The following is a 57671-nucleotide window of genomic DNA, read 5'->3' as shown; positions in this document are numbered from 1 at the left end:
TCCGCGACGAGGTAGCCGGCCAGGGACGAATCACCGGCACCGACGGTGCTGCGCGCGGTGATCGGGGGTGCGGACGCCCGCCACGCACCGTCAGCGGTGACGAGCACCGCGCCTGCGGCGCCGAGGGTGATGAGGACCGCGGCCACACCGTGCTCGACGAGCGCGCGCCCCGCGGACACCGCCGGGTCGATGTCGCCGGTCGCGGCAGCGTTCTCGAGTGCGCTCGGGTCGGTGCCGGTGAGCTGAGCAAGCTCGTCGGTGTTCGGTTTGATCAGGTCGGGCGCGGATTCCGGGAACCGCGTGGCGAGTGCGAGCAGGGGCGCCTCCGAGGTGTCGACGGCGATCCGGGAACCCGATCCGCGGAGACCGCCGATAAGATCGGCGTAGAAGTCGTCGGGCACGCCCGGCGGGAGGGACCCCGACAGGACGGTCCACGCTGCGCCGTCGGCGTGGTCGAGGAGCGTGTGTCGGAGAGTGTCGAGGGTTCCGGCCGGGCACGCGGCGCCCGGCGTGTTGAGTTTGGTGGTGGTGCCGTCCGGTTCGGCGATCGTGGTGTTCACCCGAACGGGACCCGACGCAGCCACGGCACGGTAGGGGATGCCGCGTTCGTCGAGCTCGGCGAGGAGGGGGTCGCCGACGTCGGCCGGCAGGACGGCGAGGACGGGGAGCCCGGCACCGTGGAGGACACGGGCGACGTTGATGCCCTTGCCCCCGGGGTCCACGGCGGTGGTCGCGGCCCGGTGGACCGCGCCGCGGACGAGGGGGCCGGTGAGCCCGATCGTGCGGTCGAGACTCGGGTTGGCGGTGAGTGTGACGATCATGCCGTCACCACCTCGATTCCGTGTTCGATCAGTGAGATCCGGTCGGTGTCGTCGATCTCGTCGTCGGTGACGAGTACGTCGACGGCGCTCAGCGGCGCGAAGCTGATGAGGTGGCGTCGACCGATCTTCGACGAGTCCGCGACGACGACGACGCGGTCGGCGGCGGCGACCATTGCGCGTTTGACCGCGGCCTCTTCGGAATCGGGTGTGGACAGGCCGTGCCCGACGGTCAGGGCGTTGGTACCGACGAACGCGACGTCGACGTGCACGGTGTCGAGGAACCGGAGTGCTTCGGCGCCGACGGCGGCCTGGGTGGTGCCGCGAACGCGGCCGCCGACGAGATGCAGCCGAACCGAGTGCAGACCGGCCAGTCTGGCGGCGATCGGCACGGCGTTGGTCACGACGGTCAGATCGATGTCGGTGGGGAGTGCCGCGACGATTCGGCCGGTGGTGGTGCCGGCGTCGAACGCGACGCTGCCGCCCGATCCGGGGAGGTGGGCAGCCGCGGCGGAGGCGATGCGGTCCTTGTGGGCCGCGCGGGTGTGGTCGCGTTCGGCGAGTCCGGGTTCGGTCACGGTCAGTGATGCGGTCGGAACTGCGCCGCCGTGGACCCTGCGGACGTGACCGAGTCGTTCCAGCAGGGCGAGGTCGCGTCGGACCGTCTCGGAGGTGACCCCGTAGCGATCTGCGAGATCGGCGACCGACACACGGCCGCGTCGGGTCGCGAGATCCGCGATCGCCTGTTGCCGTTCCTCCGCGTACACCCGAACTCCTCCGTCATGAATGTTGGTTTATGTTGTTTTACGCCTGTATGTGTTGACATGTCAATGGCTCGGAGTAATCTCGGTCACACAGTGCGCCGATGGTGAGGAGAGTTCGATGGACAAGGCGGTATCCGTACTGCGCGGCACGCCGGTGGTCCCCGGCGTCGGGTGCGGGCCGGTCGTGCGCCCAGAGGTGCGTGTGCCGGTCCCCACCGAGTTCGCGACGATTCCCGACACCGCACGTGACGCCGAGATCGCCAGGTTCGTCACCGCGGTCGATGCGGTCACGGGTCGGCTGCGGGCCCGAGCCGAGGCCTCGACCGGTGCGGCCGCCGAGGTGCTGAACGCCACCGCCGTTCTCGCACAGGACCGTGCGTGGCGGAGCACTGCCGAAACACAGATCCGGGGTGGTGCGGACGCAGCAGCCGCCACCATCGCCGCGACCGACCGGTTCGTCGTCATGTTCGAGAAGATCGGCGGACTCCAGGCCGAACGCACCACCGATCTCATCGACATCCGCGACCGCGTGCTCGCCGAACTGGACGGTCGGCCCGAACCGGGTCTCGCGTTGCCGACCTCTCCGTCGGTCCTGTTCGCGGCCGACCTCGCCCCGGCCGACACCGCAGCGCTCGACGCCCGGTACATCGTCGGGATCGTCACCGTCCTCGGTGGTCCCACCAGCCACACCGCGATCATCGCGCGGCAGTTGGGTATCCCGTGCATCGTCGCCGCCGCGGGCACCGACACCGTCGCCGAAGGGACGGTGGTGCTCGTCGACGGAGCCACGGGACGCGTCGTCGTCGAGCCGGACCGGGAGGTCGCCGAAGCGGAGGTGGCACGCGACCGCGCCGAACGCGACCGGATCGCGGCGTGGACCGGCCCCGGCGCCACGGCCGACGGACACGCGGTCGCGGTGCTCGCGAACGTCCAGGACGGAGCCGGGGCCCGGGCCGCGCGCGACACACCGGCCGAAGGTGTCGGACTGTTCCGCACCGAGCTGTGCTTCCTCGACCGCGCCACCGAACCCGTCGTCGCCGAGCAGGCCGACATCTACGCCGAGGTGTTCGCCGCCTACGACGGGCGCAAGGTCGTGCTCCGTACGCTCGACGCCGGTTCCGACAAGCCCCTGCGCTTCGCCACCCACCCGGACGAACCCAATCCCGCGCTCGGCATACGCGGCATCCGCGTGGACGACGTAGCACCCGGCATCCTGGATCGGCAACTCGACGCGGTCGCCGAGGCGGCACGCAGGACCGGAGTCACGCCGTGGGTGATGGCACCGATGATCGCCACCGTCGCCGAGGCCGCCGCGTTCGCCCAGCGGGTTCGTGCCCGCGACCTGGTGCCCGGGGTGATGATCGAGGTGCCGGCAGCCGCCCTGCTGGCGGAACGCCTGCTCGACCACGTGGACTTCCTGTCGGTGGGGACCAACGACCTGGCGCAGTACACGATGGCCGCCGACCGGATGTCACCGGCGCTCGCGGCTCTGACGGACCCCTGGCAACCGGCGGTGCTGGCGCTGGTCGCGCAGACCGCCGCGGCGGGACGAGCCGTCGGAAAACCTGTCGGGGTGTGCGGCGAAGCGGCCGCTGATCCGCTCCTGGCCTGTGTCCTCGCCGGTTTCGGCATCACCTCGCTGTCCTGCGCGGCCCCCGCGGTTGCCGGGGTGGGCGCGCGACTCGCGTCGGTCACCCTCGACGCGTGCCGGGACGCCGCGGCGGCGGCGCTCGCGACCACGGATCCGGCCGCGGCCCGGGCGGAGGCAGCCCGCGTGCTCGGGTGAGTTCGGCGGTCGTCGCCGGCGACACGGGGTGTGCCCTTACGATTCCCGACGTGGACGAACGAGTGAAGCCGACCGGGCAAGGCCTGGGAGTCGGCTGGACCCTGCACGGCGACGGGCGGAGGATCACTGCGGGAACGGTGGTTGCACCCGACGAACGCCTGTCGTGGCCCCGGACCATCGGCATCGGCATGCAGCACGTGATCGCCATGTTCGGGGCGACGCTGCTGGTGCCCACCATCACCGGATTCCCGGTGACGACGACGTTGTTCTTCTCGGGCATCGGTACCGCGCTGTTCCTGGTGATCACCCGCGGTCGGGTGCCGAGCTACCTGGGGTCCTCCTTCGCGTTCATCGCCCCGCTGACGGCGTCCGCATCGCACGGCGTCGGCGCGCAGCTCGGCGGCGTGGTAGCGGCGGGTGTCGCCCTGGTGATCGTCGGGCTGATCGTGAAAGCACTCGGGTCACACGTCATCGACGCGGTGATGCCGCCGGTGGTCACCGGCGCGGTCGTCGCGTTGATCGGTCTCAACCTCGCGCCCACCGCGGCGGGGTCCTTCGAGGCGCAGCCGCTGATCGGCGCGGTGACACTGGCGTCGATCCTGGTCGTCACCGTCCTCGGCCCCGGACTGCTCGGCAGACTCGGCATCCTGGTGGGAGTGGTGATCGGCTGGGTGTTCGCCGCGGTCACCGGCGGTCTCGCACCGGATCGGGTCGACGCGCTCGGGGACGCGGCCTGGTTCGGCGTTCCCCAGTTCCACGCGCCGACGTTCGAGCTGTCGGTCGTCCTGGTCGCGTTGCCCGTCGTCGTGGTCCTGATCGCCGAGAACGTCGGGCACGTCAAGGCGGTCGCCGCCATGACGGGGCGCAACCTCGACGGTGTGGCCGGCGACGCGTTGCTGGCGGACGGTCTGGCCACCACCCTCGCGGGTGCCGGTGGTGGGTCGGGAACCACCACGTACGCCGAGAACATCGGGGTGATGGCCGCGACCCGGGTCTACTCGACCGCGGCGTACTGGGTTGCTGCCGTGACCGCGATCGTGCTCGCGTTCTCCCCGAAGTTCGGTGCCCTGGTGTTCACGGTTCCCGACGGAGTTCTCGGGGGCGCCACCCTGGTGCTCTACGGCCTCATCGGCATTCTCGGTGTCCGGATCTGGATGGACGCGAAGGTCGACTTCACCGACCCCGTCAACCTCACCGTCGCCGCCGCGGCGCTCGTCGCGGGAATCGGGGACCTCACGTTGTCGATCGGATCGGTCGAACTCGGTGGCATCGCCTGGGGCTCGGTGGGAATCCTCGTCGCATACCCGCTTCTGCGACGCCTCGCCGATCTGAAGGGATGATCGTCACGGCCGCCGCCACGAGATGCGTTCGGTCACAAAACTCGCTCGGTCCTGTCAGCGTCACGCCCGCGCGCGCGAACCTACCGTGGGATTCGTCCGACGACGTCACACACAGGAGCGCAGATGGAACGCACCCTTTTCGAGCCCGAGCACGAACTGTTCCGCGATTCGTATCGGAAGTTCCTCGAACAGGAGGTGGCCCCCTTCCACGAGCAGTGGGAGAAGGACAAGATCGTCGATCGTGAAGTGTGGAAGAAGGCGGGCGCGCAGGGATTCCTGGGCATGGCCGTTCCGGAGGAGTACGGCGGCGGCGGTGTCGACGACTTCCGCTACAACGTCGTGCTCACCGAGGAGACGACCAAGGGGCTCTACAGCGGTGTCGGCTTCATGCTGCACAACGACGTCGTCGCGCCCTACCTACTGAACCTGGCGAACGACGAGCAGAAGAAGCGGTGGCTGCCCGGCTTCTGCTCGGGCGACATCATCACCGCGATCGCCATGACCGAGCCCGGCACCGGCAGTGACCTGCAGGGGATCAAGACGCGCGCCGTGCGTGACGGTGACGACTGGATCCTCACCGGGTCGAAGACGTTCATCACCAACGGGATCAACGCCGATCTCGTGATCGTCGTCGCGTGTACCGACCCCGACAAGGGAGCGCAGGGATTCTCGCTGCTCGTCGTCGAACGCGGCATGGCCGGTTTCGAACGCGGTCGCAATCTCGACAAGATCGGGTTGGATGCGCAGGACACGGCCGAACTCCACTTCAACGACGTCCGGGTTCCCGGAGCCAACCTGCTCGGCCAGGAAGGGATGGGCTTCATCTACCTGATGCAGAACCTTCCGCAGGAACGGCTGTCGATCGCGGTGGTCGCCGCTGCGGCGATGGAGCAGGTCCTCGAGGACACCACGCAGTACTGCCGCGACCGCAAGGCCTTCGGCAAGTCCATCGGCAAGTTCCAGAACACGCGGTTCGAACTCGCCGAACTCGCGACCGAGACGCTCCTGGCCCGGGTGTTCGTGGACAAGTGCATCGAACTGCTCAACGACGGTGCGCTCACGGTGCAGGAAGCCGCCATGGCGAAGTACTGGACCACCGACAAACAGGTCGAACTGATCGACCGCTGCCTGCAGCTGCACGGAGGTTACGGCTACATGCGCGAGTACCCCATCGCGAAAGCGTATCTCGATGCGCGCGTGCAGAAGATCTACGGCGGCACCAACGAGATCATGAAGGACATCATCGGGCGCGGACTCGATCTCTGACGGACCCGGTTCCGAACGGGTGCACAGAGCGAGGCCGACCGATCCATCACGGATCCGGTCGGCCTCGCTCGTGCGCGGTCGTCAGATCTTGCGGATCACCGTGACGATCTTCCCCAGGACGACGGCGTCGTTGCCGGGGATGGGCTCGAACATCGGGTTGTGCGGCATCAGCCAGACGTCCTTGCCGACCCTCTTGAACGTCTTGACGGTCGCTTCGCCGTCGAGCATCGCAGCAACGATGTCGCCGTTCTCGGCCACGTTCTGCTGCCGAACCACCACCCAGTCGCCGTCGCAGATGGCAGCGTCCACCATGGACTGCCCCACGACCTTCAGCAGGAACAGCGAACCCTGGCCCACGAGTTCGCGGGGGAGCGGGAACACGTCCTCGATCGACTCCTCGGCAAGGATCGGCCCGCCGGCCGCGATCCGTCCGACCACGGGAACGAGCGCCGCCGACGGTAGGTCGTCTGCGTTGGCGACGGGCACCACCGCACCGCCGAGTTCGTTGTCGTCGAGTCCCCGGACGTCCACGGCGCGAGGCCTGTTGGCGTCGCGGCGGAGATATCCCTTGCGTTCGAGTGTGCGCAGCTGGTGCGCCACCGACGACGTGGAGTTCAGACCGACCGCGTCGCCGATCTCTCGGATACTCGGCGGGTATCCGCGCTCGGCGACCGACTCGCGGATGACCTCGAGCACGCGGCGTTGACGATCGGTGAGTCCGTCGCCGCCGGCGGGCGCCTTCCGACGACGCGCCGTGGCGGTGGTGGCATCCGTCATGGCAGTGACCTCCGTCGGTTCATGATCGTGACCTCCGTGAGTCGAGTGTCCGAAGTGTTCCGAGTGATGAGTCGAATGTATCGGTATCCGCCTCACATATCAAACATCTGTTCGAGATTCGTTCGAACGAAATGGCGACAGCCGCCGCGCGGCGTGGTAGAAAAATCGAACGGATATTCGTTCGAAAGTGTGAGCGATCGAGGCGGAGGTTCCGATGGGTACAGCGGTGACGGTGAGTTCGACCGTGTCGACGAGTGGTGTCGTGCCGGTGAAGGGTGCGCTGTCGCACCGTGCCGCGACAGCCCCGCGACGGAGTGCGCTCCGGGTGTCACGAGAGGCGTCACCGCGGGAAAGAAGTGCGGTTCCGCGTGTGGTCGCGAGCGGATCCGGGTCGTACACGCAATCGTGCGCGCACCGCGGTGTCCCGGTGTCGACCGGTGTCTCGGCGTCGAGTCGATGGAACACCGCCGTGCAGGTTCTGCTCACGATCGTGCTGACGGCGTGCGCGACCGTGGTGCTCCTCGGCGTCGCCCATCTGCGCACGGTCTCGGTGGTGGCCGACACCGCGCCGGGTGGGGTCACCGTCGTGCACACCGGTATCGACGTCGCCGGTTCCGTCGTCGGGCGGTGACCCGGCGATGGCGGCGCCGGACCCGTCCGTGACAGGTGGTGCGGACGGGCAGGTATTGTCTGGATCTGTCAGTCACACCACCCCGTGTGGTCGCGTCGGTACGGTCCTGCCCTCGGGTGGGGCCCAGGCTCCGAAGACGACATCGGTCGGAGACCGGCGTCGCGGCCCGCACGCCAGCGACGAAGGAACCGTCATGTACTGCCCGTATTGCCGGCACCCCGACTCCCGGGTCGTCGATTCGCGCGAGGCAGACGAGGGTGCCGCCATCCGCCGGCGCCGGGCGTGTCCCGAATGCGGGCGACGGTTCACGACGGTCGAAGCGGCGGTGTTGTCGGTCGTCAAGCGTAGCGGGGTGACCGAACCGTTCAGCCGGGAAAAGGTCGTGCGCGGTGTCGCGCGGGCCTGTCAGGGGCGCGACGTCGACAACGACGCATTGAACAAGCTGGCCCAGCAGGTCGAGGACGCAGTGCGGGCCAAAGGATCCCCCGAGGTACCGAGCCACGAGGTGGGCCTTGCGATCCTCGGTCCGCTCCGAGACCTCGACGAAGTGGCATATCTGCGCTTCGCCTCCGTGTACCGATCGTTCAGTTCGGCGGAGGACTTCGAACGCGAGATCCTCGAACTCCGTGAGCATCAGCGAACCCGTGACGCCGACGGCTGATTCGGTTCTCGCGGTTCGGACCGCGGTGCGGCGCCGTCAACGGATCGCGTCGACGGCCTTCAGTACACGCTTCTCCGAGACGGGAACCCGGGTCCCCAGTCCCTGAGCGAACAGGCTCACCCGCAATTCCTCGATCAGCCATGCGATCTCGACGACGTCCGCATGCCCCTGTCGCTCCTCGGGGAGCCGTGCCAGCAGTCGATCGTAGGCGGAGTAGACCCGATCGAGCACGTCCATTCCCTGCGAGTCACGGTGGGCGCTGCCGGGAAGTGACTCGAGGCGCTGTGCCGCCGCGGTGAGGTAGCGCGGCAGATCCGCGAGTCGCCGGCTGCCGATGTCGGTGACGAAGCCCGGGAACAGCAGGGACGACAGTTGGTCACGGACATCGTCGGCGGCTTCGCCGCGCACGCGGTCGAGAAGAACGCCCACCTGGTGGGCGCGCGTGAGCGCGGGCGCGACGGCCTTCAACAACCGGGCGACGCGGGTGGGCAACTCGGCGCGTACCTTGACGGCCAGGGCGTCGAATTCGGCCGGGGTGCGCACGGGCTTGCCGTGCGCGGCGACGATCTCGTCGACGGCGCAGGCACGACAGTCGTCGATCAGGGCGTCGAACGACCCGTCCGGGTTGCGTCCCAACGCGAGGCGTTCGGTGTTGGTGAGGCCGGAGGTGACGGCTTTCGCCTTCGTCGGCGCTGCGGTCAGCAGCAGCGCCCTCAACCCGGCCCGGGTGGATTCGTGCTGTGCCCTCGGAGTGCTGAGTACCCGCACCGCTACTCCGCCGCTCTCCGCTACGAGCGCAGGGTAGCCGGTGACCTGTTGTCCGCCGACGGTCCGTGTCACGGTGGCGGGGAGCGTACCGAGGGTGTCGGCGGTCCACACGGACGCCGCGGGGCGCTCGGTGTTCGACGCAGCGCGGGCGACCTCCGCGTCGACCCGAGTCGACAGCGCCTTCCGCAGTCCGGCAAGGCTCTTGTTCCGCCCCAGGACCTTCCCTCCGTTGTCGACCGCGGCGAAGGTCATCCGGAGGTGGTCCGGGAGCGCACCGACCTCGAAGTCGGACGGATCGATACGGCAGTTGCCCAGGCGCGACAGTTCCCGCGCGAGGGCGTTCACCAGTGGTTCGCTACGCGGCGTCACGGACCCGAGCGCGGCGGCGGCGTAATCCGGCGCCGGAACCACCTGTCGGCGGAGTTGTTTGGGAAGTGTCTTGATCAGGGCTGTGACGAGATCCAGGCGCATACCCGGTACCAGCCAGTCGAATCCGACGGCGCGCACCCTCGCGAGTAGCGCGACCGGGATGCGGACGGTCACCCCGTCGTCCTCGGTCCCCGGTTCGAACTGGTAGGTGAGTGGAAACTGCATCTCGCCCTGGCGCCAGGCGTCGGGGTAGTCGCCTCCCAGTACTGTCGCTGCGTCCTGGTTCACCACGGTCTCGGGTGTGAACGTCAGCAGATCCGGTTGTGTCTGCCGGGTCTGCTTCCACCACGTGTCGAAGTGTCGCGCGGACACGACGTCCGGACCGACACGCTCGTCGTAGAACTCGAAGAGGGTGTCGTCGTCGACGACGATGTCGCGGCGGCGGGCACGGTGCTCGAGCTCCTCGACGTCCTCGAGCAGGGCACGGTTGTCGTGGAAGAACTTGTGGCGGGTCTGCCACTCGCCCTGTACGAGCGCGTGCCGGATGAACAACTCGCGTGACACCTCGGGGTCGATCCGCCCGTACTGCACACGACGCTGCGCGACCAACGGGATCCCGTACAGAGTCACCCGTTCGTACGCCATCGCCGCTTCGCGTCGGGTGGACCAGTGCGGCTCGGAGTAGGTGCGTTTGACCAGGTGCGGCGCGAGCTTCTCGACCCACTCGGGTTCGATGCGCGCGGCGGTGCGGGCCCACAGTCGGGAGGTCTCCACGAGTTCGGCGGCCATCACCCAGCGCGGAGGTTTCTTGAACAGGGACGAACCTGGGAAGACCGCGAACCGGGTGCCGCGCGCCCCGAGGAAATCACGCTTGTCGCCTTCCCGGAGACCGACGTGCGACAGCAACCCGGACAGCAACGACTGGTGGACGGCGTCTTCGGGAACCTCCTGGTGACGGGTGTCCCAGCCGAGCTCGACGGTGATCTGCCGAAGCTGCCCCTGAAGATCCTGCCACTCGCGGATCCGCAGCCAGTGCAGGAACTCGTCGCGACACATCCTCCGGAACCGGCTCGACGACAGCGTCTTCCGTTGTTCCTTCAGGTACTCCCACAGACGCAGGTAGGCGAGGAAGTCGGACCCCTCGACCGCGAACCGGGCGTGCTTGGCATCGGCCGCCTGCTGATGCTCGGCGGGGCGTTCGCGCACGTCCTGGATCGACAGCGCGGACACGATGATCAGGACCTCGCGGAGACAGCCGTTGCGCTGTCCTTCGACGATCATCCGTGCCATGCGCGGATCGACGGGAAGCCGGGCGAGGTCGCGGCCCGTGCGCGTCAGCCGAGGGGGTGTGTCCTTGGCGCCGGGTTCGAGCGCGCCGAGCTCGTGCAGGAGGGCGATTCCGTCGCGGACCGCCCGCGGATCGGGGGCCTCGACGAACGGGAACGATGCGATGTCACCGAGTTCGAGCGCTGTCATCTGCAGCACCACGGACGCGAGGTTGGTGCGCAGGATCTCCGGTTCGGTGAACTCCGGCCGGGACTCGAAGTCCTCCTCGGAGTACAGCCGGATGCAGATTCCGTCGGCGACGCGACCGCAGCGACCCGACCGCTGCCGCGCGGACGCCTGGGAGATCTCCTCGATCGGAAGGCGTTGGACCTTGGTGCGCACCGAATACCGTGAGATGCGGGCGGTGCCGGGATCCACGACGTAACGGATACCCGGAACTGTCAGCGAGGTCTCGGCCACATTCGTCGACAACACCACGCGTCGGCCGGTGTGCGGTGTGAACACGCGGTGTTGCTCGGCCGAGGACAGTCGCCCGTACAGGGGGAGGATCTCGGTGCCGCGCAGCTTCCTGTCGCGCAGGGCGTCGGCAGTGTCGCGGATCTCGCGTTCGCCGGAGAGGAACACCAGGATGTCCCCGTCTCCCTCGCGCTGCAGTTCGTCCACCGCCTCGCACACCGCGTCGACCGGGTCACGATCCACGAGCTGATCGCCGACCTGCACGGTGAGCGGCCGGTACCGCACCTCGACCGGATAGGTGCGTCCCGACACCTCGACGATCGGTGCGGGGGTGCCGTCGGCGCCGGCGAAGTGCCGGGCGAACCGCTCCGGGTCGATGGTCGCGGACGTGATGATCACCTTCAGGTCCGGACGTCGAGGCAGCAGCTGCGCGAGATATCCGAGAAGGAAGTCGATGTTGAGGCTGCGCTCGTGTGCTTCGTCGATGATGATCGTGTCGTAGCGGCGCAGCATCCGATCGCGTTGGATCTCGGCGAGCAGGATACCGTCGGTCATCAGCTTGACCATCGTCGAGCTCGAGACCTGGTCGGTGAACCGCACCGTGTACCCGACCGTGTCGCCGATCTCGGTGTCCAGTTCCTCCGCGAGGCGTTCCGCGACGGCCCGCGCTGCGATCCGGCGGGGCTGGGTGTGGCCGATCAGCCCGCGAACTCCCCGGCCGAGTTCGAGGCAGATCTTCGGGATCTGCGTCGTCTTGCCGGAGCCGGTCTCTCCGGCCACGACGACGACCTGATGGTCGCGGATCGCGGCCGCGATGTCGTCCTTGCGTTGCGAGACCGGAAGGTCGTCCGGGTAACGGATCGCCGGTGTCGCCGCGGCCCGCGCGGTGAGTCTCGCGCGGGCGGTGTCGATATCGCGTGCGATCGCGTCGAACGCGTCGTTGCCGCGGGCACGGTCGAGGCGCCGGCGGAAGCGGTGCTCGTCGAGGAGTGACACCTCCGACAGCGCGGCGCGCAGGGCGCGGCGGCGTCCGGGGGAGGGCTCGCGACGGTTCGGGGCTGAAGACGTGGACATGCTGATCACACAGCCTAGCGACCGATGTCGGAGCCTGTCGCAGCAGACCGGGTGTTCGGCGGTGCGGCTGCGGATGCGCGGCTGCCGGCAGGCCGGCCGGTCCACCTGCGGGCGGGATCGCGGAACCATACGATGGCCCGAACGGGACGATTGCGGACGGGAGTTGTGCTGTGGGTGCGTTGTGGCACGGATTCGCCGACATGGGTGCCGTCGAGATCGGCGGCGCGTTCGTCGTGTCGCGGGGCGAGGGAGCGTACATCTGGGACGACGAGGGCACCCGCTATCTCGACGCGACCGCCGGGCTGTGGTTCGCGAATGTGGGGCACGGCCGTGCGGAGATCGGCGATGCCGTCGCCGCGCAGCTCGCGAAGCTCGCGCACTACTCCAACTTCGGTGATCTGACGTCGGAACCGGCCGTCGCCCTCGCCGAACGGCTCGCTGCCATCGCGCCGGTGCCGGGAAGCAGGGTCTTCTTCACCTCCGGCGGCTCCGACTCGGTCGACACCGCTGTCAAACTCGCGCGCCGCTTCTGGCAGGAGACGGGGCGGTCGGAGAAGACCCTCGTCGTGGGCAGAGAGAAGGCCTACCACGGCATGCACGTGGGGGGTACGTCGCTCGCGGGGATCCCGGCGAACTCGGAGGGCTACGGGCCGTTGTGGCCCGATACGGCGACCGTGCCGTGGAACGACGCGAAGTCGTTGCTCGAGCTCCTCGAGAAGGTCGGCGCCGATACGGTCGCGGCGTTCATCGTCGAACCGATCATCGGTGCAGGAGGCGTGTACCTGCCGCCGGACGGGTATCTCGCCGAGGTCCGGGACATCTGCCGCGACCACGACATCCTGTTCATCGTCGACGAGGTCGTCACGGGGTTCGGCCGGATCGGCGGGTCCTGGTTCGCGTCGTCGCGCTTCGATCTGCAGCCCGACATGGTGACCACGGCGAAGGGGCTGACGTCCGGCTACGTGCCGATGGGGGCGGTGTTCGTGGCACCTCGCGTGGCCGAGCCGTTCTTCGCCGGTGGAGTGTGGTGGCGGCACGGGTACACCTACGGTGCGCACGCCGGTGCTGCCGCGGCGGCGATGGCGAACCTCGACATTCTCGAGCGGGAGGACCTCCTCACCGAGGCGGCCCGGCTCGAGCGCATTCTGCACGAGAAGTTGGCGCCGCTGGCCGGGCATCCGCGCGTCGCCGAGGTGCGCAGTGGTCTCGGCGCGGTGGCCGCGGTGCAGTTGGCGGATCCGTCGGAGGCCGCCCGATTCGTGAAGTCGCTCCGGCGGCACGGGATCTCCGGCCGCGCCGCCGGCCAGGGGGCGCTGCAGATCTCGCCCGCGTTCGTCATGACCGACGACCAGGTTCAGGATCTCGTCGACGGATTCGCCGCGGCCCTCGGCTGATCGGGTCGCGCTCAGCGCGGGATGTCAGCGGCGACGGAGGCGGGTGAGCAGCCGCCGGATGCGCGAGCGCAGGTTCGCGGGCACGACCTCGAGCGGGACCTCGACGTCGCCGTCGTGGCCGGCTGCGGCGCGAGCGTAACGGTCGTGCAGCACCGCGCGCACTTCCTCGGGACTGTACGCGCGACGCGCACGTTCGTTCCGTGCGACCACGGCGCCGGTGGCGGCGACACCCACGATCCCGGCGAGTCCCAACAGTTTCCACACGGTGCGGGAGTTCGGTCGGCGGCTCATCGTGTGTGCCGATCGTGAGCGGGACGGCGGGAGGCATCGCGTGTGGTGGGGTCGGTCATGATCGGGAGCGTAGTCGCCGCCGCCGACCGTCGGACGCCGCCGGGGATGCCGACCGTGTCGGTGCGGCGCGTGGCAGGGTGGGCGCATGGAATCTGGGCGTGCGGGCTCCCGTGGGAGTCGGTCGAGGATCACCCTCGACGAGGCGATCGAGGTGACGCGGACGGGTGACATCTGGGTGTTCCGCGGTTCGACCGTCGCCGATCGGGCCATCAGGACGTTGACGAACGCGCCGGTCAATCACGTCGGAATGACGGTTGCGTTCGATGACCTCCCGCCACTGATGTGGCATGCGGAACTCGGGAAGTCGTTGCCCGACATGTGGACCGGTCGCCATCAGCGGGGTGTGCAGTTGCACGATCTGCGCAGCGCGGTGCGGGTGTGGGGAGCGCGTTACGGACAGCGGGGCTGGCTGCGTCAGCTGGCGCCGTCGGTGACGGCCGCGCAGGAGGATCAGTTGTTGCGGACCATCGCGCGACTGGACGGGACCCCGTTCCCGTCGACGGCGAAGTTGGCGGGCCGGTGGTTCGCGGGCCGGCTGCCGCGGCGGCGGCGTGGTGACGGGGCCGCGTCGATCGAGAGCGCGTACTGCGCCGAGGTCGTCGCGGTGACGATGGAGGAGATGGGGTTGCTCGAGCAGCGTCGCCGCGGGAGCAACTGGTACGACCCGGGGCGATTCTGGAGCGGTGACAGGTTGCCGCTGGCGCCGGGGGTGGAGTTGGGCGGCGAGATCGAGGTGGCACTGGGGCCGCACGATCTCGTGGCCGGAGATCGGCCGTCCGTCGGGTGACGACGGAAGGCCCCTCCCGTTCGAACGGGAGGGGCCTTCCGGCACGGCACAGGGTCAGGCGTCGGCGCCGGCGAGAATCTCGGTGGCGACGACGGCCTGCGCGACTCCCTGAAGGGTCGCGGCGACCTTGACCGCCTCGAAGACCTGCTCCTTGGTGAGGCCTTCCTTGCGGACGACGTTGTCGTGCGCGGCGGTGCAGTCGTGGCAGCCGTTGATCGTGGACACGGCCAGCGACCAGAGTTCGAAGTCGGCCTTCTCGACGCCGGGGTTGCCGATGATGTTCATCCTCAGACCCATGCGCACCTGGGCGTAGTCGTCACCGAGGAAGCTCTTCGCTCGGTAGGCGACGTTGTTCATGCCCATGATGGACGCGGCTCCGAGGGCGGCGTTGTACGCCTCGGCGGACAGCACGTCGGCGGCCTCCTCCGCGATCTCCTTCAGGACGGTCGCCGACCGGGTCGCGGCGGCAGCGGCGAGGAAGGTGCCCCACAGCTGCTGCTCGTTGAGCTCGGTGGAACGCGCGAGGGAACCCAGGTTGAGCTTGAGGTCCTTCGCGTACTCGGGGAGGGCGTTCTTCAGGTTCTCGACACTCACTGCAGCGCCGCCTTGACGAGTTCACCCGCGTTGAGCGTCGGGTCGTTCTTCTTCCAGTTGCATGCGCACAGCTCGTCGGACTGGAGGGCGTCGAGGACGCGGAGCACCTCGTCGACGTTGCGGCCCACCGAACCTGCCGTCACGGAGACGAACTGGATCTCGTTGTTCGGGTCGACGATGAAGGTCGCGCGATCGGCGACGCCGTCCTTGTTGAGGACGCCGGTGGCCGAGACGAGTTCGCGGTTGAGGTCCGAGAGCATCGGGAAGGGGAGGGTCTTCAGATCCTCGTGCTGGGCGCGCCACTGGAAGTGGACGAACTCGTTGTCCACCGAAGCGCCGAGTACCTGTGCGTCGCGGTCCGCGAACTCCTCGTTCAGCTTGCCGAACGCAGCGATCTCGGTGGGGCAGACGAAGGTGAAGTCCTTCGGCCAGAAGAAGACGATCTTCCACTTGCCGGCGTAGTCGTCGCTGGTGATGGTGGTGAAGTAGTCGTCGGGTGCGCTGGCGTCGACCTGCGTCAGGTCGCCGCCGATGAGGGCCTTCAGGTTGAAAGCGGGGAACTGATCGCCGATGGTCAGCAGTGCCATTCTCGGTCCTCTCGTGGGTGTCTCGTGAACAAGCGGTGTCTCGTGAACAAGCGCGTCGATCGCGCACGGCCATCCGATGACGGGGGATTCGTGCGCTTCCGGACGGCCCTCGCGGGCCGATCTCCGGTACGAGAACCATCCTGCCGGAAAGTTTGCAAAAGGTAAAGGTGATAGGTGGCACTACACTGATAGGCGTGTCCGATCAGACTTATCAGCCCACCCTGTCGCAGCTGCGTGCGTTCGTGGCGGTGGCCACGTATCGCCACTTCGGTACCGCTGCTTCACGATTGAATGTGAGTCAACCCACACTGTCGCAGGGACTCGCCGCGCTCGAGAACGGCCTCGGAGTGCAACTCATCGAGCGCAGCACGCGGCGCGTCCTCGTCACCGCGGCCGGTGAGCGCCTGCTCCCGCAGGCCGAGGCGATACTCGACGCCGCCGACGGATTCGTCGCTGCCGCAGCGGGTGTCACCGACGGCTTCAGTGGACAGTTGCGACTCGGGTTGATACCCACCGTCGCCCCGTACTTCCTTCCGGGCCTACTCCCCGAGCTGCGCACCACGATGCCGAACCTGTCGGTCCACGTGATCGAGGACCAGACCGCTCGATTGCTGGCCGCGCTGCGGGCAGGAACCCTCGACGTCGCGGTTCTGGCCCTGCCTGCCGACGCCTCCGGTGTCGTGGAGATTCCCCTCTACATCGAGGATTTTGTGCTCGTCGTTCCGTCCGGGCATCATCTCGCGGGGCGGCGGGGCCTGCACCCGGGCGTGCTCGGCGACCTTCCGCTGCTGCTGCTCGACGAAGGTCACTGTCTGCGCGACCAAGCCCTGGACCTGTGCCGATCCGCCGACGCGCGCCCCGATGCCGGGGACACGCGGGCGACCTCACTCGCGACGATCGTGCGGTGTGTCGCGGGCGGTCTCGGTGTGACACTCGTTCCCGAGTCCGCGGTCTCGGTCGAGACCGCCGGCGGCGAACTCGCGGTCGCACGGTTCGCCGACCCCCAACCCGGCCGCACGATCGGGTTGGTGTTCCGGGCATCGAGCGCACGCGCCGACCACTACCGGATCCTGGCCGACGTCCTGCGCACACACGCTCCCGCACACACCCGCGCGCCCGACTGACGGCACCGCCGACACCCGCACCCGAGTTCAGCGCCGGCGCCGGGGTCTGCCCGATCCCTTCGCGCGGCCGGTGCCTCCGCGGCGCACCTTCGGGGTCTTGTCACCGACGACCTTCCGCGGTTGTGAACCCTGTCTGGCGCCGCGACGCTTCGCGGTCCCGCCACCCTGATCGCCGGAACCGTCGTCCGGCACGATCGTCCGGCCCCGAGAGGAGTTCGCGGTACGGCCGCGCACGATCCCGACGAACTCGTCGACGAGATCGGTGGTGTGATCGCTCCGCCACACCAGACCCACCTGCGATTGCGGCGCGTCCGCCACCGGGCGGTACGTCAGATCGCGGCGATGATGAAGGCGCGCCAGCGATTGCGGTGTGACGAGGACACCGACCTCGGACGCGACGTGCGAGATCGCGAGTTCGGTGTCCACCGGCCGCTCGAACGCCTCCTCGCCGGGCAGGGCCACCCAGTCGAGGACGTCGTCCAACGGATGCAGCACCGTCTCGTCCTGCAGGTCGGCGACGGTCACCTCGTCGACGGCGGAGATCGCGTGCTCCTTCGGCACCACCACGACCGAAACCTCGGTGTACAGCGGAATCACCGACAGTCCGTCACGTTCGAGGGGAAGCCGCAGGAGGGCGATGTCGGCGATGCCGTCGCGGACGCATGCGGCGCCGTCGGTGGCGGCGACCGTGATCAGTTCGATCGGCACGTCCGGGCGACGCTCGGACCACACCCGCACCCACTTGCCGGGGGTCACCCCGGGCACATACGCCAGTCGGAACGTCGCCGCCTCATCGTCCACCGCGTCAGCGTAGCGGTCGCTCAACCTTCGACGATCTCGAACTCGTCGAACACCACCTCGCCGGCGGCATCGGATTCCGCCAGGTTCACCTCGCCGACCAGTGCCCAGCCGTGATCACCCCGAGGATCCTGCAGGGTCTGCCGCACCCGCCACACATCGTCGCCGACCTCCACCGAGAACAACTGGGGGCCGCGCGCGTCCGGGCCCGTGCCGATCTCGTCGTACTCGTCGAAGTACAACTCCAGAAGGTCCGACCAGTCCGCGGCATCGAGGCCGTCGCCCAGCCCGGCCAGATCGTCCCAACGTCGGCGGGATGCGAGGTCGACCCTCCTGAACATCGCGTTGCGTACCATGACCCGGAAGGCGCGGGCGTTGGCGGACACCGGGCGCGGGATGTCGGCGCCGAACGCGACCTGCTGATCGTCGGATTCGGTCCCGGGATCGGTGAGGGCCTCCCATTCGTCGAGGAGCGACGAGTCCACCTGCCGCACCAGTTCACCGAGCCACTCGATGAGATCCTCGAGTTCGTCGGTACGCGCGGAATCGGGAACGGTCTGCCGCAGCGCACGGTAGGCATCGGCGAGATAGCGCAGCACCGAACCCTCCGAGCGCGCGAGCCCGTAGTGGCTCACCAGATCGGAGAACGTCATGGCGCGCTCGACCATGTCGCGGACCACCGACTTCGGCGACAGCGGGAACTCCGATACCCACGGATGCCCGGCCCGGTACGTCTCGAACGCGGGTCCGAGCAGATCGGCGAGCGGCTTGGGCCAGGTGATCTCCTCGAGCAACTCCATCCGTTCCTCGTACTCGATCCCGTCGGCCTTCATCTCGGCCACGGCCTCGCCGCGCGCCGCGTGCTGCTGGGCCATGAGGATCTGCCTCGGGTCGTCGAGCGTCGACTCGATCACCGACACGACATCGAGGGCGTACGACGGGGACTCGACGTCGAGCAGTTCCAGGGCTGCCAGGGCGAACGGCGACAGCGGTTGATTGAGAGCGAAATCGCGTTGCAGGTCGACGGTCAACCGCGCGCGTCGCCCGTCCTCGTCGGGCTCGTCGAGTTGCTGGACGACACCGGCCTGCAACAACCCGCGGTACAGGGATATCGCCTTGAGGATGTGCTTGCGCTGAGCGGGCCGGGGCTCGTGGTTCTCCTCGAGCAGATGCCGCATCGCGTCGAAGCAGTTCCCCGGGCGGGCGATCACGTTGAGCAGCATCGAGTTGCTCACCGCGAACCGTGACCGGAGAGGCTCGGGGGAGGCCGCGACGAGCTTGTCGAAGGTGCCTTCCCCCCAGGACACGAAGCCTTCCGGTGCCTTCTTGCGCTGTACCTTGCGGCGCTTCTTCGGGTCGTCGCCCGCTTTGGCGAGCGCGCGGACGTTCTCGATCTCGTGCTCGGGTGCCTGCACGACGACGGTGCCCATGGTGTCGAATCCGGCGCGACCGGCCCGGCCGGCGATCTGATGGAACTCGCGGGCCTTGAGCTGACGGGTGCGGGTGCCGTCGTATTTCGTCAGTCCGGTCAGCAGCACGGTGCGGATCGGCACGTTGATCCCCACTCCGAGGGTGTCGGTGCCGCAGATGACCTTGAGCAACCCCTCCTGCGCCAGCTTCTCGATCAGACGTCGGTACTTCGGCAGCATCCCGGCGTGGTGCACTCCGATGCCGTGCCGGACCAGCCGGGAGAGGGTCTTGCCGAATCCGGTGGTGAACCGGAAACCGCCGAGGGCGTCGGCGATCGCGTCCTTCTCCGCCTTCGAGCACATGTTCACGCTGGTGAGCGCTTGGGCGCGTTCGAGCGCCGCCGCCTGCGTGAAGTGCACGACGTACACGGGTGCCTGGTGTGTGGTGACCAACTCTTCGATGGCCTCACCGATGGGCACCTGCGAGTAGGAGAACGACAGCGGAACGGGGCGCTCGGACCCGGACACCTCCACCGTCGGGAGGCCCGTGCGACGAGTGAGGTCCCGGCACAGGAAGCTCACGTCGCCGAGCGTCGCGGACATCAGAAGGAACTGTGCGCGAGGCAATTCGACGAGGGGAACCTGCCAGGCCCACCCGCGGTCGGGCTCGGAGTAGTAGTGGAACTCGTCCATGACGATCTGGCCGATGTCGGAGTCCGGCCCCTCGCGCAACGCGAGGTTCGCGACGATCTCGGCGGTGGCGCAGATGATCGGAGCATCCGAGTTGACCGATGCGTCACCGGTCATCATTCCGACGAGATCGGCACCGAACACGTCGCACAGGGCGAAGAACTTCTCGCTCACCAGGGCCTTGATGGGTGCCGTGTAGAAGGTGCGTCGACCGGTCGCGAGCGCGTGGAAGTGTGCACCGAGGGCCACCATCGATTTTCCGGACCCCGTCGGGGTCGCGAGGATGACGTTGGCCCCGGAGACGAGCTCCATGAGCGCTTCCTCCTGCGCCGGGTACAGCGAGATCCCGCGATCGGTCGTCCAGGTGGTGAACGCGTCGAACACGGAGTCGGGGTCGACGGATTCTGGGTCGACGGATTCGGGGATCAGGTCCGGTAGCAGCACTGCTCCAGGCTAGACGGAGGTGGTGACGGTGTCGGTCACCGGCGCTCAGGTCGCGCTGCGCTCGTCGGCGCCCATGGCGTCCAGGACCGCCATGCGGGTGGTGGCGCCGCCGCCGATCCGTGCTTCGCTCACTCCGGTGAGCAGCAGTTGCCGCCACCGGTCCTCGTCGTAGGCGAGCGGGGGTGTCGATTCGAGGAACTGTTCGACCACGCGGAGGAAACGCATCGGCGCGTCACGGAACGGGAAGTGTCCGGCCCCGCGGAAGATTTCGAGCTGCGAACCCGGCATCGCAGAATGCGCCAGGTAGGCGTGCGAGGCGGGGATGACGGTGTCCTGATCGCCCCAGATGAGCTGGACGGGCAGATGCTCGGTGAGGTAACTGCGGTCGAGCATCGTCACGACCTGGCCGCGCCAGTCCACGACCGCGCGCAAGGTCCGGAGATACGCCTCGTAGGCGGTGGGATCGGGTAGCTCGGCGAGGATGCGCACGAGGTCGTCGAGGTCGTGCAGGAGCTCGCCGGGCCGCAACGGTGATCGATCGAGCTGGCCGAGTGCTGTGCCCACGACCTTGACGGCAGGCATGACACCGGGAACACGCAGCAGCTTGAGTGCGTCGCTGACCATCGGCAGCGACACGAGTCTCAGGACGGGGTGGACGTCCTTGGTCACGCCACCGGAGGAGACGAGGACGAGACGTTCGACGCGGTCCGGGAACTGGTACGCGAACTGCATCGCGACGCCGCCGCCGAGGGAGTGCCCGATCACCGTGACCTTGTCGATACCGAGGACGGTCAGTAGGTCGCGCATGCCGTTGGCGTAGGCCGCGACCGAGTAGTCGGCGCGCGGCTTGTCGGACCGGCCGTGGCCGAGAAGGTCGGGTGCGATGACCGTGTACTTCCGGGCGAGATGCGGAATGAGTTCCTGCCAGGTCGACGAGTTGTCGCCGATTCCGTGGATGAGCAGCAGTGCTGGGCCGCTGCCGGCCATGCGGAACGCGCGGCGGTAACCGTGCACGGTCCGGAAGACCAGGCGCGTCTCCACATCGGGAACAGGACGGAGCTGACGTGTTCGTGAGGTACCCATGACCGTCTCCTACCGACGCCGCAGGGTCACCCGGGCGTGCCGTTCCGGACCGCATCCGAGGGGCTGATCGTTACGGTCCACTGTTGCATGCCGGGTGAGCGTACTGGCTGCATGTGAACCGGGCAACAGTCGATTGTGACCGCCATGCAACGTTCCGCCCGTCCGGTGTGCCCGGATCTCGCCGCAACGTCACCCGACCGAGACCGCGGGCCCGGCTCATTCGGCCGGGTCGTCGCCGCGCTTCTCGTACTCGGCCAGGAAACGCTCGAACTCCGCGCCCAGTTCGTCACCCGTCGGCAGGCTCTCGTCCGACGGCAGGGGAGCGGACTGTTGTTCCTGCGCAGCGACGTAGCTGTCGTACTGGCGCTCGAGAGCCTTGACGACGGACAGCACCTCCTCGTTGCCCTCGATGTGTTCGTCGATCTGCTCGCGGACCCGTGCCGCGGCCTCACCGAGCGCCTCGATCGGAAGGTCGAGATCGCCGACCTCCGCCGCATTGATCAGAAGACTCTCGGCTGCGGACGGGTAATCGGTCTGGGCCAGATAGTGCGGCACGTGCACGGAGAACCCCACGGCCTCGTGCCCGTGCTGCGCCATCCGGAACTCGAGCAGCGACGACGCGCCCGCCGGGACCTGCAACTGACCGGACCAACGGTGGTGGTCGGCGATCAGATCCCGGTTCGTCGAATGTGCGGTCACCCCCAACGGTCGCGTGTGGGGAATCGCCATCGGGATCGCGTTGAGACCGATGGTCCGGCGGACCCCGAACTGTTCGGCGAGCAGCCGCACCGCGGTGATGAACCGTTCCCATTTCAGGTCGGGTTCGGATCCGGCGAGCAGCAGGAACGGTGTTCCGGCGTTGTCGACGAGCGCGTACAGGTTGAGTTCGGGTGCGGCGTAGTCGGTGAACCGATCGGATTCGAAGGTCATCATCGGCCGGCGGGATCGATAGTCGATCAGGTCGTCGACCGCGAACGACGCGACGACCTCCGTCTCGAGTTGTTCGCGAAGGTGCGTCGTCGCGAGACGAACGGCGTGTCCCGCGTCGGCGAAGCCCTCGAGGCCGTGCAGCAGCACCGGTCCCCGGCCGTCCTCGGCGGTCAACCGGGGAGCGGGGAACTCCAGCTCGTACATTCGGGACTGCTCGTCCATCGCGGAACCACTCCGATCACACTGCGTCGCCGTAGCCCTCCGGTTGTCCACCGGCGTGGCATGGTGGGAGTCGAGTCTAGATCAAGCGGTGACAGCGACCGGCAGGGTAGTCCACCTCACCGGGGCGTGCGGACAGCGGAGGGTTCCCGTGGTGTGGTACCTCGTCGGAGGACGTCGCGGCGCGGCGGTCGCGTGCGCCGTGCTGGTCTCGGTGGCGGCGGCAGGGTGCGCCCAGACCGTTCCGGGCACACCCGTGGCGCAGGTCGGCTCCGTCGAGATCGCACCGCCGGCCGTGTCCCGGTCCGATCGACAACACGACCCTGCGATACCCGCCGAACTGGCGCTCCCGCCCGAACGGTTCCCCGCACGTTATCCGGCGGTGTCGTTGCCGGCGCACGCCGTCGCGCGGGCGGGGCCCGATCTCACCGGCGTTCCCGCGGGTGCGAGGGTCGATCCACCCGGCTGCCTGCCACCTGAGCAGGACTACGGCCCGGCCGGCACCGCGATGGTCGTCGGAACCGACGAGAAGAGCCGCGCGACCCTCACGGTCGAGGTCGTCGTCGGTGCGGCTCCGCTGGTCGAACTCGCCGCCCATCTGGCCGAGTGCGACGCGGTGCAGGCCACTCACCGGGGCATCACCGCGACCGTGACGACGCAACGCGAAGCAGATCCCCCCGCGCCCGTCGACGGTATCGGGACGCTCGCGCTGGCGCGCACGGTCGATTCCGGAAGCGGTGACGCACAGGTGACCCGTCGCCTGCAGACCCGGGTCGCGCAGAGCGGTGACATCCGGATCCTCGTGACATACATGGTGTTCGACCGAGCCGTGTCGGACCCCGAAGGTCTCGGTGCTGTTTTCCGCGATGCCGTGACATACGCGCTGACCGAGTGACCGACCTGCGACGGACCAACCCGTGACTGTAGCGGCCGGATCCGACAGAGGGACCCGATCGAGCGTCGCGCTGCGGGTCCCGCCGGGGTTTTGTCCACAACCCACCGATCGATCCACAGGCAGGCCGGAACCGCTCGATCCGAGGGCTCGCGGCCCGAATCGTGGGGGATCGTTCCGGGCATGACCACATCGACATCGCCCTCCGATCCCCTTCGTCTCTCCGATGCCGGCGAGCTCATCGCCGCGATCCCCGCGTTCCTGGGGTTCCATCCCACACGTTCGTTGGTGGTGATGAGCCTGACGACCACGGATCCCGACCCGGGAGAATCCCGCGCCGACACCATCGACGCGGTGATGCGTCACGACCTGCTGCTGCCCGACGACGACCAGGTCCTGCCGGCCGCCATGTTCGACGCGTTCGACAGGTTCCGCACCGTATGCGTCCACGACGGTGCCGACGCCGCGCTGGTCGTGATCGTCGACGATCGGCTCGAGGACCCGGCCGGATCTGCCGGCCGCGGTGTACTCCGCGTCGTCGAATGCCTCGACGCCTGCTTCGCCGCGACCGGGATCGACGTGGTGGGGGTGCATGCGACGACGAGAATCGAATGCGGGGCGTCATGGTTCGTCCCCGGATCGGAGGTGACGGGTACGGTCGCGGATCCGGACAGTTCGCTGGTCGCCGCGACACGGGTGTTCCACGGTGGCGCGATCCGCCGTTCGCGGGACGAACTGGCGGCGGTCCTGAGCCCCCTGCCGGCCCGGTCGCGGACCCGGATCGGTGAGCTCATCGACGAGAGCATCGACGCCCGCGACGCGGACTATGCCCGTGACAGTCGTGCTGCGGGTGCCGCGCACGCCGATCGACGCGAGCTCGACGCGTTGCTGGCACTCGTCGCGGTGCACGCGGACGGTTCCGCACCCGACGCCCGCGCGTGCGCAGAAATGGCGGTGCTGCTCGCCAACCCGACCGTTCGTGACGCTGCGCTCGGACTCTCCGTGGGGGATACGGCCGAGGACATCGAGCAGGTGTGGATCGCGCTCGCGCGGGCGCTGCCCGATCCGGAACGTGCCGACGCCGCAGCCCTCGTGGCGTTCAGCGCCTACCTGCGCGGCGACGGGCCGTTCGCGGGTGTGGCGTTGGGGGCGGCACTCGAGTCGAATCCCCGGCACCGCCTGGCGGATCTGCTCGACCAGGCGCTGCAGGCCGGTTTGCGGCCCGAGGCGATCCGGGGCCTCGCGGAAACCGGATGCGAGATCGCGGCGCGACTCGGCATCACGCTTCCGCTGCCCGGTCCGGGGGTATGACTCAGCGGTGCGCCGCGTGGGCGCGATCGCCGAGGGCGCGCATGTACTCCCAGGCATCCGAGACGATCTCGTCGAGATCGGTATGGCGGGGGCGCCAACCCAACTCGTCGACGGCGCGGCGACTCGACGCGATCAGCACGGCCGGGTCACCGGCGCGGCGGGGCGCGTCGATCGCCGAGATCGGCAGCCCGGTCACCCGCTCGCACGACGAGATGACTTCGCGGACGGTGAATCCCTCACCACTGCCGAGGTTGAAGATGCGGTGTGTACCGGGTTCGGACGACGTGAGCGCAAGCACGTGCGCGTCGGCGAGATCCTCGACATGGATGTAGTCGCGGACGGCGGTGCCGTCCTTGGTGGGCCAATCGGTACCGAACACCGAGATCTGTTCCCGTTGCCCGAGTGCCACCTGCAGGACCAGCGGGATCAGGTGCGTCTCCACGACGCGGTTCTCTCCCGCGCCGCGATAGGCGCCGGCGACGTTGAAGTACCGCAGGCTCGTCGCGGCCAGACCGTGGGCGGCGGAGTACGACGAGATCGCATGGTCGACGGCGAGTTTCGTCGCGCCGTACGGGTTGGTCGGTCGGGTGGGGGCGTCCTCGGTGATGGGCACCTCGTCGGGTTCACCGTAGGTCGCGGCCGTCGAGGAGAACACCAGACGCGGCGTCCCCGACAGCCGGATCGCCTCGAGCAGAGCCAGGGTCGTCACCACATTGCCGTGCCAGTACTTCTCGGGGTGCTCGACCGATTCGCCGACGAGTGACTGCGCGCCGAAGTGGAGCACCCCGTCGAACCCGGGGGTGTCGTCACCCACACCCAGCAATCCGGCGGCGAGCACGCCGATGTCGCCTTCGATGAACTCGGCGCCCGAAGGCACCGCATCGGCGTTGCCGGTGGACAGATCGTCGACGACGACCACTTCGTGACCGCGCTCGAGCAGTACCGTGCTGCACACGCTGCCCACGTACCCGGCGCCGCCGGTCACCAGAAGTCTCACGTTGCGATCTCCTCTTCCACCGACCCGTGCCGGGCCGGTGGAAGAGGTCGATCTCAGACCTGCTTCACCTGCACGGCATGGGCCATCTCGTCGGAAAGCTCGAAGGTACTGTGCCCCGCGACGGTGATGAGTACCGCACCGGGCTGCGTCTCGACTGTAACGCGTGCGTCGGGAACCACACCCGCCTCGCGCAGCCGCGCGATCACGTCGGGATCCGACTGCACGTATTCGGCGAGACGCCGGACGACCACCGCTGTCGGCTTCCCGTTGGGGATCTCGGTGAGCCGGATGAGTTTCTCGTCCGTCACCGGGTCCTTGTCGATGCCGAGTTGCGCCAGCCCCGGAATCGGATTGCCGTACGGGGACGTCGTCGGATTGTTGAGGACCTCCACGAGGCGGCGTTCCACCTCTTCGCTCATCACGTGCTCCCAGCGGCACGCCTCGGCGTGGACGTTCTCCCAATCGAGCCCGATGACATCGACGAGCAGACGCTCCGCCAGCCGATGCTTCCGCATGACCGCCACGGCCAGGTCGCGGCCCTTCTCTGTCAGTTGGAGATGCCGGTCGCCCGCGACACGCAGGAGACCGTCCCGTTCCATGCGGGCGACGGTCTGGCTGACCGTGGGCCCGCTCTGTTCGAGGCGTTCGGCGATCCGCGCACGCAGCGGAACGACGCCCTCCTCCTCCAAGTCGTAGATCGTCCGGAGATACATCTCCGTGGTATCGACCAGGTCCTTCACTCTCACACCCCTTCGTCCGGGCCGATTCTAGCGTCGCCGCGAGGGTGACGGGGCCGTCTGTTGCTCGCGTGGCACCCGGTGGGCAAGTAGCGTCTGTGGGCATGACCACGAGCTCCACCGCGACAGACGGTTCGACACACTCGAGCGGCGAACGTGTGGTGGTGTGGAGTCCCGACTACCTCGACTATCGCTGGGGACCGACGCACCCCATGAATCCGACGCGGCTGGACCTGACCATGGCGCTCGCCGACGGCCTCGGACTGCTCGACGGCGTCGAGACGGTGCGGCCCGAACCTGCCGGTGACGCCGACCTCTTCAGAATCCACACCCCCGGTTACATCGACGCCGTGAAACGAGCCGGATCCGCTCCCGCCGACACCGCCGAACCCGACACGGCCCACGGACTCGGCACCGAGGACAACCCGATCTTCCCCCGGATGCACGAGGCGAGCGCGATCCTCGCGGGCGGAACCCTCGCGGCGGCACGCGAGCTGGCTGCTGGCCGCGCGCGGCGCGCGGTCAGCATCGGCGGTGGGATGCATCACGCCATGGCCGACTGGGCCGCCGGATTCTGCGTCTACAACGACGCGGCCATCGCCATCTCCTGGCTGCTCGACAACGGATTCGACCGGATCGCCTACGTCGACGTCGACGCCCACCACGGCGACGGGGTGCAGCACGCGTTCCTCGGTGACCCCCGCGTCCTGACCATCTCGATCCACCAGCATCCGGCGACCCTGTGGCCCAACACCGGTTGGTCCAGCGAGGTCGGCGCCGGTGCCGGTGAGGGCACCGCCGTCAACGTGCCGGTCCTGCCCGGAACGGTGGATTCCCTGTGGCTGCGTGCATTCCACGCGATCGTCCCGGGAGCCGTGGCCGCGTTCCGCCCGCAGATCCTCGTCAGCCAGTGCGGCGCAGACAGTCACCGCGAGGACCCCCTCGCGGACCTGTCGTTGACCGTCGACGGGCAACGCGCCTCCTATCTCGCGATGCGTGACCTCGCCGACCGCTACTGTGAGGGACGCTGGCTCGCCGTCGGAGGCGGCGGATACGGGCTGGTGCGGGTCGTGCCCCGCGCGTGGTCCCACCTCATCGCCGCGGCACTCGACCGCGAGATCGAGCCCGGCACAGCGGTTCCCGACGAGTGGCGCGAACGCGTCGCGGCGATGGCCCCGGGAGTCGACCTGCCGACGACGATGGGCGAGGACGGTGACGTGTCGTACCTGCCGTGGGACGGGCCGGGGGGAACTCCCGAAACGGGTGTCGCCTCGCTCGACCGAGCTCTCGTCCGCATCGATTCCGCGATCATCGCCACCCGCCGGGCGTGCTTTCCGCTCCTCGGCCTCGACCCGGAGGATCCTCGTGACTGATTCGGGAAGTGCACCCGGCCACTCCGGACCGGCGCCGTCGGGTGCGTCGGACACCCCACCGCACTCGGGTACGGCGGGCGCCGCACCGTCGGAGGTGTCGACGGGCGATCCCGCCCGAGACCGTGCGCTCGACCAGGCCCGGAACTATCCGCGGCACTGGGTGGCCGACGTTCTCGCCTCCGACGGCGGGGTCGTACATCTGCGGCCGATCGTGCCGGAGGACGCCGATCTGGTCGTCGACTTCCACGGTCGGCTCTCCGAACGCACCCGGTATCTGCGGTACTTCGGTCCGTACCCGACGATCTCCAAGCGCGACCTGTTCAACTTCACGGTCGTCGACCACCATCGTCGTGTCGCGTTCGTGGCGTTGCTCGGCGGTGAGATCATCGCTGTCGGACGGTACGAAGGACTGGACGAGGGCGACGGGCTCTCCGCCGAGGTCGCGTTCACCGTCGCGGACGCGCACCAGGGTCGGGGGCTCGGACCGATCCTCCTCGAGCATCTCGCCGGTGCCGCCGCCGAGAACGGTCTGCGACGGTTCGTCGCCGAGGTCCTCGCCGAGAACCGCCATATGATCACCGTGTTCCGGGAAGCCGGCTATCAGGTCAGTCGCAGCTTCGAGGGCGGGGTCGTCCACCTCGAGTTCGACATCGACCCGACCGAGGCCCTCGTGTCCGTACGCAACGCCCGCGAACGCGCTGCCGAGGCCCGCAGTGTCCGCAACATCCTCAGCCCGGGCAGCGTCGCGGTGATCGGTGCCTCCACGGACAGTCGTAAGGTGGGCAACGCGGTACTGGTCAACATGCTCCGCAGCGGATTCACCGGACCGGTGTATCCGGTCAACGCCGAGCACCGGTCGGTACGGGGGGTTCGCGCCTACCCGACCGTGCGGGACATCCCGGACGAGATCGACCTCGCGGTCGCGGCGGTCCCCGCAGAATCCATCGACGCGGTTCTCGACGACTGTCTCGACAAGGGCGTCAAGGCACTGCTCGTGGTCTCCTCGGGATTCGGTGAGACCGGACCGGTGGGTCGTGACGCCGAGCGACGGCTCGCGCTGGCCGCCCGCGCCCACGGTATGCGGCTCATCGGTCCGAACGCGCTCGGCGTCGCGAACAACGATCCGGCCATCGGCCTCAACGCCACGCTGGCACCGGTCCTGCCCACCGCCGGGAACGTCGGGTTCTTCTGCCAGTCCGGCGCCCTCGGCATCGCCATCCTCGACGAGGCAGCCAAGACCGGTGTCGGGTTGTCCTCGTTCGTCTCCGCCGGCAACCGCGCCGATCTGTCCGGCAACGACCTGCTCCAGTACTGGGACACCGATCCGGCGACCGAGGTGGTGCTGCTGTACCTCGAGAGCTTCGGCAATCCCCGCAAGTTCTCGCGGATCGCGCGGCGTGTCGCCCGCAACAAGCCGATCGTCGCGGTCAAGAGCGGGCGGCACGCCGTACCCCCCACACACGCGGCCCGACCCGGTGAGATGGACGACACCATCGTCCGCTATCTGTTCGAACAGGCCGGTGTCGTGCAGGTCGAGTCGATCGCGCAACTGTTCGATTCCGCGCTGCTGTTCGGCTATCAGCCGCTTCCGGGTGGGCCGCGGGTGGCGGTGGTGGGCAACTCGACCGCGCTGGGGGTTCTCGCCGTCGACGCCGCACGCGGTCAGGGGTTGCACCCCGCGGAGGCCGTGGACCTCGGTGCGCAGGCAACGCCGCAGGAGTTCGCCGACGCGGTGTCCCGCGCACTTGCGGCGACGGACGTGGACGCGGTGATCGCGGTGTTCGTTCCACCGGTCGCGGTGACCGTCGAGCCGTACGCGGAGGCGCTGCGGGAAGCGGTGGCCGATACCGACAAACCGGTCGTGACGACCTTCCTCGCGACCGAGGGCATTCCCGATGTGCTCGCCGTCCGCGACGAGGCGGGCAACCCGGTGCGCGGTTCGGTCCCGTCCTACCCTGGCCCGGAACGCGCGGCGACGGCGCTCGCTCGTGCGTGGCGTTACGCGAAGTGGCGTTCGCGACCGGTCTCGCAGGTCGTGCGCCCGTCGGGAATCGATCCGGAACGGGCGCGGGCGCTCGTCGAGGGCTGGCTCGCCACGACACCCGCCGGCCGGTACCTGTCCGACACCGAGGCCGCGGTGCTTCTCGCGTGCTACGGCGTGCACGTCGCGGAGTTCCGCGCGGTCACCACCGAGGACGAGGCCGTCGATGCTGCCGCGGAGATCGGTTTTCCGGTGGCGGTGAAGGCGACCGGTGCGCAGTGGCGACATCGGCCGGATCTGAGCGGAGTGCGCCTGGATCTCGTCGACGCCGACTCGGTGCGTGCCGCCTATCGCGATCTCGCGGTGGTGTCCGGTGAACCGCTGCTGCACGTGCAGAAGATGGCCACGAAGGGCATCGGGTGTGCGATCCGCGTCCAGGACGACCCGTCGTTCGGATCGTTGATCTCGTTCGGCGTCGCCGGTGTGATCTCGGATCTTCTCGGAGACCGCGCGTATCGGGTGTTGCCGCTGACCGAGGACGAGGCCGTGGAACTGATCGAGGCTCCGAAGGCGGCGCCTCTGCTGACCGGCTACCGCAACTCGGCGCCGGCGAGCCGAGCGGCACTCGTCGATTTCGTGCAGCGCATCTCCGCGCTGGCCGACGACCTGCCGGAGGTCCGTGCCCTGGCGTGCGAGCCGGTGCTGGCGTCGCCGACGGGCGCGGAGCTGACCGATGCGCACGTGCGGATCGGTCCTGAACCGCATCCGCTCGACCTGGGGCCCCGTCGCCTGGGGTGAAGTCCGGGGGAGACGCCGGGTCGGCCCTGACGGCACGATCCCCGAGAACCCAGCCCGGTTCTCGGGGATCGCTGTAGCTGACGCGCCCGGTCAGCTGGCGTAGGCGCGAAGGCGTTCGGCGCGGTCACCTTCGCGGAGCTTGGACATCACTTCCCGCTCGATCTGGCGGACGCGTTCGCGGGAGAGCCCGAACAGCTTGCCGATCTGGTCGAGGGTGCGCGGCTGCCCGTCGTCGAGCCCGTACCGCAGACGGATCACCTGCTGCTCGCGTTCGTCGAGGGTGGCGAGCACGCTACGCACATCGCTGTGGAGCAGGCCGGCGATGACCGCGGTCTCGGCGGACGTGGCCTCGGCGTCCTCGATGAAGTCGCCCAGTGGTGCTTCCTCGTCGTTGCCGACGGGCATGTCGAGGCTCACCGGATCGCGGCTGTGATCGAGCAGGTCGGTGATCTTCTCGACGGGGATGCCCGACTCCGCCGACAACTCGTCGTCGGTGGCCTCCCGGCCCAGCTGCTGGTGCAGTTCCCGCTTGATGCGGGCGAGCTTGTTGACCTGCTCGACGAGGTGGACGGGAAGCCGGATCGTGCGGCTCTGGTCCGCCATTCCGCGGGTGATCGCCTGACGGATCCACCACGTGGCGTAGGTCGAGAACTTGAAGCCCTTGGCGTAGTCGAACTTCTCCATCGCGCGGATCAGCCCGAGGTTGCCCTCCTGGATGAGGTCGAGCAGCGGCATGCCGCGTCCGGTGTAGCGCTTCGCGAGCGAGACGACGAGACGCAGGTTGGCCTCGAGCAGGTGACTGCGAGCGGCCTGCCCCTCGCGCACGATGATCGCGAGGTCGCGCTTCTTGGCGGGGGAGAGCCGCTTCTTCGTCTCGAGCACGTGCTTGGCGTACAGGCCCGCCTCGATCCGCTTGGACAACTCCACCTCGTCGGCTGCGGTGAGCAGCGCTGTGCGGCCGATGCCGTTCAGATAGACGCGGACCAGGTCAGCGGCGGGGCTCTGACCGTCGAGGTCGGAATCGAAGCGAGCGGATGTGTCGGGTCGTGCCATGACGTGCCTCCTCAGCGGTGGTGTCTCACACGGTTCAACGCTCGGCGCGTCCGGGAAAGTTCCCGACCGTTCCTGAACGACGGTCCTCTGACCTGCGGAAACGGTGAGGCCGCCTGAGAACTTGCTGAGAGATCGACCACGACGGTTCCGTCGGGAACGGCGGCGGTGCGGGTCAGGCCGGTTCGACGAGCCCGTGCCGCACCAGACCGTGCACGAGCGTGACCGCCTGCGCAGCGAGCGCGTCGGCCTCCTCGTCGTGCGCCGCCGCGAGCAGTTCGACGAGGTCCCCGAGGGGCAGTCCGTCCGGGCGGATGCCTCCGAGGAGCGCGGCGGCGAGATCGTCGACCTCGTGCTGCCAGGCAGGTCCGCCGCCGCGGTGCACCCGCGCCACCACCTGTTTCCACCCCTCCTCCGACGGCAGACAGACACGTTCGAGTGCGGTGTCGGGGCGTACCCGGAACCGTTCGGTGAGGACGTCGCGACCGCGGAGCCAGTCGAGTCGCGTGAAATAGTCGATCGCCTCGTCGCCGAGCGCATCGGTGAACGCGTGCCGCAGGTCCTCGGCGAGCACATCGGAGGGCTCGCCCGTCCGCCTCAGATACACGAACCCGAACCCGACGGCCTCCACGTCGTGGCGGGCGAAGTGGTCGAACCATGCCTCGGCTCGTTCGGCGACCGCCGGGTCACGCTGATCGGCGTCGCCGTCGCGCAGCCACGTCCCCACGTACAGCGCGGGATCCGCCACGTCACGCTGCACGATCCAGGCGTCCACACCGTGCGCCGGCAGCCACGACGCGACCCGACTCCGCCAGTCCTCACCGGCGACGTGCACCCACGACGCGAGCATCGCGGCGGTTCCGCCCATCTCGAGGTGGTCGGTGGCCTGCGAGATCATCAACCGGCTCGCGCCGTCGAGATCGAGACCGGAATCCCGGTAGCTGTGTTCGACGCGACCGCTGCTCACCACGAACGGCGGATTCGCGACGATCCGATCGAAGCGGCGTCCTCGGACCGGGTCGAACCACGATCCGGTCAGGAACTCGATGTCGACTTCGTTGAGCGCGGCGGATGCGGCGGCGAGGGTCAGGCAGCGGGGGTTGATGTCGGTGGCAGTGACCGTGGCCGCGTGGTCCGCGGCGCGCACCGCCTGCACACCGCACCCGGTGCCGAGATCGAGCACCGAGCCGACCGGATCGGTGGGTGTCGCCTGCAGCAGCGACAGGGAGGCCTGCCCCACCCCGAGGACGTGATCCTCGCGGGTGGCGGCGGGACGTAACGCGCCGTCGAGATCCGACAGCACCCAGCGGTTCCCGTTGCCCGCGTCGAACGGGCGGAGATCCAGCGCGGTGCGGACTCCGTCCCCGTCGGGTTCGAGCAGTCCCGCGGCGATCGCATCGGGCACCGTGAGGGGGAGGAGTGCCTCGGCCACCGCGTCGACCGGGCACGTGTCCTGCAGGAGGAACAAGCGCACCAGGACGCCGAGGTCACCGGCCCCACGCGTGGCGCGGCGGGCGGCGACGGGTTCGCCGCGGCCGAGCGCGCTGTGCGCGTCGGGGCCGAGCAGGTCTCGTACGGTGTCGATGTCGTATCGGCAGCGTGTCAGCGCGGTGCGCAGTGACGGGCAGATCGACAGGAGCAGGTCGCGGTCCACGCGTGCATTATCGCCGCACCGCGACCGCACCGGGTATCCGGCCCGGTCGAGGTCGGTCGGCACGCCGATCGGGGACGACGTCAGCCCTCGATGACACCCCGCCGGTTCGTCTCGATTGCCGCGAGTCCGTCGCGGCGACCGTCCCACCGGCTCGGCTCGTCCTTGCGCCGCGGCGGGCGATCGTTCGCGATCAGGACCGCGATCCACGGAAGTGGGATGGACGCGCCGATGATGGCCATCGAGATCCACGGGTTCTGGAAGGCGCCGTACGCGACGGCGGACAGGATCAGAGCGGGGATGCGGAATGCCATCAGCGTCATGTATTTGCGGACCCGCGCTCGGTGCTGGTCCTCGAGAGACTCGGCGGCCTCCGTGATCAGAACCGGGTTGTCGGGCGATCCGCTGTCGGAGGATCCACCGAAACCAGGAGTTCTCGCCATACCCTTCACCTTCCCACTCCGTCGTCCGAAATGCACATTGCCCGAAACACACATCGCCCGAGACGCACCGTGCCCGGAATGCGCATACCGGTCCGGGCACTTCGTGCGGCATCATGGAACGGTGAGCACCGATATCAAGGAACGGCCGGATACCACCACCGACCAGAGCACCGACGACGACACCCCGAAGTTCTTCCACTACGTCAAGAAGGACAAGATCGCGGAGAGCGCGGTCATGGGAACCCACGTCGTCGCTCTGTGCGGCGAGGTGTTCCCCGTGACGCGTTCGCCGAAGCCGGGCTCGCCGGTGTGCCCCGAGTGCAAGAAGGTCTACGACGGGCTCCGACCGGGCGCCTGATCCGGTTGACGCGACTGCGACGGGGGAGGCCCGTCGCGGTGTGACGGCACGCCGTCCGCGGCCGGGGTGGTCTCCCCGGCCGCGTCGTCGTGCGGTTCGGACCTCGGACACGAGTCGCGCGCGGAGCAGCCCTCGTCGGAGGGGTCGTCACAGCGATGATGTCCGTCGATGGGGCAGCTCGGAGACGGCGGGTCGTCGGGTTTGAGGAGGTCGGTGAGGCGGATCGGGCTGGCCAGGGTGATCCGCCTGGTCAGATTCGTGACCGGGCCCAGTTCGGGCGATGGCTGCTTGTCGGCCTGCGCGGCGAGCCAGTCGCGCCACTGCTCGATCCTGGTGGCGCGCGCGGGCCAGAACGACTGCACCGTCGCGTTCAGTTCCGCACCGATGATGATGGCGAATCCGAGGAAGAACGTGAACAGCAGGAACGCGATCGGTGCTGCGAGCGCGCCGTAGCTGTAGCCGTGATCGGTGATCCACGTCAGGTACCGGCGCAGTGCCGCGCTGGCCAGGACGAAGAAGACACCGGCCAGCACCGCGCCGCCGAGCAGACGGTGCCAGGGCAGAGACCTCGGCAGCGCCACCTTGTACAGCGTGGTCAGGCCGACGAGCAGCAGGAGCAGCACCGCAGGGTAGTAGAAGGTGTCGAGCACCCGCTCGCCGACCGCGTACCAGGTGTGGGGCAGCAACCTGCCGATCATCGTCGGGCCGAGCGCGACGAGCGGCAGGGTGAACACCGCGAGGACGAGGAACATCACATACAACAACAGCCCGAACACCCGCTGCCAGACGGGGTGACGATGGTCCTGCTGCCCGTGCGCCTCGACGATCGAGTCGACGAACGTGGAGATCGCCGACGAGCCCGCCCACAACGACAGGACGAACCCCAGGGACATGACATCCGCGCGACCCCGCCCCAGGACGTCCTCGACGGTCGGTGCGATGATCTGGTCGACGACGCTGTCGCTGAAGGCCGTCCGGGTGAACGTCACGATCTTGGACATGACGATGTCGACGGTGTCGGGACCGAACCATCCGGCCACGTAGCCGAGGCTTCCGAGGAGTCCGAGGAGCAGCGGTGGCAACGAGAGCGTCTGCCAGAACGCGGCGGTCGCGGCCTTGCTGAAGATCGAGTGGTCCCACGCCGACTCGGCGGTGTGCCCGACCACCCGGGTGCACGCCGAGATGCCGCGGCGCAGGCGGCCGCGGGGTCTGTGCACGGGGGAGGTCGTGTTCATGTGCTTCCAGCATTCCTGACGACACGCCGGGGTGCGCGTGCGCCCGCGGTTTCCCGCCGTCGGATTGTGCCACGCCCGGCGGGTGGGGCCGATGCGGCGGTTCGGCGCATGGATCGGTGAGCGGAGGCGATAGGCTGCAGGGCGGTCGGCGATCGAGCGGATGCGCATCGTCGTCGACCGGGAGTGAAGCGGACAAGGAGCACGAAGAACCGGTGAGCACCGAAACCGTCGGACAAGCTACGACCTCCGCCCCGGCGGGACAGCTGCGTGCCTGGCAGCGTCGCGCCCTGACCAAGTACCTCGCGACCCGCCCCCGGGACTTCCTGGCGGTGGCGACGCCGGGCGCGGGAAAGACGACGTTCGCGCTGCGTGTCGCGTCGGAGCTGCTCCGCGACCGGACGGTCGACCAGATCACCGTGGTAGCCCCCACCGAACACCTGAAGCACCAGTGGGCGGCGGCGGCGTCCAGGGCCGGAATCGCCCTGGACTCGAACTTCACCAACTCCACCGGTCAGACGTCGAGCGACTATCAGGGCGTGGTCGTCACGTACGCACAGGTGGCGTCACACCCGTTCAAGCATCGGGTGCGCACCGAGGCACGACGGACCCTCGTGATCTTCGACGAGATCCACCACGGTGGCGACGCCAAGAGCTGGGGCGAAGGCATCCGGGAGGCGTACGGCGACGCGACCCGGCGGCTCGCGTTGACGGGAACGCCCTTCCGCAGCGACGACAGCGCGATTCCGTTCGTCGACTACGAGCCCAACGACGAAGGGCTGATGCAATCCGTCGCGGACCACGCCTACGGCTACTCGGATGCGCTCGCGGACGGTGTCGTCCGGCCCGTGGTGTTCCTCGCCTACTCGGGGGAGGCCCGGTGGCGGACGAACGCGGGCGAGGAGTTCACGGCCCGGCTCGGGGAGCCGTTGAGCGCGGAACAGACAGCCCGGGCATGGCGGACCGCCCTCGATCCGGAAGGCGACTGGATTCCGGCGGTGCTCGGTGCGGCCAACACGCGGCTCGAACAATTGCGGGCCGGTGGAATGCCCGACGCCGGGGGACTGGTGATCGCCACCGACCAGACCGTCGCGCGCGCGTACGCGAAGACGCTCGAACGACTCACCGGTGAGGCACCGGCGGTGGTGCTCTCCGACGATCCGACCGCGTCCTCGCGGATCTCGGAGTTCAGCGAGGGCACCCAACGGTGGATGGTGGCCGTGCGCATGGTCTCCGAGGGTGTCGACGTGCCGCGGCTCGCGGTGGGGGTGTATGCGACGAGTGCGTCGACACCGCTGTTCTTCGCCCAGGCCATCGGCCGGTTCGTGCGCTCGCGGCGTAAGGGTGAGACCGCGAGCGTGTTCCTGCCCTCGGTGCCGGTGTTGCTCGAGCTGGCGAGCCAACTCGAGACACAACGCGATCACGTTCTCGGAAAGCCGCATCGGGTCAAGGAGGGGTTCGACGACGAACTGCTCGCCGACGCGAACCGTCGCAAGGACGAACCGGGTGAGGACGAGAAGGCCTACACGTCTCTCGGTGCCGACGCCGAACTCGACCAGGTGATCTACGACGGGTCCTCGTTCGGCACCGCCACGTTCTCCGGTAGCGACGAGGAAGCGGACTACCTGGGCCTACCCGGTCTGCTCGACGCCGAGCAGATGCGGGCGCTGCTCCGGCAGCGTCAGGCGAAACAACTCGACCGGCCGAAGGAGGCGCCGGCGCCGCCGCCTCGGGTCGCAGAACGGGTCGCGGCGGCCGATGTGCTCCCGCAGTTGCGCAAGGAGCTGAATTCGCTGGTCGCGGTCGTTCATCACCGCACGGGCAAGCCGCACGGTGTCATTCACGGTGAACTGCGCCGGCAGTGCGGAGGACCGCCGACCGCGCTCGCGAGCGCCGAGCAACTCCGGGACCGGATCGCGATCCTGCGCAGCTGGTGACCGGCGGAGAGGGAGTTCGTCCGTCCGGTGGTGAGAGGTCCGGCGGTGCGAAGTCCTGTGACGAGAAAACGGACGACCACCCGCGAAGGTGGTCGTCCGTGTCGATTGAAGGCCGCGGGACCGATCGGGGCCCGCGGCGACGGGTCACACGGAGGCGTCGTCGGAGTCGGTGACGATCGTGGCGCCGAGTTCACGGAGACGGTCCGTGTGTTCATGGGCGTGGTGACCGCAGAACAACAGTTCGCCACCGGTAGGAAGGACGGCTCGGACACGAGCGGCGGCACTGCACCGATCGCACCTGTCGGCGGCGGTCAACTTCGGGCTGGTCAACGTACCGGGCATGACTCCTCCAAACTGGCCACCACGGACAACGGTCGCCTGGGGTCTGGTCCGCCGCGCCGGGGTGGCGCGGTGGATCTACTCTTACAGACGAATGTCGTTCCCGTGTTGTTCCCACTCCCGCTCATTCGTGTTCCGACTCACGATCACCGAACCGGCATCCGTCTGACGTGCGGTTTTCGTACGCCGTCGAATCCGACACGCTTCGACGTGTTCGCTCACAGCGCAGCGCGTCGCCAGGTGCGGTGAGGACATTCGGTCCGGCGCTGCGCACGAAGGGCCACACTGGCACCATGAATCACGTCGATGACGGCTCCGGGCCCCTGCTGCACATCTGCTCCCGCGAGGACTGGGACCGTGCCCGCACATCCGGCGCGGTCACCCCGCCGTCGCTGACGGAGGTGGGTTTCGTACACCTGTCCACCCCGGAACAGGTCCACCTGCCCGCGAACCGGCTGTTCGCAGGCCGCACCGATCTGGTCGTGCTGCACGTCGACGCGACAGTGCTCGACGACGAGGTGCGGTTCGAACCGGGAGTGCCGTCGGATCCGGAGTCCATGCTCTTCCCGCACCTGTACGGACCTCTGCCGTCGGACGCGGTCGTCGCCGTCACCGACTACCGTCCCGGTGCCGATGGTCGCTTCCCGCCGGTCGCGTGCCTGGACACGTGACCGGGGTGTCCGCGAGTGTCCGAGATTGTCGGCCCACCACATGCGGGCGACGGTGCCGCGGTCCTACCCTTGCGGTATGAACGTCGATGTGACGCCGCTTCCGGGGATCGGCGTACGCAAGGATTTCCGACTGGCGTCCGGTCGTCGCATCGGAGTGATCACCCACCGCGACGGCCACTCCGATCTGATCATCTCGAAAGCCACCGACCCCGATGCGTGCGCGGCATCGTTGCCGTTGACGGCGGAAGAAGCGGCCACCCTGAGCAATCTGCTCGGTGCTCCGCAGCTCGTCGCGCAATTGCAGGAGGACCACCGGGAGTTGCCGGGCATCATCACCCGCCAACTGCACATCCACGACGGCTCGCGGTTCGACGGCGCAGCGTTGGGTGACACCGCGATGCGCACGCGCACCGGCGTGTCGGTGGTCGCCGTGATGCGAGCCGGCCAGGTCAGTCCGTCCCCGGCGCCCGACTACGTTCTCACCGGAGGTGACATCCTCGTCGCCGTCGGCACAGTGGAAGGACTCGACGCGGCCACGCGGATCCTGCGCAACGGCTGATCCGGGCCCATGGACACCACCACCCTCGCACTCATCGAACTGGGAGCGGTGTTCTTCACGCTCGGTGCGCTGGGACGACTCGCGGCGCGATTCGGGATGTCACCGATTCCGTTCTATCTCATCGGTGGGCTGTGCTTCGGCAAGGGCGGCTTCATCCAACTCGGCGACATCAGCGAGTTCAGTCACCTCGCGAGCGAGATCGGTGTCGTGCTCCTGCTCCTGCTGCTGGGACTCGAATACACCCCCGGTGAACTCGTCAACGGATTGCGGCGCTCGCGTGTCGCCGGGTTGATCGACCTCGCACTCAACGCCGCGCCGGGAGCGATCCTCGCGCTGATGCTCGGACTCGGTCCGGTCGGTGCGCTGGTGCTCGCCGGCATCACGTACATCTCGTCGTCCGGCATCATCGCGAAGGTACTCGGCGACCTCGGCAGGCTCGGTAACCGTGAGACGCCGGTCGTGCTGTCGATCCTCGTCTTCGAGGACCTGGCCATGGCCGTCTACCTGCCGATCCTGACGGCCATCCTGGCTGGGGTGTCCCTGCTGGGCGGACTCGAGGCCGTGGCGATCGCGCTGGGACTCGTCGCCGTCGTGCTCGTGCTGGTCCTGAAATGCGGTCGGTACGTGTCGCTGGTCCTGGACAGTCCGGATCGCGAGACGCTGCTGCTGAAGCTTCTCGGTGCCGCACTCCTCATCGCCGGAATCGCCTCGGCGTTGCAGGTGTCGGCCGCGGTCGGTGCGTTCCTGCTGGGCATTGCGATCTCCGGGTCCACGGCGCACGACGCGGCCCGCGTCCTCGAACCGCTGCGGGATCTGTTCGCCGCGATCTTCTTCGTGTTCTTCGGTCTCAACACCGACCCGACACTCGTCCCGCCGGTGCTCGGCTGGGCGATCCTGCTGGCCGTGGTGACCTCACTGACCAAGGTCGCCACCGGATGGATCGCGGCGGGACGACACGGCATCGCGATCATGGGGCGTGCACGGGCGGGTGTCGCGCTCATCGCGCGCGGCGAATTCTCGATCGTGATCGCCGGACTCGCCGTCACGTCCGGGCACGTCGACGCGGAACTCGCTGCCCTGGCATCGGCGTACGTGATGATCACCGCCGTGGTCGGCCCGGTCGCGTCCCGTGCCGTCGAGCCGGTCATGCGCCGAACTGTGCCCGCGCTCCGGGAGAAACCGACGTCGCCACCGGACGGTGACGACGAACTCCTGTAGCCCGAGGGCGCTTCCGCGTGCAGTGAGGCCACCCGGGAAGTCCGGGTGGCCTCACGACAGGAATCTCGGTCCGGCCGGTCGGAGTCTCAGTCCGGCCGGTCGGAGTCTCAGTCCGGCCGGTCGGAATCTCAGTCCAGATAGTCGCGCAGGACCTGGGACCGGGACGGATGCCGCAGTTTCGACATCGTCTTCGACTCGATCTGGCGGATGCGCTCGCGGGTGACCCCGTACACCTGCCCGATCTCGTCGAGGGTGCGTGGTTGCCCATCGGTGAGCCCGAACCGCAGCCGGACCACCCCGGCCTCGCGTTCGGACAGGGTCTCGAGGACCGACTGCAGTTGATCCTGCAGCAGCGTGAACGACACCGCGTCGACCGCGACGACGGCCTCGGAATCCTCGATGAAGTCGCCGAGCTGACTGTCGCCCTCGTCGCCGATGGTCTGGTCCAGGGAGATCGGTTCCCGGGCGTACTGCTGGATCTCCAGCACCTTCTCCGGGGTGATGTCCATCTCCTTGGCGAGTTCCTCGGGGGTGGGCTCGCGGCCCAGATCCTGGAGCAGCTCGCGCTGGATACGACCGAGCTTGTTGATCACCTCGACCATATGGACGGGAATGCGGATCGTGCGCGCCTGATCGGCCATCGCGCGCGTGATCGCCTGCCGAATCCACCATGTCGCGTAGGTGGAGAACTTGTAGCCCTTCGTGTAGTCGAACTTCTCGACCGCGCGGATCAGGCCCAGGTTTCCTTCCTGGATGAGATCCAGGAAGGCCATGCCGCGTCCCGTGTACCGCTTGGCCAGCGACACGACCAGGCGAAGGTTGGCTTCGAGGAGATGGTTCTTGGCGCGATTGCCGTCGCGGCAGATCCAGTTCATGTCGCGACGTTGCGCGACCGGGAGCTTCTCGCCCTTCGCAGCGAGCTCCTGCAGACGGAAGGTGGCGTACAGCCCCGCCTCGATGCGCTTGGCGAGCTCGACCTCCTCCTCGGCGTTGAGCAGCGCGACCTTGCCGATCTGCTTGAGATAGGCGCGGACCGAGTCGGCGGACGCGGTGAGTTCGGCGTCCTTCCGGGCCTGTCGAAGGGCCTCGGACTCCTCCTCGTCCCAGACGAAGTCGCCCGAGGCCTTGTCCTTCTCGCTGGGCTCGTCCTCGACGACGACCTCCTCGGCGTCGGCGAGATCGCCTTCCGAGACATCGATGTCCTCGAGCTCCGCGGCGCCGCCCTCGAAGTCCTCGCCGGTGGCCTTGGCGCTCTTCTTCGCTGCAGCCTTCTTCGCGGTGGTCTTCTTGGCCGCGGCCTTCTTGGCAGGAGCCTTCCGCGCCGCGGCCTTCTTGGCGGGAGCCTTCTTCGCTGCGGTCTTCTTCGCCGGTGCCTTCGCGGCGGGAGCCGCGGTGTTCGCAGTAGCGCCGGCGCCCGGAGCGTCCGCAACGGGGGCCGATTCGTCCTGTGAACCAGCAGTGTGGATGTCGGTGGCTGCCACGTACGCCCTTTCGTGACGAGGTAGTGCGGCGTCGCGCCAGAGGTCTTCCGGCGGAGAGGTCTGTCGGGATCAGGCCGGTCGCGGCCGGCTGTGGACCATTGTAACGATCCCCGTGACGGAGGATGTCCGGGACTCAGGGTGCAATGCCCGTTTCAGCGGCGTAGGCGGCGCCGACGATTCCGGCGGTGTTGCGCAGTTCGGCCGGGACGACGGGCGTGGTGTTGGTCAGGAGCGGGATCCACTTGTCGTGTTTGCGGCTGATGCCGCCACCCGCGATGAACAGGTCGGGCCACAGCAACGCCTCGAAGCGTTCGAGGACGGCCGACACCTCTTTCGCCCACCGCTTGTACGACCAGTCGCGCTTCTCCTTGACCGACGATGCCGCGCGGTGCTCGGCCTCGGCGCCGCCGACCTCCATGTGTCCGAATTCGGTATTGGGCAGCAGCACGCCGTTGTGGAGCACCGCGGAGCCGATGCCGGTGCCGAACGTGAGCAGGATGACGACTCCCGGGGTGTCCTTCGCCGCGCCGAAACGATCTTCGGCGATCCCCGCGGCGTCGGCGTCGTTGAGCACCGACACGGCCCGGCCGTCGAGGGCTCGCGACAGCAGCGCCCGCGCGTCCGTGCCGATCCACGACGGATCGATGTTCGCGGCGGTCCGCGCAATCCCCGCGGTGACGACACTGGGCAGGGTCACACCGACCGGCCCGTCCCAGCCCGCCCGGGTGACGATCTCGACAATGGTCGACGCCACGGCCTCCGGTACGGACGGGTGGGGAGTGAGAATCTTGATGCGCTCACCGATCAGTGCTCCGGTGGTGAGATCGACGAGCCCGCCCTTGATGCCGCTCCCGCCGACGTCGACACCGAATCCGACATCGCCGGGAATCGAAGGTGCACGCCGGGGGGTCGTTTCTGTCATCGCACACTCGCTCTCTGGAGAAGTGAAGTCCCGCAAAGCCGGTGCCGCAACGATAGTGCGTTTCGGCGTGCCGCGAGGGTGGTGTGGGTGGTCCCGTGGTGCTGCCCGCCCCGCTGTGTTCGGATGGGGGCATGCCGGACACCGCAGAATTCTCCCGCCCCGAAGCAACCGACCCGTGCGCGCTGCGTGCCCTCGCGGTCGAGGTGGCCCGCGATGCTGCACGGCACGCGCGGTCCCGTCGCGCCGAACTGTTCCCGCCGACCGGCACGGGGTCGGGTGCCGGATCGGTGAGCACCAAGTCGACGGCGACGGACCCCGTGACCGTCGTCGACACCGAGTGCGAGGAACTGATCCGGAGGCATCTCGAACGGGTGCGTCCGGGAGACGGGTTCCTCGGGGAGGAGAGCGGCACGGGAACGAGCGCGGGTGGCGGGGTGCAGTGGGTGGTCGACCCCATCGACGGCACGGTCAACTTCGTGTACGGGATCCCTGCCAGCGCGGTCTCGGTGGCTGCTCGCGTCGACGGCGTCACCGTGGCGGGTGCGGTCGTGGACGTCACCTCGGGGGAGACGTACTCGGCGGCACTGGGGCACGGCGCGACACGCACGGCTGTCACCGGCGAGGTGACGGATCTGGGATGCAACCCGGTCACCGATCTCGGGCTGGCTCTCGTCGCGACGGGATTCTCGTACTCGGCGCGACGCCGAGCGCGGCAGGGCGAGCTCCTCGCGGAACTCCTACCGCGGGTCCGCGACATCCGACGGATCGGGGCGGCAGCCCTGGATCTGTGCATGGTGGCGTCGGGGCGGGTCGACGCGCACTACGAGCACGGCCTCAACCCGTGGGACTGGGCGGCGGGTGCCCTGATCGCATCCGAGGCGGGAGCGGTGGTGCGCCTGCCCGACGGATTCGGCGATGCGGGGGAGATCACCGTTGCGGCAGCACCGGGAATTGCCCGTTCGATGGCCGCGGCGCTCGCCGAAATCGGCGCGGATTCGCCGATTCCCGAATGAAATCGGGCAATCGACCGGAAACCGATGCTCATCGCTGATTTCCGCCCGAACGAGAATTATCGGAAAATTCGGGCATTCTCGGGATTTCAGCATTTCGCGGCGAGCGCCGCGTCCAGAAGATCGACGTCGAGCGGTGCGGACCGGTCGCCGACAGGGGCGTCACGGAGCGTGCGCAGCAACTCCTCGGCATCCGCGCCGACGGACAGATCCTTGAAATAGGTGCCCAGAGCGAGATCGATCGTGTCGTCGGGGCGGGCGTCCAGAACCAGCTCGGCACACGGAGCAACGAGGCGGACCGTGTTCGCGGCCGCGCGGCCGGACTCCCCGAAACGGATCTGGCCGTGACACTGCATGTTCTGGTCGACATACACCGGATCGTTGCCGGCCTGGACATCCGGGGCGCTCGCGAACCCGTAGTCGCTCAGTTCCGCGGCAACGTTGCTCGCCTGTCCGCGCTCGCCGTTCGCGTTGTAGACGCGCACACGAGTGGCGGCCAGTGGCGCGGGATCGATGTCGACGAGGGTCGACCGGTCGACGACCTGCCCCGCCGGCGCGGGGACCTGCTCACCGGGTTCGTCGGCGGCCGTCGGAGGGGCGGGGCAGGCCACCGTCTCGGTCTCCGGCTCGGAGCCGGTGAACACCGTCGTCCACACGACCACGGTCGTGACCGCGAGTACACATCCGACGATCGCGGCCGGGACGGCCCGGCGCCGAGAGAAGGGCCGGCCACGCTCGTCCGTCGCACTGCCTTCGGTGATCAGGGAAACCACGCCACCCCGCCTTTCGTCTCGCATCGTTCCGAACGATGCGAGGTTCACTGTAGAGGTCCGGAGCACCGGTTCGGCGCAGGCCTACGCCGCCAGGAATGTCACGGGACGGTCGGTTGTTGGTGTCGATTGCTCGACGATTCGGGCGCGACCGTGAATCGATTGCATATTTCGTCGTGTGGTCGGCTATTGTTCTGCGGCCCACGTCGTCCGGCAACGACACGACAGGGTTCGGGATCGGAGTTTTCGGGTATGGACGAGATCCGGCCACGCCCCGTGGAACTTCACCACGAGGTCGGGCGTTGCCTGCCCGGGAGTACCCACCGGTGTTCCCGAGTCGAGCATCCCGTACGAGGACTAGAGGTAAGAGGACATGGCGACTGACTACGACGCACCGCGGCGGACCGACAGCGACGATGTGTCGGAGGATTCACTCGAGGAACTGAAGGCGCGCCGCAACGAAGCGCAATCCGCGTCCGTCGACGTCGACGAATCGGATACCGCGGAATCGTTCGAACTGCCCGGAGCGGACCTCTCGGGTGAGGAACTGTCGGTGCGGGTGGTGCCGAAGCAGGCCGACGAGTTCACATGTTCGAGCTGCTTCCTGGTACATCACCGCAGCCGACTCGCGAGCGAGGTGAACGGTCGACCGATCTGCCGGGACTGCGCAGCCTGACCGGCCCCGCCGGCGCGCAGCCTGACCGGCCCCGCCGGTGCGCAGCCTGACCGGCCCCGCCGGTGCGCAGCCTGACCGGCCCCGCCGGCGCGCAGCCTGACCGGCCCCGCCGGTGCGCAGCCTGACCGGCCCCGCCGGCGCGCAGCCTGACCGGCCCCGCCGGCGCGCAGCCCGCCCGGCCGGCCGGATCCGGCCGCCGCTGAGGCGGCCGGCAGATGCCCCGCGCCCGCCTCGGAGAAGAGGCGGGTCGGTGCGTTCCGATACCCCTGGTCAGCGCTCGCCGGTGTCGCCGGACACCTCGGTGCCCGATACCTCGGAGCCGCTGCATCCGAGTGCCTCGAGCAGGGCTGCGGGTCGTCGGGTACTGACCAACCAGTAGGGCGTCGGGTCGTCGGGGTCGTCGAGGACGATCAACGCCATGGTCTTGACCCACGGGCGGTGCTGCACGTACGCGGCGGGATCCAGTTGCCGCCCGAGTGCGGCGCTCTTCGCGGAGGCGGGCACCGCCACCCCCCGCGCGATCACCTCCACGGGCAGGTGGGCGCGACCCACCCGGAGTTCACCCCCGACGACCTCGACACGATGGCGGGACATCCACACGAGCGCCCACACAGCACAGGGGATCAGTACGACGTAGGGGAGCCACGCGTACAGACCGGGCGCGCCCATGTGGAGTTCGGCGGCGAGCAGCGCTGCGACACCGATTCCGATGGGCCACCACCACAGCGGCACCCACATCCGTTCGGAGTACGCCGCACCGGCGCTCACGGGGCCGGCCACGGTAGCGGGACGAGAGGATTCAGACACACGGCCCAGGATAGTCGCTTCTCGTGCACGCCCGGCGTCGGTGCCGCGCCGCTGCCACCGGTCACCCCGGGACGACACCGGGCGAACCCGCGCGGAAGGTAGTCTCGGTCCTCGTGACCGACCTTGCTCCCATCCCGATGCGTCGACTCGACCCGGGCATCCCGCTGCCGAGCCGCGCCCACCCCGGTGACGCCGGTGTCGACCTGTGTTCCACCGTCGACGTGACCATCGAACCGGGCCGACGGATGCTCGTCGGAACCGGGATCGCGGTCGCCCTCCCGTACGGAACGGTCGGACTGATCCACCCCCGATCGGGACTCGCGGCCAAGTTCGGCCTGTCGATCGTCAACGCACCGGGCACCGTCGATGCCGGATATCGTGGAGAGATCAAGGTGTGCCTGGTCAACCACGACCCCGAACGCCCGATCGACGTGCGTCGCGGCGACCGGATCGCGCAGCTCCTGGTCCAGAAGGTGGAGCTCGTCGACTTCATCGAGGTCGACGAACTCGACGACACCTCACGCGGCAGCGGCGGATACGGCTCGAGCGGTGGGCACGCGGGACTGGTGAAGGAAGGCTCCTGACATGTTCGGACGACGCAGGAAGATGCGCGAGGACGAATCGGTGCGCGACACCGGTACCGACACGGTCGCCGACGACGACCGGGACGGCGGCCCCCACGACATCGACGACATCGGCGAGGACGCCATCGGGTCGCGCCTGGACCTGGGGTCGGTGCTGCTACCCATTCCGCAGGGCGGCCAGATCCAGGTCGAGATGGCACCCACCGGCGCGCCTCAGGCCGTGCACCTCGTGACACAGCACGGGCGGATCACCGTGTCGGCCTATGCCGCACCGAAGTCACCCGGTCAATGGCGGGAGGTCGCTGCGGAACTGTCCGAGACACTGCGCAACGACAACGCGACGGTCAGCGTGGAGACCGGGCCGTGGGGTCGGGAACTGCACGCGAGTGCCCCGAACGCCGACCTGCGCTTCATCGGCGTCGACGGATACCGTTGGATGATCCGGTGCGTCGTCGCCGGTCCGGCGGGATCGACGGCAGCGAACGCACCGCTCACCGCGATCGCGCGTGCCGTGATCGCCGACACCGTGGTCCGGCGCGGAACCGAACCGCACCCCGTCCGCACGCCGCTGCCTGTGGTATTGCCGAAGTCACTGGCGGATCAGCTCGCCGCCGCGCAACAACAACAGCAACAGCAGATGGCTGCCCGCCAGCAGCAGTCGGCGCAGGCCGCGCCGGCGACCGGCGAACAGCGGGCGGTGGCGCCTCAGGGGCAACCCGCGCCGCAGCCGGTGCGGCCGCCGCAGCCCCCGCGCCGCGGTGGTTCGGGCTCGGCCATGCAGCAACTCGGCTTCTGACCCGTCGGCGGTCACGGGGTGCGCAGGTGCCTCGGACCGGCCGCGCGCGCGAGCGCGTCGAGGCACCCGTCGCCGAGTACCGCGGGATCGGTGCCGACGTCGGCGAGCGACACCGTCGACAGATGCGCGCAGGCCAACTCCGACGCCCAGCGCCGTGCGACCTCGATCGGATGCACGGCGTCGTCGATCGCGCCGGTGATCCCCACCGGAACCGCAACCGCGCGCAGTACGGTGACGTCGAGGCCCGAGTAGGTGGATGCCTCGTCCAAGGCGAGCGGCAGATCGGGCCACTGGGACGCCCACGAACGGCTCAGCTCCACACCGAGCCACGCCGGGCTCGATGCCACCATCGTGGCGGTGACGGCGTCGAGCCCGTGTTCCCGCAGCTGTGCCGCGGTCCAGCGCGCGCTGGCGGCCGCGGGCGCGTGGGCGGGGTCGCCCGTCCACGCGGGCAGTGCCGCCAGTACACCGGACACCCTGTCGGGGTTCGCCGCCGCCCACTGGAGGGCCACCGCGGCACCGATCGACACGCCGCCGACGAGGATCGGTTCGGCGGACGCTGCGCGATCCATGGCATCGAGATAGCCGGCGACGACCCCGCGCGGATCCGGCTCGACGGGGATCGTGCGGATTCCGCGTCGACGCAGCGGTCCCGAGAACGCGCGGTCGGCGAAGATCGCATCGGAACCCGTTCCCGGTAGAACCACGGCTGTGGACGCGACAGGGACCGTGACAACGGGGCGCAGTGCCGGTCCGGCACGCTCGTCGGAGTTCATGATGCCGATACTGCCGAACGTCTCTGCGATGGGTGGAACCGGTATGGTGGCGTGGGCACCGAATGGGTCTACAGTGGCGATCGGAAGAAGTGTCGCGGCACGAGATCCGTGCTGCCCGTTTCAGGAGCGCGTTATGGCATCCGCCGCAGCCGGGTACATCCGCCGGATCACCCGTCGACTCACGGAGGACCTCGAAGATCTCGACGCCGAGGAGATGGCCGAGTCGTCGCAGGCGACCGGTGCGCTTCCCGTGGTGTCCTGTACGCGAGGGCAGGAAGTCACCATGTTCGGTCGGCTCCGCAGCGTGGAATCGGGTTCCAAGGCCTCGGCTCCCACCGTGGAGGCCGAGTTCTTCGACGGTACCGATTCGATCCTGCTGGTGTGGATCGGGCGTCGCCGCATTCCCGGTATCGAGCCCGGCCGGACCCTGCAGATCCGCGGTCGAGTCGGTGAACGCGACGGCCGGAAGGTGATCTACAACCCCTACTACGAGTTGCGTGACCCGGCCTGATCGGCCGTGCCGTCGACACGATCGGCGACGGGTTCCCCGCGTCGCTGTGGCACCCTCGTAGATGTGAGTAACCCCGCAGACGTGAGCGAACCCGTGGATGCGCGCGAACCCCGCGAGCAGACCCTCCTCGAACAACTCGGTGGCATCAGCGGGTTGGTGTACTCGACGCTGCCCGTGCTGGTGTTCGTGCCCGCCAACAGTCTGTGGGGTCTGACCGTCGCCATCTGGACGGCGGTGGCGGTCGCCTGCGGGGTGCTCGTGTGGCGTCTGGTTCGCCGCACCCCCGTCCAGCCCGCGATCTCCGGTTTCATCGGGGTGGCGGTGTGCGCGTTCATCGCGTATCGGACCGGCGACGCCAAGGGATACTTCCTGTTCGGCATCTACGCGAGCCTCGTGTACGGCGGCGCCTTCGTCCTGTCCGTGCTCGTGCGACGACCCCTGGTCGGCGTCGTCTGGGGGATGCTCAACGGGCAGGGGTCCCGGTGGCGTACCCACCGCGACGCGGTGCGTGCCTATGACGTGGCGACCGGGGCGTGGGCAGTGGTGTTCGTGGCGCGCTATCTGGTGCAGAACCATCTGTACGACGAGGATCGCACCGGGTGGCTCGCGGTCGCTCGGATCGGGATGGGCTGGCCGTTGACCGCGGTGGCGCTGTTGGTGACGCTGTGGGCGGTGCGCCGCGCCGATCGCCTCGTCGAACCGGCACCCGACGAGGCGGAGAAGACGGTCGGCGAGGAAGATCGGAACTGACCGGCGGGCTCCGGCCCCGGCCGCGGGTCAGCGTTCGATCACATCGCGCAGTTCCTCCTCGACCTCCTCCGCGGCGACGAACAGCAGTTCGTCGCCACCTTCGAGCGGATCGTCGGGTTGCGGGACGATCACCCGTTCACCGCGGAGAATCGTCACGAGTGCCGCATCTCGGGGGAGTCGGAGCTTGCGGACGGGTTTCCCGGCGAGCGCGGTCGTGTCCGGCAGGGTGATCTCGATCAGGTTCGCGCCCTTGCGCAGCGTCATCAGTCGCACCAGATCGCCGACGGTGACCGCCTCCTCGACCAGGGATGCGAGCATGCGCGGGGTGGACACGGCCACGTCCACACCCCACGATTCGTCGAACAGCCATTCGTTGCGGGGGTCGTTGACGCGGGCCACGACCCGAGCGACGCCGAACTCGGTGGTTGCGAGCAGGCTCAGCACCAGATTGGCCTTGTCGTCACCGGTCGCGGCAATCACCACGTCGTAGTTCTCGAGGCCGGAGTTCTCCAGCAGGCTGAGTTCGCACGCATCGCCGTGCACCCACCGTGCCTCGGGAACGGCGTCGGGTTCGATGTGGTCGAACTTGCGCTCGACGAGCATCACCTCGTGAGCGTTGCGGACCAGTTCGCGTGCGATGGATCGCCCGACGGCGCCGGCACCTGCGATGGCAACCTTCATGACGTAGTCCTCTCGGTCGAAGCCGGTGTCACTCGTCGTCGACGGGCGGGTTCTCGGCACGCGCGATGGATTCGGCGACCGAACCGGACACGGCCGCGAGATAGATCTGATCATCGGCCTGGATCACCGTCCTGCGGTCGGGAAGCACACCGGCACCGAATCGGATGACGAACGCCACCCGGGCCGAGGTCGCTTCTTCGAGGTCGACGACCTTCCGTCCGATCCAGTCCTCGTGCACGTTCACGCCGACCACCGCCACCGATCCCGTCGGATCGCGCCACCGCGCGGACTCGCTCTCCTGGGTGAGGGCGTGCAGCAACCGGTCGGTCGTCCACGGCACGGTCGCGACGGTGGGGATGCCCAGACGTTCGTACACCGCGGCGCGTTTCGCGTCGTAGATGCGGGCGACGACCCGTTCGACACCGAACGTCTCGCGGGCGACACGCGCCGAGATGATGTTGGAGTTGTCGCCCGACGACACCGCGGCGAACGCGTCGGCCCGCTCGATCCCGGCGTGCACGAGGACCTCCCTGTCGAATCCCATGCCGACGACGGTGCGGCCCCCGAAGTCCGGTCCGAGCCTCAGGAACGCGCCCTCGTCGCGGTCGATGACGGCGACGTCGTGGCCGAGGCGGGAGAGAGCGGTGGCGACGGAGGATCCGACCCTCCCGCAGCCCATGATCACCATGTACACGGACCGACTCCCTTCGTCGAGTGCATTGCGATCGCGCCGGGTGTCGGGTCGGTCGCATCACCGGCCGGTCCGGGTACCGGCCGACGAACCGAAACCGTACCGCTCCCGCACCGCAACTGCGGAAGGGCGTGCCGGACTTGTTCGGGAAGGGGTGTCGCCGGATCGACGCGACGGCCGGACTGTCGAGCGGCCGTGACGGTCGACGGCATAGGCTGGGCGCGTGTCCAAGCTCTCGACCGCCACGAAGCGGCTGCTGCTCGGGCGGCCGTTTCGCAGCGACACGCTCGGAGACACGCTGCTACCCAAACGGATCGCATTGCCGGTGTTCGCGTCCGATGCGTTGTCGTCGATCGCGTACGCGCCGGAAGAGATCTTCCTCGTCCTGTCGGTCGCGGGTCTGTCCGCGTATGCGTTCACCCCGTGGGTGGGGCTCGCCGTCGCCGTGGTTCTGGTTGTCGTGGTCGCCAGCTACCGGCAGACGGTCCGCGCGTATCCGTCGGGCGGTGGAGACTACGAGGTGGCGACGAAGAACCTCGGTGCCACCGCCGGTCTGACGGTCGGGAGCGCGCTGCTCGTCGACTACGTACTCATCCTCGCGGTCTCGATCTCGTCGGCCGCCGCGAACATCGGGTCGGCGGTGCCCTTCGTCGCCCAGCACAAGGTGTTGTTCGCGGTGGCCGTGATCGCGTTGCTCACCGCCGTCAACCTGCGCGGGATGCGGGAGGCCGGAACGGCCTTCGCGATCCCCACATACGCGTTCATGGTCGCGATGGTGGTCATGATCGTGTGGGGTCTGGTGCAGATCCTCGTGCTGGGCCGCGACGTGCGCGCCGAATCGGCAGGCTTCGAACTGGTCGCCGAGCAGTCCGATCTCACCGCGATCGCCTTCGTGTTCCTCGTCGCTCGGGCATTCTCGTCGGGGTGCGCGGCGCTGACGGGAGTCGAGGCGATCAGCACGGGCGTTCCCGCGTTCCGCAAGCCCAAGGCACGCAACGCCGCGACAACCTTGCTCCTGCTCGGTGCCGTCGCGGTGACGTTGTTCCTCGGCGTCGTGTTCCTCGCGGGACGACTCGGTGTGGTGGTCGCCGAACATCCGGCGACGCAGTTGCGTGGTGCACCGGAGGGATACGAGCAGAAGACCCTGATCGCTCAGCTGGCGCACGCCGTGTTCGCGGACCTGCCCGTCGCGTTCTTCGTGGTCACCGTCGCCACCGCGTTGATCCTCGTGCTCGCGGCGAACACCGCCTTCAGTGGATTCCCGGTCCTGGCGTCGGTACTGGCCCAGAACCGTTACCTGCCGCGCCAGCTGCACACCCGCGGCGACCGTCTCGCGTTCAGCAACGGCATCCTGTTCCTGTCCGGCGTGGCGATCGTGTTCGTGTGGGTGTTCGACGCTCAGGTCACGAAGTTGATCCAGCTGTACATCGTGGGTGTGTTCGTCGCGTTCTGTCTGGGGCAGGCGGGCATGGTCCGGCATTGGACCCGGACGTTGAGCACCGAAACCGATGCCCGGGAACGTCGGAGGATGAGCCGGTCCCGGGCGATCAACGGAATCGGTGTCGTGGCGACCACGACGGTGCTGGTGATCGTGCTCGCCACGAAGTTCGCCGGTGGTGCCTGGATCGCGGTCCTCATGATCGTGGTGAGCTTCGGTGTGATGAAGGCGGTCCGTCGACACTACGATCGGGTCGCCGCGGAACTCGATGCCGCCGAATGGGACGGAGTCCTGCCGAGTCGCACGCATTCGATCGTGCTGGTGTCGACCCTGCACATGCCCACGCGCCGCGCACTGGCGTACGCGCGTGCGACCCGACCGGACACCCTCGAGGCGATCACGGTGAACGTCGACGACGCGGGCACCCGCCGACTGGTGCGGGAGTGGGAGGCCAGCGACATCACCGTCCCGCTGAAGGTCATCGAGTCGCCCTACCGCGAGATCACCCGACCGGTACTCGACTACGTCCGGAGGGTGCGACGGGATTCGCCGCGTGATGTCGTGACGGTGTTCATTCCCGAGTACGTCGTCGGACACTGGTGGGAGCAGATTCTGCACAATCAGAGCGCACTGCGGCTCAAGAGCAGGTTGTTGTTCCAGCCGGGGGTGATGGTCACCAGCGTGCCCTGGCAGCTGAGGTCCTCGGCGAACGTTCCGAGGGACGGCCTCGATACGGTTCCCGGGGCGCTCCGGCGCGGCGTCGATCGCGGAACCCCGCGCGGTGGCGTGGCCGGTGCCGACGAGCAGGATCGGAAGGAGACACGGTGAGCCGGCGCGAACACGAGGCACGTACGGATTGGTCGGGAAGGCGGATCGAGGTCGTTCTCGGTGCTCCCGCGCACGGGGGGTTCTGCGTGGCCCGCCACGACGGCCGGGTCGTGTTCGTGAGACACGGACTGCCGGGCGAGCGGGTGTTCGCCGTCGTGACCGAGGACCGCGGTGGCGCGTTCTGTTTCGCGGACACGGTCGAGATCCTCGAGGCGTCCGCGGACCGGATCGAACCGGTCTGCCCGATCTCGGGGCCGGGTGGTGCCGGATGCTGCGACCTCGCCCACGTCGCTCCGGAGGCGCAGCGCCGGTTCACCGCCGCTGTCGTCGCCGAGCAGTTGCGCAGGCTCGGCGGGATCGAGCGGGCCGTGACCGTGGAGGAGCTACCGGGTGGCTCGGTGGGCGGCACCCGCTGGCGCAGCAGGATCCGGTTGGCCGTGGACGTCGCCGGGAACCCCGGGTTCCGCCGGTACCGCAGCAACGACGTGGTACCCGAACTCACGTGCCCGCAGATCGACGATCGCGCGTACGCGGGTCTCGCCGAGCGGGTGTGGCAGCCGGGCTCGGAACTGCAGGTCGTGCTCGACGACGCCGGAGATCGACATGTCGTCGAGATCGCGCCTCCCCGGGTGTCGCCGACCGGTCGTCGCAATCATGGGCGCAGGGGCGCGGCGGCGCGACGGGCCGCGATGGGAGCGCCCCGCGCGGAGCGTGTGGTGGAGGGCTCGGGTCGGCCTGTCGAGCGGGTCGGGGACCGGCGGTGGCAGCTCTCCGCGACGGGATTCTGGCAGGCGCATCGCGGCGCGGCGACGACGTACTCGTCGACCGTGACGGAGTGGGCGCAGGCGTCGTCGGGGGCCACGGTGTGGGACCTGTACGGAGGGGTCGGAGTGTTCGCTGCGGCGCTGGCGGAACAGGTCGGTGCGGCGGGACACGTCGAGTCGGTCGAGTCGTCGCGCGCCGCGGTGGACGACGGCGCTGCAGCGCTGTCCGATCTGGCGCAGGTGTCGTTTCGGCACGGCCGGGTCGAGCGGGTGCTGGGGGAGTTGCCGGCACCGGAGGTGGTGGTGCTGGACCCACCCCGCGCGGGCGCCGGCAGAAGTGTGATCGAGAGACTCGCCGCGGCCGGTCCCCGGCGGGTGATCCATATCGGCTGCGATCCCGCCTCGTTCGGTCGCGACGTGGGTCTGTACCGCGCCCAGGGGTATGAACTCGCCGACCTGCGTGCCTTCGCCGCGTTCCCGTCCACGCACCATGTGGAGTGCCTGGCGCTGCTGACGCGCTGAACCGCGCGCGGGGTGACCTGACCCAGCGCCCCCGGGGGGTATGTCCGCTTCGCGAAGTATTTGCTTGCGACATGCAACTACTTTATAGTTGCATGTCGCAATCAATTATCGCCGAGGACGGAGATCCGGTGTGACCGCAGTCCAGCCCGACACGGCGAGCGCCCTCGCCGACGCGATCTTCCTGTTCGGCCGGACCCTGCGCGCGGCGCTGATCCACAACGACGCGGACCTCGTACCGAACGCGCTGGCCGGTGTGCTCTTCGTGCTCGCTCGGTTGGGGGAATGCAGGCCGAGCGAGCTCGCGTGCGAAATGCACGTGAGTCAGTCGTCGCTCAGCCGCAGTATCGGCGAACTCGTCGGCCGCGGGCTGGTGGAGAAGCATCCCGACCCCGACGATCGCCGGGCCCACCGCATCAGTTGTTCGGCGGCCGGGTTCGAGGCCCTCGAACAGATCGGCCGGCGACGGACCGAACGGCTCACCGAACGACTCGGCGACTGGGAGGAGGGCGACGTGACCCGGGCCCTCGACGTGATCGACCGATTGACCGCCACTTTGGCGCCCATTGCCGCAGATGATGTGAAAAGGACCTGTTCATGAGTGCAACCACCGCCGCAGGTGCGGCATCGACACCGCCGGGAGCGGTGTCCACGTCCGAGCAGGTGCTCACACATCGCGAGATCCTCGCCGTGCTGGCGGGGCTCCTCGCCGCCCTGTTCACCGCGCTGCTCAGCAGTACGATCGTCTCCACCGCGCTGCCGACGATCATCGGAGATCTGCAGGGGACCCAGACCCAGTACGCGTGGGTCATCACCACCGCGCTCCTGGCCAACGCGGCATCGACCCCGATCTGGGGCAAGCTCGCGGACCTGTTCAACAAGAAGCTGCTCGTCCAGATCTCGATCGTGATCTTCGTCGTGGGTTCGGTGATCGCCGGACTCGCGCACAACGTCCCGGTGCTGCTCGGCGCACGTGTCGTGCAGGGGCTCGGTATGGGTGGTCTCACGGCGCTCGTCGTCGCGATCATCGGCAGCATCATCCCGCCCCGCGAGCGCGGCCGATACTCCGGCTACATGGGTGCCGTGATGGCCGTCGCGATGTCCGGGGGACCGGTGCTCGGCGGTGTGATCGTCGACAGCCCGCTGGGGTGGCGGTGGTGCTTCTACGTGTGTGTGCCGATCGCAATCGTCGCCCTGGTCCTGCTGCAGCGCACCCTGTCGATCGCGACGGTCCGCAAGGCGGACGTGAAGATCGACTGGCTCGGTGCGACCCTGATCACCGCCGGCGTGAGCGTCCTGCTCGTCTGGGTGTCGTTCGCGGGCAAGGAGGGCTACTACGAGTGGTTCTCGCTCGACTCCGCACTCTACGTGCTCATCGGTGTCGCGCTCCTCGTCGCCACCGTGATCGTCGAGTCGAAGGTCGCCGACCCCGTCATCCCGCTGAAGATCATCACCGAGCGGACGACGGCGCTGGCCATCATCGCATCCATCGCCGTCGGTGTCGGTCTGTTCGGTGCCACCACGTTCCTGACGCAGTACTTCCAGACCGCACGGGGCTACGGGCCCACCGCGGCGGGTCTGCTCACCATCCCCATGGTCTTCGGCACTCTCGTGTCGTCGTTGGTGTCCGGTCAGTTGATCACCCGGTTCGGGCACTGGAAACCGTTCATCATCGGAGGCGCCGTCCTGCAGTTCGTCGGGTTCGCGCTCCTGGGCACCATCGACCACGCGACGTCGATGCAGCTGATCGGTGTCTACATCGCCGTCGTCGGTCTCGGTACCGGCATGCTCATGCAGAACCTGGTGCTGGCGGTGCAGAACACCGTCAGCGTCCGCAACATCGGCGCGGCCAGCAGCTCGGTCGCGTTCTTCCGGACGTTCGGTGGCGCGATCGGCGTCTCGGTTCTCGGGTCCATCCTGGCTGCGCGCGTGACGACGCTGTCCGCCGAGGGGTTCGCGAAGCTCGGGATCGACACGTCCGGCTCGGGAAGTGGCGGCAACCTGGATCTCGAGGCGTTGCCCGAGCCCGTCGCGGACGTCGTGATGACGGCCTACGGAGATGCCACGGGTAAGCTCTTCCTCGTTGCCGCCGCGTTCGCGCTGGTGACTCTGGTGGCTGTGGTGCTCATCCCCAACCGGACGTTGCGCACCACGATCGACATCGTCGACGACGCGCCCGCGACCGACCGTCGTGAGGATCCCGCCGAAGTGTGACGAGCAGGGTGCACCACCCCGGACCCGACCGCCCGACACGGCGGAGGTCGTCACGCGGAGCCACGCGCTGTGGGTGACGTGCCGGTCCGGGGTGTTTCCGCGCTCCGTAGACTGAGGGAACTGCTCGCGCGGTCTCGCGCGAATCACGAGCCGGAGGGAGCTAGTCGAGTTGGGTGTCCTGTCCCGCATCCAGTCGCCGGAGGACCTGCGCGGTCTCACCCAGAGCGAGATGACGCAACTCGCGGGTGAGATCCGCCGATTCCTCGTCGAGAAGGTCGCGGCGACCGGGGGACACCTCGGGCCGAATCTCGGGGTGGTCGAACTGACCCTCGCCCTGCACCGTGTCTTCGACTCACCGCGCGACCCCATCCTGTTCGACACCGGACATCAGGCCTACGTCCACAAGATCCTCACCGGTCGGACCGGCGATTTCGACACACTGCGTCAGCGTGGCGGGCTCTCCGGGTATCCCTCGCGCGCCGAGAGCGAACACGACTGGGTCGAGTCCTCGCACGCGTCCGCGGCACTGTCCTACGCGGACGGCCTCGCGAAAGCATTCGAGTTGACCGGTCAGGAGCGCACCGTCGTGGCCGTCGTCGGCGACGGTGCGCTCACCGGTGGGATGTGCTGGGAGGCACTCAACAACATCGCGGCGGGCGGCGACCGCTCGGTGGTGATGGTCGTCAACGACAACGGTCGCTCGTACGCGCCCACCATCGGGGGTCTGGCGGACCATCTGGCGGCGCTGCGTCTGAAGCCGGGATACGAGAAGGCCCTCGACAACGGCCGCCGGTTCGTCAAGCGGATTCCGTGGATCGGGTCGGCCGCGTACTCCGTGCTGCACGGGATGAAGGCCGGTGTCAAGGACGCCGTGAGTCCGCAGGTGTTGTTCACCGATCTCGGCATCAAGTACATGGGCCCGGTGGACGGGCACGACGAGGCCGCCCTCGAATCCGCGCTGCGCCGCGCCAAGGCGTACGGGGGACCGGTCATCGTGCACGTCGTCACCCGCAAGGGCGCGGGATACGCACCCGCCGAGAATCATGTGGCCGACCAGATGCACGCCACCGGCGTCATGGACCCCCGCACCGGTCGCGCGACGTCGTCGTCCGCCGAACCGGACTGGACGTCGGTCTTCGCCGACGAACTGCTCACGCTGGCGGAGGAACGGACCGATGTCGTCGCGATCACCGCGGCAATGGCCGGACCGACCGGGCTGGCCCGGTTCGGTGAACGGTTCCCGGATCGTATGTTCGACGTGGGCATCGCCGAGCAGCACGCCGTGACCTCGGCGGCAGGGCTGGCCCTGGGCGGGCTCCACCCCGTCGTCGCGGTGTACTCGACGTTCCTCAATCGCGCCTTCGACCAACTGCTCATGGATGTGGCGCTGCTGAGGCAGCCGGTCACCGTCGTGCTCGATCGCGCGGGTGTCACCGGCTCCGACGGTGCCAGCCACAACGGGATGTGGGATTTCTCCCTGCTCGGCGTCGTGCCGGGAA

53 protein-coding genes (1 of these 53 running past the window's edge) are annotated in these 57671 nt (G+C 68.6%); 28 read left to right on the top strand and 25 right to left on the bottom strand.

The genetic code is table 11. The annotated features are described in order from the left end of the window. Both LDQ05_RS04805 and LDQ05_RS04800 read right to left on the bottom strand, forming a co-directional pair. Positions 1-821 carry the 5' portion of a 1-phosphofructokinase family hexose kinase gene (locus tag LDQ05_RS04805; protein ID WP_226435749.1) on the bottom strand. Its footprint begins 175 nt before the window's first position, so only the first 821 of its 996 coding nucleotides appear in the window; the start codon lies at positions 819-821; its stop codon lies beyond the left edge, outside the window. After that, positions 818-1585 carry a DeoR/GlpR family DNA-binding transcription regulator gene (locus LDQ05_RS04800; protein ID WP_226435748.1) on the bottom strand — a complete coding sequence of 256 codons (768 nt, stop codon included), beginning with the start codon at positions 1583-1585 and terminating at the stop codon, positions 818-820. Before LDQ05_RS04800 ends, LDQ05_RS04805 begins: the two co-directional genes overlap by 4 nt. 115 nt (positions 1586-1700) lie before the next feature. Here LDQ05_RS04800 and LDQ05_RS04795 point away from each other — a divergent pair, with 115 nt between their 5' ends. The 3 genes from LDQ05_RS04795 to LDQ05_RS04785 all read left to right on the top strand — a co-directional run bounded on the left by LDQ05_RS04795 (position 1701) and on the right by LDQ05_RS04785 (position 5974). Continuing rightward, the gene (locus tag LDQ05_RS04795) at positions 1701-3368 is read left to right on the top strand and encodes a putative PEP-binding protein (RefSeq protein ID WP_226435747.1); all 1668 of its coding nucleotides are present in this window, start codon (positions 1701-1703) and stop codon (positions 3366-3368) included. A gap of 50 nt (positions 3369-3418) precedes the next feature. Continuing rightward, positions 3419-4708, top strand: coding sequence for a uracil-xanthine permease family protein (locus LDQ05_RS04790; protein WP_226435746.1), 1290 nt, complete (start codon positions 3419-3421; stop codon positions 4706-4708). A 123-nt stretch (positions 4709-4831) separates the two neighbouring features. Then, a complete protein-coding gene (locus LDQ05_RS04785) occupies positions 4832-5974 on the top strand; it encodes an acyl-CoA dehydrogenase family protein (RefSeq protein ID WP_226435745.1) in 1143 nt (380 codons plus the stop codon). Between the two features lie 81 nt (positions 5975-6055). Here LDQ05_RS04785 and lexA read toward each other — a convergent pair whose 3' ends face one another. After that, the gene (gene lexA / locus LDQ05_RS04780; protein WP_226435744.1) at positions 6056-6751 is read right to left on the bottom strand and encodes a transcriptional repressor LexA; all 696 of its coding nucleotides are present in this window, start codon (positions 6749-6751) and stop codon (positions 6056-6058) included. Between the two features lie 427 nt (positions 6752-7178). On the opposite strand from lexA, the gene LDQ05_RS04775 reads away from it, so the two are divergent. After that, on the top strand, positions 7179-7382 hold the full coding sequence (locus tag LDQ05_RS04775; protein WP_226435743.1) for a hypothetical protein: 204 nt from the start codon (positions 7179-7181) through the stop codon (positions 7380-7382). Between the two features lie 193 nt (positions 7383-7575). Next, the gene (nrdR, locus tag LDQ05_RS04770; RefSeq protein ID WP_226435742.1) at positions 7576-8043 is read left to right on the top strand and encodes a transcriptional regulator NrdR; all 468 of its coding nucleotides are present in this window, start codon (positions 7576-7578) and stop codon (positions 8041-8043) included. Between the two features lie 36 nt (positions 8044-8079). Here the strand turns inward: nrdR and hrpA are convergent, their stop codons facing one another. After that, on the bottom strand, positions 8080-11997 hold the full coding sequence (gene hrpA / locus LDQ05_RS04765) for an ATP-dependent RNA helicase HrpA (protein ID WP_226435741.1): 3918 nt from the start codon (positions 11995-11997) through the stop codon (positions 8080-8082). Between the two features lie 200 nt (positions 11998-12197). On the opposite strand from hrpA, the gene LDQ05_RS04760 reads away from it, so the two are divergent. Next, positions 12198-13391: an aminotransferase family protein gene (locus tag LDQ05_RS04760; RefSeq protein ID WP_226435784.1), complete on the top strand. Its 1194-nt coding sequence runs from the start codon at positions 12198-12200 to the stop codon at positions 13389-13391. 24 nt (positions 13392-13415) lie between these two features. Here LDQ05_RS04760 and LDQ05_RS04755 read toward each other — a convergent pair whose 3' ends face one another. Then, positions 13416-13682, bottom strand: a complete 267-nt coding sequence (locus tag LDQ05_RS04755; RefSeq protein ID WP_226435740.1) for a hypothetical protein — start codon at positions 13680-13682, stop codon at positions 13416-13418. A gap of 145 nt (positions 13683-13827) precedes the next feature. On the opposite strand from LDQ05_RS04755, the gene LDQ05_RS04750 reads away from it, so the two are divergent. Then, positions 13828-14529 (top strand): hypothetical protein, encoded by a 702-nt coding sequence (locus tag LDQ05_RS04750; RefSeq protein ID WP_226435739.1) that lies wholly within the window; start codon positions 13828-13830, stop codon positions 14527-14529. A 54-nt stretch (positions 14530-14583) separates the two neighbouring features. On the opposite strand, the gene ahpD is transcribed toward LDQ05_RS04750, so the two are convergent. Next, complete coding sequence (ahpD, locus tag LDQ05_RS04745) at positions 14584-15123, bottom strand: alkylhydroperoxidase, AhpD family (protein WP_226435738.1); 540 nt, start codon at positions 15121-15123, stop codon at positions 14584-14586. Further along, positions 15120-15710, bottom strand: coding sequence for a peroxiredoxin (locus LDQ05_RS04740; RefSeq protein ID WP_226435737.1), 591 nt, complete (start codon positions 15708-15710; stop codon positions 15120-15122). Before LDQ05_RS04740 ends, ahpD begins: the two co-directional genes overlap by 4 nt. A gap of 194 nt (positions 15711-15904) precedes the next feature. Here LDQ05_RS04740 and LDQ05_RS04735 point away from each other — a divergent pair, with 194 nt between their 5' ends. Next, positions 15905-16834, top strand: coding sequence for a hydrogen peroxide-inducible genes activator (locus tag LDQ05_RS04735; RefSeq protein ID WP_226435736.1), 930 nt, complete (start codon positions 15905-15907; stop codon positions 16832-16834). A 27-nt stretch (positions 16835-16861) separates the two neighbouring features. Here the strand turns inward: LDQ05_RS04735 and LDQ05_RS04730 are convergent, their stop codons facing one another. From LDQ05_RS04730 to LDQ05_RS04715, 4 genes are all read right to left on the bottom strand, one after another. After that, positions 16862-17635 carry a LysR family substrate-binding domain-containing protein gene (locus LDQ05_RS04730; protein WP_226435735.1) on the bottom strand — a complete coding sequence of 258 codons (774 nt, stop codon included), beginning with the start codon at positions 17633-17635 and terminating at the stop codon, positions 16862-16864. A 20-nt stretch (positions 17636-17655) separates the two neighbouring features. Continuing rightward, the gene (locus LDQ05_RS04725) at positions 17656-20175 is read right to left on the bottom strand and encodes a DEAD/DEAH box helicase (RefSeq protein ID WP_226435734.1); all 2520 of its coding nucleotides are present in this window, start codon (positions 20173-20175) and stop codon (positions 17656-17658) included. Positions 20176-20220: 45 nt separating this feature from the next. Then, on the bottom strand, positions 20221-21258 hold the full coding sequence (locus tag LDQ05_RS04720; RefSeq protein ID WP_226435733.1) for an alpha/beta fold hydrolase: 1038 nt from the start codon (positions 21256-21258) through the stop codon (positions 20221-20223). A gap of 216 nt (positions 21259-21474) precedes the next feature. Continuing rightward, complete coding sequence (locus LDQ05_RS04715; RefSeq protein ID WP_226435732.1) at positions 21475-22410, bottom strand: proteasome assembly chaperone family protein; 936 nt, start codon at positions 22408-22410, stop codon at positions 21475-21477. 148 nt (positions 22411-22558) lie between these two features. Between LDQ05_RS04715 and LDQ05_RS04710 the strand changes: the two genes are divergently transcribed. Both LDQ05_RS04710 and LDQ05_RS04705 read left to right on the top strand, forming a co-directional pair. Beyond that, entirely contained in the window at positions 22559-23302 is a 744-nt protein-coding gene (locus LDQ05_RS04710; RefSeq protein WP_226435731.1) for a sensor domain-containing protein, read from the top strand. 180 nt (positions 23303-23482) lie between these two features. Continuing rightward, the gene (locus tag LDQ05_RS04705; RefSeq protein WP_226435730.1) at positions 23483-24610 is read left to right on the top strand and encodes a DUF4192 domain-containing protein; all 1128 of its coding nucleotides are present in this window, start codon (positions 23483-23485) and stop codon (positions 24608-24610) included. A gap of 1 nt (position 24611) precedes the next feature. On the opposite strand, the gene galE is transcribed toward LDQ05_RS04705, so the two are convergent. Both galE and LDQ05_RS04695 read right to left on the bottom strand, forming a co-directional pair. Beyond that, positions 24612-25607 carry a UDP-glucose 4-epimerase GalE gene (gene galE, locus LDQ05_RS04700; protein WP_226435729.1) on the bottom strand — a complete coding sequence of 332 codons (996 nt, stop codon included), beginning with the start codon at positions 25605-25607 and terminating at the stop codon, positions 24612-24614. Between the two features lie 53 nt (positions 25608-25660). Then, a complete protein-coding gene (locus tag LDQ05_RS04695; RefSeq protein ID WP_226435783.1) occupies positions 25661-26347 on the bottom strand; it encodes an iron-dependent transcriptional repressor DtxR in 687 nt (228 codons plus the stop codon). A gap of 101 nt (positions 26348-26448) precedes the next feature. On the opposite strand from LDQ05_RS04695, the gene LDQ05_RS04690 reads away from it, so the two are divergent. After that, the gene (locus LDQ05_RS04690; protein ID WP_226435728.1) at positions 26449-27717 is read left to right on the top strand and encodes an acetoin utilization protein AcuC; all 1269 of its coding nucleotides are present in this window, start codon (positions 26449-26451) and stop codon (positions 27715-27717) included. 94 nt (positions 27718-27811) lie between these two features. After that, positions 27812-30496 carry a bifunctional acetate--CoA ligase family protein/GNAT family N-acetyltransferase gene (locus tag LDQ05_RS04685; protein ID WP_226435782.1) on the top strand — a complete coding sequence of 895 codons (2685 nt, stop codon included), beginning with the start codon at positions 27812-27814 and terminating at the stop codon, positions 30494-30496. 90 nt (positions 30497-30586) lie between these two features. Here LDQ05_RS04685 and LDQ05_RS04680 read toward each other — a convergent pair whose 3' ends face one another. The 3 genes from LDQ05_RS04680 to LDQ05_RS04670 all read right to left on the bottom strand — a co-directional run bounded on the left by LDQ05_RS04680 (position 30587) and on the right by LDQ05_RS04670 (position 33640). Beyond that, complete coding sequence (locus tag LDQ05_RS04680) at positions 30587-31549, bottom strand: sigma-70 family RNA polymerase sigma factor (protein ID WP_226435727.1); 963 nt, start codon at positions 31547-31549, stop codon at positions 30587-30589. Positions 31550-31721: 172 nt separating this feature from the next. Then, entirely contained in the window at positions 31722-33200 is a 1479-nt protein-coding gene (locus tag LDQ05_RS04675) for a DUF7782 domain-containing protein (RefSeq protein ID WP_226435726.1), read from the bottom strand. A gap of 80 nt (positions 33201-33280) precedes the next feature. Next, positions 33281-33640: a DUF3099 domain-containing protein gene (locus tag LDQ05_RS04670; protein WP_226435725.1), complete on the bottom strand. Its 360-nt coding sequence runs from the start codon at positions 33638-33640 to the stop codon at positions 33281-33283. Positions 33641-33761: 121 nt separating this feature from the next. Between LDQ05_RS04670 and LDQ05_RS04665 the strand changes: the two genes are divergently transcribed. Then, positions 33762-33998, top strand: a complete 237-nt coding sequence (locus LDQ05_RS04665) for a DUF3039 domain-containing protein (protein WP_226435724.1) — start codon at positions 33762-33764, stop codon at positions 33996-33998. Here the strand turns inward: LDQ05_RS04665 and LDQ05_RS04660 are convergent. Beyond that, positions 33971-35233: a YihY/virulence factor BrkB family protein gene (locus LDQ05_RS04660; protein WP_226435723.1), complete on the bottom strand. Its 1263-nt coding sequence runs from the start codon at positions 35231-35233 to the stop codon at positions 33971-33973. The genes LDQ05_RS04665 and LDQ05_RS04660 overlap by 28 nt on opposite strands. Before the next feature lie 212 nt (positions 35234-35445). On the opposite strand from LDQ05_RS04660, the gene LDQ05_RS04655 reads away from it, so the two are divergent. Beyond that, positions 35446-37167 carry a DEAD/DEAH box helicase gene (locus LDQ05_RS04655; RefSeq protein ID WP_226435722.1) on the top strand — a complete coding sequence of 574 codons (1722 nt, stop codon included), beginning with the start codon at positions 35446-35448 and terminating at the stop codon, positions 37165-37167. 144 nt (positions 37168-37311) lie between these two features. Here the strand turns inward: LDQ05_RS04655 and LDQ05_RS04650 are convergent, their stop codons facing one another. Then, the gene (locus LDQ05_RS04650) at positions 37312-37509 is read right to left on the bottom strand and encodes a DUF7455 domain-containing protein (RefSeq protein WP_226435721.1); all 198 of its coding nucleotides are present in this window, start codon (positions 37507-37509) and stop codon (positions 37312-37314) included. 290 nt (positions 37510-37799) lie between these two features. Between LDQ05_RS04650 and LDQ05_RS04645 the strand changes: the two genes are divergently transcribed. The 3 genes from LDQ05_RS04645 (at position 37800) to LDQ05_RS04635 (ending at position 39954) form a co-directional block, all read left to right on the top strand. Beyond that, positions 37800-38177 (top strand): DUF952 domain-containing protein, encoded by a 378-nt coding sequence (locus LDQ05_RS04645; protein ID WP_226435720.1) that lies wholly within the window; start codon positions 37800-37802, stop codon positions 38175-38177. A 76-nt stretch (positions 38178-38253) separates the two neighbouring features. Further along, positions 38254-38736: a cation:proton antiporter regulatory subunit gene (locus LDQ05_RS04640; protein ID WP_226435719.1), complete on the top strand. Its 483-nt coding sequence runs from the start codon at positions 38254-38256 to the stop codon at positions 38734-38736. A 9-nt stretch (positions 38737-38745) separates the two neighbouring features. Beyond that, positions 38746-39954, top strand: coding sequence for a cation:proton antiporter (locus LDQ05_RS04635; RefSeq protein WP_226435718.1), 1209 nt, complete (start codon positions 38746-38748; stop codon positions 39952-39954). Positions 39955-40082: 128 nt separating this feature from the next. Here LDQ05_RS04635 and LDQ05_RS04630 read toward each other — a convergent pair whose 3' ends face one another. Next, positions 40083-41435: an RNA polymerase sigma factor gene (locus tag LDQ05_RS04630; RefSeq protein ID WP_226435717.1), complete on the bottom strand. Its 1353-nt coding sequence runs from the start codon at positions 41433-41435 to the stop codon at positions 40083-40085. A gap of 133 nt (positions 41436-41568) precedes the next feature. Continuing rightward, entirely contained in the window at positions 41569-42357 is a 789-nt protein-coding gene (gene ppgK, locus LDQ05_RS04625; RefSeq protein ID WP_226435716.1) for a polyphosphate--glucose phosphotransferase, read from the bottom strand. 131 nt (positions 42358-42488) lie between these two features. Between ppgK and LDQ05_RS04620 the strand changes: the two genes are divergently transcribed. Then, the gene (locus LDQ05_RS04620; protein WP_226435715.1) at positions 42489-43370 is read left to right on the top strand and encodes an inositol monophosphatase family protein; all 882 of its coding nucleotides are present in this window, start codon (positions 42489-42491) and stop codon (positions 43368-43370) included. An 86-nt stretch (positions 43371-43456) separates the two neighbouring features. Here LDQ05_RS04620 and cei read toward each other — a convergent pair whose 3' ends face one another. Continuing rightward, complete coding sequence (gene cei / locus LDQ05_RS04615) at positions 43457-44140, bottom strand: envelope integrity protein Cei (RefSeq protein ID WP_226435714.1); 684 nt, start codon at positions 44138-44140, stop codon at positions 43457-43459. Positions 44141-44510: 370 nt separating this feature from the next. On the opposite strand from cei, the gene LDQ05_RS04610 reads away from it, so the two are divergent. Continuing rightward, complete coding sequence (locus tag LDQ05_RS04610) at positions 44511-44813, top strand: DUF4193 domain-containing protein (protein WP_226435713.1); 303 nt, start codon at positions 44511-44513, stop codon at positions 44811-44813. Positions 44814-45083: 270 nt separating this feature from the next. Here LDQ05_RS04610 and LDQ05_RS04605 read toward each other — a convergent pair whose 3' ends face one another. Beyond that, positions 45084-45551 (bottom strand): DUF3093 domain-containing protein, encoded by a 468-nt coding sequence (locus tag LDQ05_RS04605; RefSeq protein ID WP_226435781.1) that lies wholly within the window; start codon positions 45549-45551, stop codon positions 45084-45086. A gap of 206 nt (positions 45552-45757) precedes the next feature. Here LDQ05_RS04605 and dut point away from each other — a divergent pair, with 206 nt between their 5' ends. Both dut and LDQ05_RS04595 read left to right on the top strand, forming a co-directional pair. Further along, positions 45758-46204 (top strand): dUTP diphosphatase, encoded by a 447-nt coding sequence (dut, locus tag LDQ05_RS04600; RefSeq protein WP_226435780.1) that lies wholly within the window; start codon positions 45758-45760, stop codon positions 46202-46204. A gap of 1 nt (position 46205) precedes the next feature. After that, a complete protein-coding gene (locus LDQ05_RS04595; protein ID WP_226435712.1) occupies positions 46206-47000 on the top strand; it encodes a DUF3710 domain-containing protein in 795 nt (264 codons plus the stop codon). Positions 47001-47011: 11 nt separating this feature from the next. Here LDQ05_RS04595 and LDQ05_RS04590 read toward each other — a convergent pair whose 3' ends face one another. Further along, the gene (locus tag LDQ05_RS04590) at positions 47012-47776 is read right to left on the bottom strand and encodes an alpha/beta hydrolase (protein WP_226435711.1); all 765 of its coding nucleotides are present in this window, start codon (positions 47774-47776) and stop codon (positions 47012-47014) included. Positions 47777-47909: 133 nt separating this feature from the next. On the opposite strand from LDQ05_RS04590, the gene LDQ05_RS04585 reads away from it, so the two are divergent. Further along, positions 47910-48287 (top strand): OB-fold nucleic acid binding domain-containing protein, encoded by a 378-nt coding sequence (locus tag LDQ05_RS04585; protein ID WP_226435710.1) that lies wholly within the window; start codon positions 47910-47912, stop codon positions 48285-48287. A gap of 63 nt (positions 48288-48350) precedes the next feature. Then, positions 48351-49037, top strand: a complete 687-nt coding sequence (locus LDQ05_RS04580; RefSeq protein ID WP_226435709.1) for a DUF3159 domain-containing protein — start codon at positions 48351-48353, stop codon at positions 49035-49037. A 27-nt stretch (positions 49038-49064) separates the two neighbouring features. On the opposite strand, the gene LDQ05_RS04575 is transcribed toward LDQ05_RS04580, so the two are convergent. Together LDQ05_RS04575 and LDQ05_RS04570 are read right to left on the bottom strand one after the other, a co-directional pair. Then, positions 49065-49718 carry a potassium channel family protein gene (locus tag LDQ05_RS04575; RefSeq protein WP_226435708.1) on the bottom strand — a complete coding sequence of 218 codons (654 nt, stop codon included), beginning with the start codon at positions 49716-49718 and terminating at the stop codon, positions 49065-49067. 28 nt (positions 49719-49746) lie between these two features. Further along, positions 49747-50412, bottom strand: coding sequence for a potassium channel family protein (locus tag LDQ05_RS04570; protein ID WP_226435707.1), 666 nt, complete (start codon positions 50410-50412; stop codon positions 49747-49749). Positions 50413-50632: 220 nt separating this feature from the next. On the opposite strand from LDQ05_RS04570, the gene LDQ05_RS04565 reads away from it, so the two are divergent. The 5 genes from LDQ05_RS04565 to dxs form a co-directional block, all read left to right on the top strand. Next, the gene (locus LDQ05_RS04565) at positions 50633-52675 is read left to right on the top strand and encodes an APC family permease (RefSeq protein ID WP_226435706.1); all 2043 of its coding nucleotides are present in this window, start codon (positions 50633-50635) and stop codon (positions 52673-52675) included. Then, positions 52672-53961 carry a class I SAM-dependent RNA methyltransferase gene (locus tag LDQ05_RS04560; protein ID WP_226435705.1) on the top strand — a complete coding sequence of 430 codons (1290 nt, stop codon included), beginning with the start codon at positions 52672-52674 and terminating at the stop codon, positions 53959-53961. The genes LDQ05_RS04565 and LDQ05_RS04560 overlap by 4 nt, the downstream gene beginning before the upstream one ends. Before the next feature lie 130 nt (positions 53962-54091). Further along, positions 54092-54559 carry a MarR family winged helix-turn-helix transcriptional regulator gene (locus LDQ05_RS04555; RefSeq protein ID WP_226435704.1) on the top strand — a complete coding sequence of 156 codons (468 nt, stop codon included), beginning with the start codon at positions 54092-54094 and terminating at the stop codon, positions 54557-54559. After that, positions 54556-56172, top strand: coding sequence for an MDR family MFS transporter (locus LDQ05_RS04550; RefSeq protein WP_226435703.1), 1617 nt, complete (start codon positions 54556-54558; stop codon positions 56170-56172). The genes LDQ05_RS04555 and LDQ05_RS04550 overlap by 4 nt, the downstream gene beginning before the upstream one ends. A 169-nt stretch (positions 56173-56341) precedes the next feature. After that, positions 56342-57671 (top strand): 1-deoxy-D-xylulose-5-phosphate synthase (gene dxs, locus LDQ05_RS04545; protein ID WP_226435702.1); only part of this gene is annotated, 1330 nt, incomplete at its 3' end.

Origin of the sequence: Rhodococcus yananensis, from assembly GCF_020515525.1 — a bacterium.
Taxonomy (GTDB): Bacteria; Actinomycetota; Actinomycetes; order Mycobacteriales; family Mycobacteriaceae; genus Rhodococcus; species Rhodococcus yananensis.
This window is presented reverse-complemented; position numbering and strand designations above follow the sequence as displayed.

Coding starts and splice junctions, on each gene's coding strand:
- ppgK (WP_226435716.1), bottom strand. CDS start 42,357: ATGACAGAAACGACCCCCCGGCGTGCACCTTCGATTCCCGGCGATGTC.
- LDQ05_RS04720 (WP_226435733.1), bottom strand. CDS start 21,258: ATGGGTACCTCACGAACACGTCAGCTCCGTCCTGTTCCCGATGTGGAG.
- LDQ05_RS04760 (WP_226435784.1), top strand. CDS start 12,198: ATGGGTGCCGTCGAGATCGGCGGCGCGTTCGTCGTGTCGCGGGGCGAG.
- LDQ05_RS04795 (WP_226435747.1), top strand. CDS start 1,701: ATGGACAAGGCGGTATCCGTACTGCGCGGCACGCCGGTGGTCCCCGGC.
- LDQ05_RS04645 (WP_226435720.1), top strand. CDS start 37,800: ATGAATCACGTCGATGACGGCTCCGGGCCCCTGCTGCACATCTGCTCC.
- LDQ05_RS04690 (WP_226435728.1), top strand. CDS start 26,449: ATGACCACGAGCTCCACCGCGACAGACGGTTCGACACACTCGAGCGGC.
- LDQ05_RS04740 (WP_226435737.1), bottom strand. CDS start 15,710: ATGGCACTGCTGACCATCGGCGATCAGTTCCCCGCTTTCAACCTGAAG.
- LDQ05_RS04640 (WP_226435719.1), top strand. CDS start 38,254: ATGAACGTCGATGTGACGCCGCTTCCGGGGATCGGCGTACGCAAGGAT.
- LDQ05_RS04650 (WP_226435721.1), bottom strand. CDS start 37,509: ATGCCCGGTACGTTGACCAGCCCGAAGTTGACCGCCGCCGACAGGTGC.
- LDQ05_RS04610 (WP_226435713.1), top strand. CDS start 44,511: ATGGCGACTGACTACGACGCACCGCGGCGGACCGACAGCGACGATGTG.
- nrdR (WP_226435742.1), top strand. CDS start 7,576: ATGTACTGCCCGTATTGCCGGCACCCCGACTCCCGGGTCGTCGATTCG.
- LDQ05_RS04595 (WP_226435712.1), top strand. CDS start 46,206: ATGTTCGGACGACGCAGGAAGATGCGCGAGGACGAATCGGTGCGCGAC.
- LDQ05_RS04755 (WP_226435740.1), bottom strand. CDS start 13,682: ATGAGCCGCCGACCGAACTCCCGCACCGTGTGGAAACTGTTGGGACTC.
- LDQ05_RS04575 (WP_226435708.1), bottom strand. CDS start 49,718: ATGAAGGTTGCCATCGCAGGTGCCGGCGCCGTCGGGCGATCCATCGCA.
- lexA (WP_226435744.1), bottom strand. CDS start 6,751: ATGACGGATGCCACCACCGCCACGGCGCGTCGTCGGAAGGCGCCCGCC.
- dut (WP_226435780.1), top strand. CDS start 45,758: ATGCGTCGACTCGACCCGGGCATCCCGCTGCCGAGCCGCGCCCACCCC.
- LDQ05_RS04620 (WP_226435715.1), top strand. CDS start 42,489: ATGCCGGACACCGCAGAATTCTCCCGCCCCGAAGCAACCGACCCGTGC.
- LDQ05_RS04660 (WP_226435723.1), bottom strand. CDS start 35,233: ATGAACACGACCTCCCCCGTGCACAGACCCCGCGGCCGCCTGCGCCGC.
- LDQ05_RS04750 (WP_226435739.1), top strand. CDS start 13,828: ATGGAATCTGGGCGTGCGGGCTCCCGTGGGAGTCGGTCGAGGATCACC.
- LDQ05_RS04705 (WP_226435730.1), top strand. CDS start 23,483: ATGACCACATCGACATCGCCCTCCGATCCCCTTCGTCTCTCCGATGCC.
- LDQ05_RS04670 (WP_226435725.1), bottom strand. CDS start 33,640: ATGGCGAGAACTCCTGGTTTCGGTGGATCCTCCGACAGCGGATCGCCC.
- LDQ05_RS04715 (WP_226435732.1), bottom strand. CDS start 22,410: ATGGACGAGCAGTCCCGAATGTACGAGCTGGAGTTCCCCGCTCCCCGG.
- LDQ05_RS04590 (WP_226435711.1), bottom strand. CDS start 47,776: ATGAACTCCGACGAGCGTGCCGGACCGGCACTGCGCCCCGTTGTCACG.
- hrpA (WP_226435741.1), bottom strand. CDS start 11,997: ATGTCCACGTCTTCAGCCCCGAACCGTCGCGAGCCCTCCCCCGGACGC.
- LDQ05_RS04785 (WP_226435745.1), top strand. CDS start 4,832: ATGGAACGCACCCTTTTCGAGCCCGAGCACGAACTGTTCCGCGATTCG.
- LDQ05_RS04550 (WP_226435703.1), top strand. CDS start 54,556: ATGAGTGCAACCACCGCCGCAGGTGCGGCATCGACACCGCCGGGAGCG.
- LDQ05_RS04635 (WP_226435718.1), top strand. CDS start 38,746: ATGGACACCACCACCCTCGCACTCATCGAACTGGGAGCGGTGTTCTTC.
- LDQ05_RS04585 (WP_226435710.1), top strand. CDS start 47,910: ATGGCATCCGCCGCAGCCGGGTACATCCGCCGGATCACCCGTCGACTC.
- LDQ05_RS04680 (WP_226435727.1), bottom strand. CDS start 31,549: ATGGCACGACCCGACACATCCGCTCGCTTCGATTCCGACCTCGACGGT.
- LDQ05_RS04605 (WP_226435781.1), bottom strand. CDS start 45,551: ATGTGGGTGCCGCTGTGGTGGTGGCCCATCGGAATCGGTGTCGCAGCG.